The following is a 48,494-nucleotide window of genomic DNA, read 5'->3' on the forward strand; positions in this document are numbered from 1 at the left end:
TTTTTTGAGGTGCTCAGCGCTGAACAGCTTGGCCGTATCAAAGGGCTCATCGCCACGCATGCATGCCCAGGCACCTGTCAGGTATTTACGCATGACGGCGGCGATAGCCTGCATTTTCTTCTTCCCTCTGCTGAGCAACGATTCGTAAAAGCCCTTCGCGTAGGGGTCATAGCGGATCGCCGTCAACGCTGGCATATACATCGCTGCTCGCAGGTAGGCATTTCCACTTTTTCCGAGTCGACCAGGCTTATCAATGCTTGTACCTGACTGCGTCTGTCGAACGTCGAGACCGGCATGGCGGCTTACCTGCGAAGACTTGAGCATTTCAGGTAATGTCGTGAGCTCAGCCAAAATGGCTAATACAGACACCTCTCCCATGCCAGGAGCGGCAATTAGTTGTTGGTACTGCCGACTAAGCATTTGGCATTGAGCAATCAAGTCATGGCCAGCCTTACGAAATCGCTCAATACGCTTGTCCAATGAGGCTATCGCCTCTTCTTCGTCTTCGATCAGCATGGCGATGGTCGTGTTGGTCGCCCGCAACGCATGCAACTCATTTTTCGCCCTTGTTCGGTGGCCAACCAGACGATTGATATGCCGCCCGATAGCCCGGAGCTCAAGCTGGGCAGGGCTTGGAGGGGTCCATAAGCGTGGTGTCATTCGCTCGGCATACTCGGAAAGCAGCTGGGCATCAATCGCATCAGTTTTGCTGTTCACCAGCATTAGCTTGGCGAAATTGTGAAAGCTCTTGGGGTTGATTACCGAGACAGGGAGGTCAGCGGCGTGCAGGTCGATGGCCAAATCCAGGTAATAGATACCGGTCGCTTCCATCACGATGGCTTTGGGCTTGAGCGATTGGAGCTTCTTAACCGCAGCTTTACGTCCGGCTGGTGTCTGGGCGATCTCCCACTGACCAGCAGGGCGCCCATCTTTGCGCACCCCGGCGATTGAAGTGCGCGAACCGATATCCAGGCCAACGAAGACACTCATCCTTCCCACTCCCCAGCAACATAGGTAACAATGGCCTCCGGTTCCCCGACCTCGAACTTCATGCCGCTGCAACCTTGTAATGCGAAGTCCGACTTGTCGGCTTCTCGATACTCTTCGTGGTGGGCAATGAGGCGGGGGACCTCTCTACGTACAAGGTCAGGGCAATCCCTGCCTTCAGGAGCGATCGGTCTCCCCGGAAGTGCTTCTTGAACCTGACGAGAATAACCTCTCTGGCCAGGTCAGACACAACATACAAGGAGCGAGCGCAGCTCGCGATGCGCCGCGCGGGCGGCGCTCGATCCCACAGGCGCTGAAACCCTTACGGCGAACACCTGCCCCCTCCCCACCCCCTCGCCCTGCCCCCCGAACCCCGCTTGGGTTACCATACCGCCCTTTCCCCGCTTGCCCGACTCGACACCAACAGGTCATCCATGCGTCTGTTTCATACCTCCGACTGGCACCTGGGCCAAAGCCTGCACGGCCAGGAACGCGACTTCGAACACGCCTGCTTCCTCGACTGGTTGCTCGGCCAACTGCGCTTGCGCCAACCCGATGCGCTGCTGATCGCCGGTGATATCTTCGACACCGTCAACCCGCCGGTCAAAGCCCAGGAACGCCTCTACGACTTCATCGTCCAGGCCCACGAGCAACAGCCCAAACTGGACATCGTGATGATCGCCGGCAACCACGACTCCGGTTCGCGCATCGAGCTGCCCGCCGCGCTCATGCGCCGCCTGCGCACCCATGCGTTGGGCCGTGTGCACTGGCTGGACGAGGGCCAGCTGGATGCCGAGCGCCTGCTGATCCCTCTGACCAACGGCCGGGGCAAGGTCGCTGCCTGGTGCCTGGCCCTGCCCTTCCTGCGGCCGGCCGAAGTCACCGGCCCGCAGCTGGGTGACGATTACCTGCAAGGCATCACCCAGGTGCACCAGCAACTGATCGCCGCCGCCCTGAAGAAACGCAAGAAAGACCAGGCGCTGATCGCTATCAGCCACGCGCACATGGCCGGTGGCGCGGTGTCGGAAGACTCCGAACGCAGCCTGATCATCGGCAACGCCGAGGCGCTGCCGGCCAAGCTGTTCGACAAGGCTATCAGCTACGTCGCCCTGGGCCATCTGCACAAACCGCAGAAGGTCAACCGCGAAGAACGCATCCGCTACAGCGGCTCGCCAATCCCGCTGTCGTTCGCCGAAATCAACTACCCGCACCAGGTCCTGGAAGTGGAGTTGGACGGCAACGGCCTGGTCAGCGTCGAGCCACGCCCCGTACCACGCGCCGTGGCCCTGCAACGGGTGGGCCCGGCACCGCTGGGCGAGCTGTTGCAGCAACTGGCCGACCTGCCCGTGATCGACCTGCTTGAAGACCCCAAACGCCAGCCCTGGCTGGAGGTGCGGGTGGTGCTCGACGAGCCGCAACCCGACCTGCGCCAGCAGATCGAAACCGCGCTTGAAGGCAAGGCGGTAAGGCTGATCCGCATCAGCGCCGAGTACGCCGGCCGCAACAACGCCGAAGACGATGACCTGGCCTTTGTCGAGCTGGCCCGGATGACCCCGCAAGACCTGTTCAGCCGCGCCTGGGAGCAAGCCTACGGCAACCCCGCCGACGAGCAGGCGCTGGCCGACTTCGCCCTGCTGTTGCAGGACGTGCAGCAGGAAGAGGAGCAGCCATGAAAATTCTCGCTATCCGCCTGAAGAACCTGGCATCGCTGGCCGGCCCGGTCGATATCGACTTCACCGCTGAACCGCTGGCCAGTGCCGGGCTGTTCGCCATCACCGGGCCTACCGGTGCCGGCAAGAGCACCCTGCTTGACGCCCTGTGCCTGGCGCTGTTCGGCACCGTGCCGCGCCTCAATGCCATTGGCCGTGAGGCCAAGGTGCCGGACGCCGACGGCGACATCCCCACTTCCGACCCGCGCAACCTGCTGCGCCGTGGCACCGGCAGCGGGTTTGCCGAGGTCGATTTCGTCGGCATCGACGGCCGCCGTTACCGCGCCCGCTGGGAAGCCAACCGCGCCCGCGACAAGGCCAACGGCAAACTGCAGCACAGCCGCCAGAGCTTCTACGACCTCGACAGCGAGCAAGTGCTGGGCAGCGGCAAGAACGAATACAAGCAACTGGTCGAGGCCCGGTTGGGCCTGAACTTCGAGCAGTTCACCCGTGCGGTGATGCTGGCCCAGAGCGAGTTCGGCGCGTTTCTCAAGGCTGACGACAAAGAGCGCAGCGAGCTGCTGGAAAAGCTCACCAACACTGCCATCTACACTCGCCTGGGCCAGCGCGCCTTCACTAAGGCGCGCGAGGCCGGCGAAGCGCACAACGCCCTGAAAGACCGTGCCAGCCACCTGCTGCCGATGGCGGCCGAAGCCCGTGCCGAACTCGACCAGCGCCTGGAACAGGCGCAACAGCAGTTCAAGGCCGACCAGGCCGGCGAGCGCCAACTGGAGCAGCAACGCAACTGGCTGAACGAACAACACCAGCTGCAAGCCCAGCAGGCCGAAGCCGGTACCGCGCTGCAGGCCGCCGAGCAGGACTGGCAACAGCTGGCCGAACCACGCCTGGACCTGGTACGCCTGGAGCGCCTGGCCCCACAGCGTCACCAGTTTCACCGCCAGCAGGCATTGAGCGCGCAACTGGCGCCAGTGGCGGCGAAGATCGCCGAACAGCACCAGCAGCAAGACGAACTTCAGCGCCACACCAACGCGCTGGAGCAGGCGCTGAACGCTGCCCGTCAGGCACTGGCCGACAGCCAGGCCCAGCATGGCGACAACGCCCCACGCCTGCGTCAGGCCTTTGCCGCCCAAGATAACCTGGCCCGCCTCGACCAGGAACTGACTGCGCAATGCAGCAGCAGCCAACAAGCTGAACAACACGTCGTCGACGGCCAGCAGCAACTGCAGCAACTGGAGGACAACCAGCAACGCAGCCTGCAGCAACTGGCGCAAATAGACAGCGCACTTGCCGACAGCCAGCACCTGGCCGGCCTGGCGAGTGCCTGGCACGCCTACCTGCCGCAGCTCAAGCAAGTGATGCTGATGGGTGGCCGCCTGGCCAAGGGCCGTGAAGAACTGCCCGGCCTGCAGGCCCTGGCCAGCCAGGCCAATGCGCAGCTGCAAGCGGAGCGCGATGCCTACGACCTGCTGTTCCGCGAAGCCAAGGCCGAACCCCAGGCCCTGGCCGAGCAGATCGACCTGCTCGGCGGCATGCTGCAGGACAACCGCAAGCAACAGCGCGCCGTCGAGGAACTGTCGCGCCTGCATGGCCGTGAACAGGAACTGCGCCAGCAGCTGGATGACGTGCGCGAACGGCAGCAACAGGCCATGCAGCAACGCCAGCAATTGATTGGCGAGGGCACCGCCGCCAAGGCCGAACTTGAAGCGGCCGAGCAAGCGCTCAACCTCACCCGCCAACTGCTGCAACGCCAGCGCCTGGCGCGCAACACCAGCGTCGAAGAGCTGCGCGGCCAGTTGCGCGACGGCGAGCCCTGCCCGGTTTGCGGCAGCGCCGAACACCCCTTCCATCAGCCAGAAGCGCTGCTGCAGAGCCTGGGTCGCCATGACCAGGCCGAAGAAGACGCCGCACAAAAGCAGGTCGAAACCCTCAATAGCAAGCTGGTAGAACTGCGTACCCAGCTGGGTGTGGTCAACGCCCAGCTCAAGGACCACCAGCAGCACCTGCAGCAACTGGGCGAACAGCTGCAACCGCTGGTAGCCCAGGTGCAGGCGCACAGCCTGTGGCCGGCCCTCGCCCCGCAGGACGACAAGGCCCGTGGCAACTGGCTCGACAGCCAATTGCGCCGCCTGGACGAGGAAATCGGCCAGGACGAGAAGCGCCAGAGCGCCCTGCTCGCCCTGCAACGAGACGCGGCCCGCCTCAACCAGCAATTGCAGGCTGCCCACGACGCCCAGCAGCAGGCCCAGCGCCACCTGGAGCAACAGCACCAGGCCCTGGCCAACGACGAGCAGCTGTTGCAGCAAGGCCTGAACGACCTGGCCGGCGTATTGCCAGAGGAAGCGCTCAAGGCCCTCAACGACGACCCGGCCAATGCCTTCCTCGCCCTTGACCAGCAGATTGCCCAACGCCTGCAGCAACTGGAACAGCGCAAGGACGAACAGGAAGAACAGCAAGCCCGGCAGGCCCAGCTGGACAAACTGCGCGATCAGCAACAGGCGCGGGTGCAAGGCCTGGAGCAGCTGCAACACAAGCTCGCTGCCCTCGACGAACAGCGCCAGCAGGCCCAGGCGTCGCTCGGCGAGCTGCTTGGCGAACATGCCAGTGCCGAAGCCTGGCAGCAGCATATGGAAGCCACGTTGGAGCAAGCCCGCGCCCTCGATGCCGACACCGCCCAGCGCCTGCAAGATCTGCGCACCCAAGGCGTGCAACTGGCCAGCGAACTCAAGGCCAACACCCAGCAACAACAGGCACTGGATGCCGAATGCCAACAGTTGCAGGCCCAGATCGCCCAGTGGCGCAGCGAGCATCCGGAACTGGACGATGCCGGCCTCGATCGCCTGCTGGCCATGGATGACGCGCAAGTCAATGAATTGCGCCAGCGTTTGCAAGGCGCGGAAAAAGCCATCGAGCAGGGCCGCGTCCTGCTGCAGGAGCGCGAACAGCGCCTGCAGCACCACGCTGCACAGATGACCGTGGACACCACGGTCCAAGCCCTGGAGCAAGCCTTGGCCGAACTGCGCGAACGCCTGGCAAGCCAAGAGCAGCAGTGCGCCGAATTGCGTGCACAACAGGCCGACGATCAGCGCCGCCAGCAGGCCCACCAGGCGCTAGCGGCAGAAATCGAACAGGCCCACCAGCAGTGGCAACGCTGGGCCCGCCTGAATGCCCTGATCGGTTCGGCCTCCGGTGATGTGTTCCGCAAGATAGCCCAAGGCTACAACCTTGATCTGCTGCTGCACCACGCCAACGCCCAACTACGTCAGCTGGCCCGTCGCTACCGCCTGAAGCGCGGCGGCAGCGCCCTTGGCCTGCTGGTGCTGGACACCGAGATGGGCGACGAACTGCGTTCGGTGCACTCGTTGTCGGGCGGGGAAACCTTCCTGGTGTCGCTGGCCCTGGCGCTGGGCCTGGCGTCGATGGCGTCCAGCACCTTGCGTATCGAGTCGCTGTTCATCGACGAAGGCTTCGGCAGCCTCGACCCCGAGTCGCTGCAACTGGCAATGGACGCCCTCGACGGCTTGCAAGCCCAGGGTCGCAAAGTGGCGGTGATTTCCCACGTACAGGAAATGCACGAGCGCATCCCGGTCCAGATCCAGGTGCGGCGCCAGGGCAATGGCCTCAGTGACGTGGAGGTGTGCGGGTGATCCTCTACTCGTTCCGCCGCTGCCCGTGGGCCATGCGTGCGCGCCTTGCCCTTCGCTATGCCGGCTGCGAGGTGGAAATCTGCGAGGTGGCGATGAAGAACAAGCCGGCAGAGCTGCTGGCCTTGTCGCCCAAAGGGACGGTGCCGGTGCTGGATACCGGTACCGGGGTGTTGGAAGAGAGCCTGGACATCATGCGCTGGGCGCTGGCGCAAAACGACCCGCAGGATTGGCAGCTGCTTGCCGACCCGGTGGCGGCGCAGCAGGCAGATGCCTTGATCGCGCGTAATGACAGCACGTTCAAGGCACAGGTGAACCTGTACAAGTATGCCGAGCGCTACCCCGAGCATACCCGCGAGCATTATCGCCAGCAGGCCGAGGCCTGGCTGGGGGAGCTCGAAGGCCTGCTGGCTGAACGGCCCTACCTGCTGGCCGACCACCCGAGCATTGCCGATGCGGCATTGCTGCCCCTGATGCGCCAGTTTGCCGGGGTCGAACCTCAGTGGTTCGCCGAGGCGGCTTATCCGCGGGTGCGGAGTTGGCTGGAGGGGTGGTTGGCTTCAGCGCTGTTCAAGGCCGTCATGGCCAGGTGAGTGTGGGGGCTGGCAAGTGCCTGGCGGGAGTTTGATGTAGGGTTCGAGATCGAGCGCCGCCCGCGCGGCGCATCGCGAGCTACGCTCGCTCCTACGTTTGTTTCGGGCCAATTATTCCTGTGGGATTCACGCGCGAACGCCTTGGCGTATGGCGAAATATCGCGTCGCACAAACAAGACGGTCGCGCGCGCCTGTAACAGGCGTTACTGGCCAGAAACAAACGTAGGAGCGAGCGCAGCTCGCGATGCGCCGCGCGGGCGGCGCTCGATCTCACAGGCGCTAAACATCCAACAGCAAACCCTCACACATCATCACTCGATGAACTTGAGGTCCGATGGCGCATCCTGCTGCAGTGTCTGCACCGTCTCCAGCAGCTTGCCGCTACGGGGATCACGGCGTATCACCACGATCTGGTTGCTCTTCTGGTTGGCCACCAGCAGGAAGTTGTCACTCGGGTCGAGGGCAAATTCCCGTGGGTGGTCACCCTCCACCGAGCGGCGCTGCAGCAACGCCAGTTGGCCATCGTCCTTGCCAACGCTGAACACCACGATCTCGTTGGCCGTGCCGCGGTTGCTCACATACAGGAAGCGCCCGTCCGCCGACAGGTGCAGGCCTCCCGCTGCCTTGGCTGCCGCCTCGCTGCGTTCGGTCAACGGCAGGCGCTGGCGCTCGACCAGGGCATCGTCCTGGACGTCGAACATCACCACTTCACCGCTCATTTCCAGCGTCAGGTAGGCATGCCGGCCCTTGGCGTCGAACAGCAGGTGACGTGGCCCACTGCCGGCAGGCAAGTCCACCGAGGCCGGGATGGCCGGGCTCAATGGCTGCTCCTGGCTGGCACCGTCGTAGCGGTAGATGAACACCTTGTCGGCGCCCAGGTCGCAGGCATACACATGCTGACCATTGGGCGACAACACCAACGAGTGTACATGGGCACCGGCCTGGCGCTCGGGGTTCACCCCACTTGCCTTGTGCCGGGCCTGTTGCGACACGGGCTTGAGCTTGCCGTCCCTGGCCACCGGGATCACCACCAGGCTGCCACCAGGGTCAGGCTTGACCGCGTAGTTGGCCACGAACAGGTAGCGCTGGTCGCGGCTAAGGCTGGCATGCGTCGGCTCATCGCCTTGGGTGGGCACCTGGCTGAGCGGCTTGATCTCGCCCTTGGCGCTGATGCTGAAACTGCTGGCGTGGCCGCCCGGGGTTTCATTGACCGCGAACAACAGGCGCTGGTCCGCTGACAGCACCAGCCAAGACGGGCTGACGCTTTTCACCACTTGCTGCGGGGTCGGGTCGATTTGGCCGCGCTTTTCGTCGAACTGATAACGGTAGATACCCTGGCTGGCGCCATCGGTATAACTGCCCACCAGCAATGTCGCGGCATGGGCGTGGATAGTCAGGCTCATCAGGCTAGCGGTCAGCAGGCTCGTCCAGATCCGGTTCATCGTGGTCTTCATCCGGGGCGCGAAAGGCACTCATACAGACTAGCCGATGCTCGCCGTTGGCATCGTTGAGTTGCCACTCATCACCTGAGGCGATAGCGGCGGCGACTTGTTCAGGGGTGAAGGACCAACGGCGGAGCTGGCGGCCGTCCATGCATTCGACGGTGAGGCCGGACGCGTCGGCAGTGAAGTCGAAGGCGTGCAGACCGTCGATCAGGAGCATGTCGCAGGATTGCAGGGCGGTAGCGAGGGGAGACATGGCGGTACCAATCTGAAAGAAGTCGGCATTATAACCTTGGGGCTGCTTTGCAGCCCAATCACCGGCAAGCCAGCTGACACAGGGACCACACAAACCTGGGGGCTTGCGCTGTACCGGTCGGAGCTGGTTTGCCGGCAATCGGGCCGCAAAGCGGCCACCTGCGACTCAATGGGCGAAAATGGACCCACCTTCCTTGCCCGCCATCTTTTCCGGCTTGATCAGGAACCGCGCCAGCGCCGGCAGCAGCCACAGCGCGCCAAACATGTTCCACAGCAGCATGAAGGTCAGCATCAGCCCCATGTCGGCCTGGAACTTGATCGCCGAGAAGATCCAGGTACACACGCCGATGGCCAGGCACAGCCCGGTGAACAGCACCGCCTTGCCGGTCGAGCGCAGGGTCTGGTAATACGCTTCCTGCAACGGCAGCCCGGCCCGCAGGAAGCTCTCCAGCCGGCTGTAGATGTAGATGCCATAGTCCACGCCAATGCCCACACCCAGCGCCACCACCGGCAAGGTCGCCACCTTCACGCCGATGCCCATGTAGGCCATCAGCGCGTTGCCCAGCACCGAGGTCAGCACCAGCGGCAGCACGATGCACAAGGTTGCAGCGAACGAACGGAAGGTAATCAGGCACATCACTGCCACGCAGATGTACACCAGAACCAGAATGGTCAGCTCGGCCGACTTGATCACTTCGTTGGTCGCCGCCTCGATCCCGGCGTTACCCGCCGCCAGCAGGAACTGCAGGCCTTCCTTGTTGTGGCTGTCGGCAAATGCCTTGGCCACGGCAGTGACCCGCTCCAGGGTTTCGGCCTTGTGGTCATTGAGGAACACCAGCACCGGCGCCAACGAGCAGTCGCCGTTGTAGAGGCCGTCGGCACGGGCGATGGAGTTGTTGAGGATGTCCGGGTTGCGCGACAGGGTTTCCCATTTCAGGCTGCCCTCGTTCATGCCCTTGATCACCTGCTTGGACACGGTCACCAGGGAAATCGCCGACTGTACACCCGGGGTGTTCTGCATGGTCCACATCAGCTCGTCGATCGGCGCCATGGTCGAGTGGATCGAGCACTGCTCCGAAGGCGTCTTGACCATGATCACCAGCACGTCGGAGCTGGTCGAGTAGTTGCTGATGATGAAATTGTTGTCCTGGTTGTAGCGCGAGTCAGGGCGCAGCTCCGGCGCGCCCTGGTCGAGGTCACCGATCTTCAGGTTCTGGCTGTACCACAGCCCCCCGGCAAAGGCGAGCAGCGCCAGCCCTACCGACACCGGCGCTACCTTGGCGCTGGCGAAGTTCGACAGCAGGCGCCAGAACGGGTGCTCGCGGGTTGCGTCCTTCTTGCTGCGCTCGATGGCCTTCTTGCTGATGCCCACGTAGGAGATGGCCACCGGCAGCAGGATCAGGTTGGTGAACACGATCACAGCCACGCCGATGGAAGCGCCAATGGCCAATTCGCGAATCACACCGATGTCGATGATCAGCAGGGTGATGAAGCCCACCGCGTCGGCGAGGATGGCGATCATCCCCGGCAGGAACAGCTGACGGAAGGTACGCCGGGCAGCCGTGAGTGCGTTATCGGCATCACTCGATTGCAAGGCGATACCGTTGATCTTCTGCACCCCGTGGGAAATGCCGATGGCGAAGATCAGGAACGGTACCAGCATCGAGTATGGGTCGAGGCCAAAACCCACTGCATGCATCAGCCCCAGCTGCCAGACCACTGCGACCAGGGTGGTGATGAGCACGGCGATGGTGCTGCGGATGCACCAGGTGAACCAGTACAACAGCACCCAGGTGATCGCCAGGGCGACGCCGAAGAACATCGCCACCATGACCAAGCCGTCGATCAGGTCACCCACCTTCTTGGCAAAGCCGACGATGTGCACCTTCACATTGGGGTTCTGCGCCTGGAACTTGTCGCGGATCTTCTCTTCCAGCAGGTGCGAGAACTGCTGGTAATCCAGCTTCACCTGCCTGCCCGGGTCCTGCGGGTCGGGGTAGCTTTCCAGCAGCGGCACGTCGACGATACTGGACTTGAAGTTGTTGCCCACCAGCCGGCCTACCTGGCCCGACTTGAGCACGTTATCGCGCAGGGTATCGAGACTGTCCTGCGAGCCGTTGTAGGTATTGGGTATCACCTCGCCACCGGAAAAGCCCTCTTCGGTGACCTCGCTCCAGCGCACGCTGGGGCTCCACAGCGACTTCAACCCGGCACGGTCGACACCGGGGATGTAGAACACCTCGTCGTGGATCTGGCGCAAGGTTTCCATGTAGTCCTTGTCGAAGATGTCACCGTTGACCGCCTCCACCGAAATGCGCACGGTGTTGCCGAGGTTGGCCAGGTCGTTGCGGTGCTCCATCATCTGTTCGATGAACGGGTGCTGCAGCGGGATCATCTTCTCGAAGCTGGTGGAAGGGCGGATTTGCGTGGCCTGCCAGAACAGGAAAATGCTGATCAGCACACACAGGGCGATGACCACCGGGCGGTTGTTGAAGATCAGGCGTTCAAGCAGCGTGGCCTTGTCCTGATGGTGCGGGTGCATGGTGATGCTCTCCCTGCTGGTCATGGACGCACCTCATCGGCACCTTGCGCGGTAGCCAGGTGCACCCCGCCCTGCCCCACAAGCAGCAGGCCGCCATTGGCCAGGCCACTGACGCCGGCCAGGGCGATGCGGTCTGCACGGTTGTAGACGCTGAAGGTCTGGCCGTCGTCGGTGCTGCGCAGCACGCTGCCACCGTTGCCGACCAGCACCAGGCTGCCATCTTCGACAAGCGTAGCGCCTGCCAGGCCGAATTCGAGGGTGGCGCGCGCCGTCTTGAGCTCGATCGGCCGCCAGCTGTCACCGAAATCGGCCGAGCGGAACAGGTTGCCGCGCAGGCCGTAGGCCAGCAGGGTGTGGGGGGTACTGGTGCCGATCACGCCGAACAGCGAGCCCTCGTAGGGGCCCTGTACCCTGGCCCAGGTCTGCCCGTTATCGGCAGAGCGGAACATGCCGCCCTGCTCGCCAACGATGAACAGGCCGGCATCACGGACCCGGGCGATGCCGTTCAGGTGCAGCTGGTCGGGGTTGTCCAGGCGCGCCGCCACGTCCTGCCAGTGCTGCCCCCCGTCGGTGGTTTCCAGCAAGGCGCCGTAGGCCCCCACGGCAAAGCCATGCTGGGCATCGAGGAAGGTGACATCGAGCAAGGGCGCTTCACGGGCCAGGTCCTCGAACTGCTTGCTCCAGGTGGCACCGCCGTCGTTGCTGGTGAGGATCTGCGCGTCATGGCCGACGGCCCAACCGCGCTTGTCGTCGAGGAAGAACACGGCGGTGAGCAGTTGCCGGGTAGGCACGCGGGCTTGGGTCCAGGTGGTGCCCTGGTCGTCGGAGAACAGAATGTGGCCGCGATCGCCCACCACCACCAGGCGCTTGCCGGCATGAGTGGCGCCGATCAGCAGGCTTTGGCTGGCCTTGGCCGATTCGGTGGAGTATTCGTCGGCAGCAGCGGCCTGCACGCTGTCGGCCCACGTGCCAAGTGCCAGCGCCAGTACCGCTGCGGCTGCCAATGGCCAGGCGAGTTGCCTGTTCTGTTCCCTCATGACTGTCCCCTTTGTGTTTTTATTTGGCGGGTCAATGCATTGCAGGTACTGCGAAAAGCCTGGTCTAGAGGCCTGCAATAGCTTGAGGGATCGTAGCGGGGATGTTGGCGGGAGTACAACGGGCGGGGTGTTATGTTTTGTTGTCGGCCCAAAAAGCTTCGCGGGTAAACCCGCTCCCACAGGTGCTACACCATCCATGAAAACGGTGAAGTACCTGTGGGAGCGGGTTTACCCGCGAAGAGGCCGGCACTGACTACAGAAAACTCAAGCCAGGCTCTTGCTCACCACTTCATACACATCACTGGACAGCTCGCCAGACGCCAGAATGCGCTCCAGCTCGCCCTTCATGAGCGCTTGGCGCGCGTCGTCATACTTGCGCCAGCGGGTCAGCGGTGCCAGTTGACGCGAGGCAATCTGCGGGTTCAACGCGTTCAGCTCGATCACCAGGTCTGCCAAGAAGCGATACCCCGAACCATCCGCCGCATGGAAGTTGACCAGGTTCTGCCCGGCAAACGCACCAATCAGCGCACGCACCTTGTTCGGGTTCTTCAGGGTGAACGCCGGGTGCTGCATCAGCGCCTTGACCCGGGCCAGCCCGCCCGGCAGCGCGCTGGCCGCCTGCACGCTGAACCACTGGTCCATGACCAGCGGGTTGTCCTTGAAGTGCTCGGCAAAGGCTTCCAGCGCCTTCGCACGCTCGGTCTCGAACGGCGAGTTGACCAGTACCGCCAGCGCAGTCAGGCGTTCGGTCATGTTGTCGCACTGCTCGAACTGCTCAAGCGTCGCTGCCAGCACCTGCGGTTTGCCGCTCTGCATCAGGTAAGACAGGGCGATATTCTGCAGGCTGCGGCGGGCGAAGTGCTCGGCAGAGGCCACATAGGCGGTGCTGCGCGACACCTCGCGGTTGGCCTGGTAGCGCGCCCACAAGGCATCGAACAACTGCGCGGCGATTTGCTGGCGGGCGAACTCGCGGGCGGCGTGGATGGCATCCACGTCGGCCACCTGGCTGATCTCGGTGAGGTAGGCCTCACCTGGCAGCGACAGCATCTCGGCAACCATGGCCGGGTCCAGCGCTTCGTTGCCGAGCACTGTGCCCAGGGCGGTAATCAGGCGCTGGTCGAGTTTCAGCGCTTCGCCGCGCTGATGCTGGCCGATCAGTTCCTGCAGCACCTGCACCGACAGCTGCTGGCCCGCTTCCCAGCGGTTGAAGCCATCGCTGTCGTGCTGCATCAGGAACATCAGCTGGTCGCGGTCGTAGGGGAAGCTCAGTTTCACCGGGGCACTGAAACCACGCAGCAGCGACGGCAGCGGCTTGGCCTGGATGCCCTGGAAGGTGAACGTTTGCTCGGCCTCGGTCACCGAGAGTACGCGACTGGTGCCTTGCGCGGCGGCTTCACCCATCAGCTGCAGCGGCAGGTCGTTGCCGGCGGCATCCAGCAGGCCCAGCTCCACGGGGATCACGAACGGCAGCTTGGCGGCCTTGTCCGGGGTCTGCGGGCAGCTCTGGCGGAACGTCAGGCTGTAGGTCTGCGCGGCAGGGTCGTACGCCTCGCTGACTTCCAGGCGCGGGGTGCCGGCCTGGCTGTACCAGCGCTTGAACTGGGTAAAGTCGACGCCGTTGGCGTCTTCCATGGCCTTGATGAAGTCGTCGGTGGTCACTGCCTGGCCATCATGGCGCTCGAAGTACAGGTCGCTGCCCTTGCGGAAGCCCTCGGCGCCCAGCAGGGTACGGACCATGCGCACCACTTCGGCGCCCTTCTCGTACACGGTCAGGGTGTAGAAGTTGGAGATTTCGATGAAGCTGTCCGGGCGCACCGGGTGCGCCATGGGGCCGGCGTCTTCGGCGAACTGGTGGGTGCGCAGGTAGGCGACGTCTTCGATGCGTTTGACCGTACGCGAGTTCATGTCGGCACTGAACTCGGCATCGCGGAACACCGTGAAGCCTTCCTTGAGCGACAGCTGGAACCAGTCACGGCAGGTGACACGGTTACCCGACCAATTGTGGAAGTACTCGTGGGCGACCACCCCTTCGACCCGCTGGTGGGCAGCATCGGTGGCGGTTTCGGCACGGGCCAGCACACAGCTGGAGTTGAAGATGTTCAGGCCCTTGTTTTCCATGGCGCCCATGTTGAAGTCGTTGACCGCCACGATCATGAAGATGTCCAGGTCGTATTCACGGCCATAGACTTCTTCGTCCCAGCGCATGGACTTCTTCAGGCTGACCATGGCGTGGTCGCACTTGTCGATGTTCTCGGGTTCCACGTAGATACGCAGGGTCACGTCGCGGCCTGACTGGCGCACGAACTTGTCTTCGACGCACCACAGGTCTCCGGCCACCAGCGCGAACAGGTACGCCGGCTTCATGAACGGGTCTTCCCAGGTTGCCCAGTGGCGGCCGTCTTCTGCCGGCCCGCTGCCGATCGGGTTGCCGTTGCTCAACAGCACCGGGTAGCGGTGCTGCTCGGCGATCACCGTGGTGGTGAAGGTGCTCATCACGTCCGGGCGGTCGAGGTAGTAGGTGATCTTGCGGAAGCCTTCGGCCTCGCACTGGGTGCAGAACATCTTGCCCGACTTGTACAGGCCTTCCAGCGCGGTGTTGCTCTCGGGGTGGATCTTGACGCTGGTGTCGAGGGTGAAGCGTTCGGTTTTCGGCTGAACCGTCAGGCTGTCGATGTCGAGCTGGTAGTCAGCGGGCTGCAGTTCCTGGTCGTCCAGCGAGGCACGCAGCAGCTCCAGCTGCTGGCCATCCAGCACCAGCGGCGGCAAGCCTGCACCGCGAGCCGGGTTGCGGCGCATCACCAGCTGCGCGTGGACCAGGGTGTGGTCCTCGAACAGCTCGAAGGTCAGGTGCGTTTCGTCTATCAGGTACTCGGGCGCCTGGTAATCCTTCAGGTAGATCACTTGCGGTTGTTCGGTACGCATGTGCAGGTCCTTTTTACTGGAGCACGGCCAACTGGTAGGCCGTGTACTTGCGAATATTGATCACACCGGTGTCGAAGATCAGGTACTGGCCCTTGATGCCCAGCAGCGTACCTTCGGCTACCGGGTCCTTGTCGAGGTTGAAGCTGACGATCTTTGTCGGGTAGGCCTCGACCGGGTAGTTCATCTGCACCACTTCGGCATCCGGCAGCGGCTGGATCGCCTGCAGGCCAAAGCGCCCCTGCAGCTCGCGCAGGCCATCGGCGCAGGCCTCGAAGACCTGCTCGCGGATGGCCGGCAGGTCGAGCACCTCGGCATCGCCCTTGAGCAGCGCACGCCAGTTGGTGCGGTCAGGCACCTGGCTACGCAACACGTCTTCGACCAGGCCGGATTGCTGGCGGGTGGCCACGCGCATGATCGGCAGCGCCTGGCTGGCGCCCTGGTCGAGCCAGCGGGTAGGCAATTGGGTCGCACGGGTGATGCCGACCTTGATCCCCGACGAGTTGGCCAGGTAGACCACGTGGTCGGTCATGCAGAACTGTTCGCCCCACGACGGTTCGCGGCAGGTGCCAGCGTCGTAGTGGCACTTTTCCGGGGCCATGATGCACACGTCGCACTGCGCCAGCTTGGTCATGCACGGGTAGCAGTAACCCTGGCTGAAGCTGGTCTTGGTGCGCTTGCCGCAATGGCTGCAGTGAATGGCGCCAAGGTATTCCAGGCGCAGGCGCTGGCCGATCAGGGGGTTGACCGCCACCTGCGTGTCATCCAGGCGGAAGCTGTATTGCACTACGGGTGCCTGCAGGCTTACCGCCATCTTGCTCAACGAGCCACGAGCGAGTTCGATCAATGTACCGAGTCCGACTTGAACAGAATGTTGGCGATGGGTGCGGACTTCGACGCGCACTCCTGCGGCCCCATGTAACCGGTGCGCTGGTCTTCAGGCAGGTTTTTCATCTCCCAGGCGATGACCGCCTGCAGCGACAGCTCTTTCTGCTCGGCAGTGAGCTTGCGGCCATCCGACCATTTGCCGATTTCCACGGCCAGTTTCAGGCTCTCGTAGATTTCCGGGGTGATGTTTTCAATCATTTGCGCGAAAGTGGACATAGTGTCTCCTGATTCAAGCCGACAGTTTACGCCGGGCCAGCGCCCCACCCAAGAGCCCGGTCAGGCATCCGATGAGCAGCCCGCCGACGTGGGCGGCGTTGGCAATCTGGCCAAGGCCGAGGGTACCGACCACACCGGTCAGGCACACCACCAGCCAGATCAGCATCATGACCAGCACGCCTTTGGGCAGGTTGAAGAAGCGATTGGGCGCCAGCCACTGGTACAACCAGATGTGCCCCAGCAAGCCGTACAAAACGCCAGACAGGCCACCAAACAGGCTCGGCCCACTGGTGTAGTGCTGGGCCAGGTTGGACACCAGGCTGAACAGCACGGTCAGGCCCAGCAGCAGCCACGGGCCTTGGCGCAGTTCGATGCGCTTGCCCAGCTCCCAGTACCACAGGCTGTTCATCGCCAGGTGCAGCACGCCGAAGTGCAGCAGCATGGGCGATACCAGCCGCCACCACTGGCCTTGGTCGAGGGTTTGCGCCAGCGGGGTGAAGTACAGGTAGTCACCCTGCACGCGGAAGTCGAGGAAGGTGAACCAGCTGATGGTGGTGAAGTTGTCGCCCAGGTTGGTCAGGCCGGCGACGATGAAGCACAGCAGCAGGGTCAGAGTGGTGATCTTGCAGGCTTTGGCCTGCGCTACCAGGGAAGGCTGAGCGGGGGCATTCGCGGGTGAATCCGCTGCTACAGGGTCGGCGCTGGCCGCCAGGTCGGCGTTGCCGTCGGGGTAACGCTGGTAGAGTTGCAGCACATCTTCGGCGAGGGTGTCGGGGGCCCAGAGGACCTGGGCGTCGCCCTCCTCGCTGACTCGGTGCGGCACCTGCAGGCTTTGCAGCAGGTGGATGAAACCGCTGAGGTCGACCGACAGCGGCAGGCGCATCACTTCGATAATGTTCATTGGTTGGCCTGTGGGCGGTCGACGTCGACCCAGACGAACTTGTGCGGGTCGATGCGGGTTTCATCATCCAGCCGGTAGGCGGCCAGCTTTCCGTAGAGCACCGCGCTGTAGTCCAGGCAGGCCAGGTTGGGGCGAATCGGCGCCGGGTGACCGCTGCGCCAGTAATGCCCGACAAACAACAGCGGCTCGTCCTCGGCGTAGCGCAGCAAGGCGTTCTTCTGGCTGTGGCTGAGCGGTGCGCTGGCCACCTCCTCGGGCAGGGCATCGGGCTGGAACACGATGTCGCCGTACGTTTGCGGGTCTTCTTCCCAGAACTTGGTGCGGAAGAATGCCCGCGTCAGGCCGTCACCACCGGTCAGGGTCAGGCCGTCCGGCAAGCGCATGTCGGTGCCGCGCAGCAAGCGGTTGCACACGGTGGCGGCGAAGCTGTTGCTCACGGCCGAAGCCTGGATGAAGTGCTCGTCGACGCGCCCGTCGGGGTACTGCTGGCGCAGGTGCTCGATCAGCTGCGGATCCCAGCAAGCGTGCACCAGGCGGAAGCGCCCGGCGTCCATGAACAGCGGCAGCTCATAGAACCAATTGACGAAGTCGTGCCAGTCACCGGGGTGGTGGGCGAACTGGGTCAGGGTTTCGTCGATCAGCCGGGCATGCCGTGGCGTGTGTTCGCGCACGTAGGCCTTGCCGCTGCCGGGCAGCGCCGGGGTGACCCAGCCAAGGGCGTTGTACTCGTGGTTGCCCATGATGCAGAACGCCTGGCCGGCTTCGACCATGTCGTGGACGATGTGCAGCGCCTCGCGGATGCGTGGCCCACGGTCGACAATATCGCCCAGGAACAGCGCCTGACGTCGCGGGTGGCGCCACACGCCGGCCACGCGCTTGTATCCGAGGGCGTCGAGCAGGCGTTCAAGGGTCAGTGCACAGCCGTGCACATCGCCGATGATGTCAAAACTTCGCGCCGGATCGAGCATCAGTCGTCACTGCTCCCCAAGCGGCTGCCCCACCCCAGTTTGGTACGGCAGACCTCGTAGTAATTGTGGTCCAGCGGGTGGATCAGGCGCAGCTTCTGCGGTTTCTTGCTGACCGTGATGGTATCGCCGGGGGCGCAGGTGAAGTGGTTCTGGCCGTCACAGGACACCTGCGGGTAGATCTGCAGGTCCTTGGACACCACGATCTTGAGCTCGCTGTTGCCGTCGACCACGATCGGCCGGCCCGACAGGGTATGCGGGTACATCGGCACGATGACGATGGCATCGAGCTTGGGGTGCATGATCGGGCCACCGGCCGACAGCGCATAGGCGGTGGAGCCGGTGGGGGTCGCGACGATCAGGCCGTCGGCCTTCTGGCTGCAGACGAACTGGCCGTCGATGTAGATTTCGAACTCGATCATGCGCGTGGACTTGCCCGGGTGCAGTACCACGTCGTTCAGCGCATCGCCCTGGCCAATGGCTTCATGGTGGCGGCGCACCTCGGCCTGCAGCAGGAAGCGGTTTTCCACCAGGTAGTGGCCGTCGAGCACCTCGGCGACCTTTTCTTCCAGCTCGTCGGGGCGAATGTCGGTAAGAAAGCCCAGGTTGCCACGGTTGATGCCCAGCACCGGAATGTTGTGCCGGGCCAGGGCGCGGGCGGCGCCCAGCAGGCTGCCGTCGCCGCCAACCACGATAACCAGGTCGCAGACCTCGCCCAGTAGCTTGCGGGTGGAGGTTTGCAGGCCATGGCCGGGCAGTACTTCGGCGATGGTGTCCTCGAGGATCACGTGCAGGTGGCGGTCGAGGAGGAATTTTTTCAGTCGGCGAATGGTGTCGAGCACCTGCGAGCTGCCAAGGCGACCGATGATACCGATATTGCGAAATTGCTCCATGGGGCTCCTGCGAGGCTCTGCGGCGGGTGACGATGCGCCGATTATGGGCGAAACCACCGGGCAGCGGCAAACCGGCTATGCTCGCAGGATGACGCCATTCGCCCAACTCCAAGACCTGCCCCGGCAACTTCAGCGCCCGGCCGTGCGTGACCTGGCCTGGGCCCTGCTGTCGCCGCCCCTGCTCAGCGCCCCGCCCTGCCCCCAGCGCCACCCGCTGGCCGGCAGCCTGTGGGCGCAGCAACCGCAGCGTCTGGAGCAGTGGTTGCGGGGGCTGGAGGAGGAGGATCGGCCGTTGCGCGAGTGGCTGGCCAAGCTCGGCAGCCGGCGTCTGGGGCACTACTACGAACGCCTGTGGCAATTCGCCCTGAGCCAGGCGCCGGGCGTCGAGCTGCTGGCGGCCAACCTGGCCATCCGCGATGGCGGGCATACCTTGGGTGAGCTGGACGTGCTGCTGCGCGACGGTGACGGCGTGCACCATCTGGAACTGGCGATCAAGCTGTACCTGGGCCCGGAAGGTGCCGGGCACGATCCCCATGCCTGGCTGGGGCCAGGTTGCCATGACCGGCTGGGGACCAAGCTGGCGCACCTGGCGGGGCACCAGTTGCCCATGTCGAAGGGGGCGCACAGTCGTCAAGCGCTGGTTCAGCTAGGCGTGGAGCAGGTCCAGGCGCATATGTGGCTGGGTGGCTACCTGTTCTATCCATGGCCTGAGCATGCCGAGGCGCCCGAGCGCGCCAACCCGCAGCATCTGCGTGGGCGCTGGCTGCGGCGGCGGGACTGGGTGATGGGGGAAGGCGAGCGTTGGCAGCCGCTGCCGCGGCATGCCTGGCTGGCGCCAGCGCGGGTCGAGTCGGCTGAATGCTGGCAGGCGGAGCACTTCGCGGCTTGGCTGCATGTGCTGGAGCAGCAGGCACCCGCACAGTTGCTGGTGCGACTGGAGCCTGATGCCGATGGTGCCTGGCAGGAAGCAGAGCGGGTGTTTCTGGTGGCTGATGACTGGCCGTATCTGCCCGGTCACTGATGTCGCCTGTTCCGGCCCCTTGGCGGGCACGCCCGCGAAGGGGCTGGGGCAGACAACACAATTTTCACAGACCCAGCGCAAAGATCTGTTCCCGGTAGCCAGTAAAATGACACCTGAGCGCCAGCAAGAGCGCCATTCCGACCTGATGACGAGGACCGATCATGGTTTCATCCACCCCCGCGAACCACTACGCACGCCTGTCCATCGCCCTGCATTGGCTGATGCTGGTGCTGCTGGCCGCTGTCTACGCCCTTATCGAACTGCGCGGCCTGTTCCCCAAGGACAGCGTCGAACGCAACCTGATGAAGGACCTGCACTTCATGCTCGGGCTGAGCGTATTCGTGCTGGTGTGGCTGCGCCTGGCCGTGCGCCTGAGCCGCCCGACCCCGCCCATCGTGCCCAAGCCCCCAGCCTGGCAGACCGGCTTGGCGCACCTGATGCACCTGGCGCTGTACCTGCTGATGATCGGCATGCCGCTGGCCGGCTGGCTGATCCTCAGCGCTGCCGATAAACCGGTGCCGTTCTTCGGCCTGGAGCTGCCGCACCTGATCGGCCCGAACCCGGACCAGGCTAAATTCATCAAGGGCTGGCATGAACGCATCGGCAGCTGGGGCTACTGGCTGATCGGCCTGCATGCGCTGGCTGGGCTGTACCACCACTACGTGCAGCGCGACAACACGCTGCTGCGCATGCTCCCCTACAAGTAACCGCGCCGGCCCTGCAGCCCCCCGGTATGCACGAAGATCAGGCGGCTCCCGGGCGTGAACAGCCCCGCCGCCACCTGGTCACGCAGGGCCAGCAGGGCCTTGCCGGTGTAGAGGGCTTCGAGCGGCACGCCAGTGTGCCGCTCGCAGTCGGCAATGAACGCCAGCAGGTCATCGTCGAACTTGCCAAAACCACCACGGCAAGCGTCGTGTAGCTGGTAGCCATGGGCGCCAGCCAGTGCCGTTACCGTCTCTGGCACACCGTGATCCCTGGGTACCGCCAATGCGCCATGCACAGCATGTGCACCTGCTTCGGCCAATACCAGGCCGGCCAGGCTAGTCCCGGTTCCGGCGGCCAGCCACCAGGCGTCGTAGTCCGCCCAGCCCAGTGCCGCGATTTGGGCGCGGGCCTGCTGCATGATCAGCGTGCAGCCCTGTGCACCGACCAACCCGCCACCGCCCTCGGGAATACAATGCCAACCAGGGTAGCGCGCCTGCCATGGTTCCCAGAAACCCACCTCATTGCGGGCGCGGTAGCCGTTATAGCCCAGCCAGTGCAACTCCATACCCAGCGCCTGCAGATCACGCACGGTGGGCGTGTCTTGGGCATGGCCGCGCAGCAGCCCGGCGGTGGCGAAACCGAAGCGCTTGCCGGCGGCGGCCAGGGCATGCAGGTGGTTTGAGTGGTTGCCACCCAGGCTGATCAAGCCTGGGGCATCGCTGGCGCTGGCCTGCTGTAAGTGGTGGCGTAGCTTGAACCACTTGTTGCCACTGATCAGCGGGTCGATCAGGTCCAGACGCAGGATGGCAGCCTGCACCTGGGCGTGTTGCAGCCAGGGCAAGCTGAGGGGTTGCAGGGGGGCTTGGGGGAGGTCGAATGCGTGCATGGACCGCAGTTTACAAGGAAACCCCGAGGGCCCAGTGCACTACTTGTAAGCGCTGGTTTGCCGGTGATGGGCCGCGCAGCGGCCCCGGCAGTCTCAAAGCTCAGCCGCCAATCTCGACCCTTGGTTGATCGCACGCTTGGCATCCAGCTCGGCCGCAATATCGGCGCCACCAATCAAGTGCACCGACTGCCCCTGCGCCACCAACCCATCCTGCAGCTCGCGCAGCGGCTCTTGCCCTGCACAGATGACCACGTTGTCCACCGCCAGGACCTGCGGCTCACCCTCACCAACGCGAATGTGCAGCCCGGCATCGTCGATGCCCAGGTACTCGACACTGTTGAGCATCTGCACCCGCTTGTTCTTCAACCCGGTGCGGTGAATCCAGCCGGTGGTCTTGCCCAACCCGTCACCTACCTTGGACTTCTTGCGCTGCAACAGGAACACCTGGCGCGCCGGGGCGTGCGGCTCGGCCTTGATTCCGGCTACGCCACCGCGCGCCTCGAGCCCGGTATCGATGCCCCACTCTCTCCAGAAGGCGTCGCGGTCCTGGCTGGTGGCTACCCCTTCATGCACCAGGTACTCCGATACGTCGAAGCCAATGCCACCCGCACCAATCACCGCTACCGCCTTGCCTACCGGTTTGCGTTGCAGCAGCACATCCAGGTAGCTGAGCACCTTGGCATGCTCGATACCCGCAATGGCCGGGGTACGCGGGGCGATGCCGGTGGCCAGGATGATTTCGTCGTAGCCGCCTGCCACCAGCGCCTGCACGTCTACGCGGGTATTCAGGCGCAGGTCGACGCCTGTGCTTTCCACCTTCTTGCGGAAGTAGCGCAGGGTTTCGAAGAACTCTTCCTTGCCCGGTACCCGCTTGGCGACATTGAACTGCCCACCGATCTCACTGGCACTGTCGAACAAGGTCACTGTGTGGCCACGTTCTGCGGCAACGGTGGCAGCGGCCAGGCCGGCAGGGCCGGCGCCCACAACGGCAATGCGTTTCACCTCGCGCACGGGCAGATAATTGAGCTCAGTCTCATGACAGGCACGGGGGTTGACCAGGCAACTGGTCAGCTTGCCGCCGAAGGTATGGTCCAGGCAGGCCTGGTTGCAGCCGATGCAGGTGTTGATTTCATCCGCGCGACCGGCAGCGGCCTTGTTGACGAAGTCCGGGTCGGCGAGAAACGGGCGGGCCATCGAGACCATGTCCGCGTCGCCCTCCGCCAGCACCGCCTCGGCCACTTCCGGGGTGTTGATGCGGTTGGTGGTGATCAGCGGAATACTCACCACGCCCCGCAACTTGGCAGTGACTTTGCTGAAGGCCGCACGCGGCACTTTGGTGGCGATGGTCGGAATACGCGCCTCGTGCCAACCGATCCCGGTATTGATCAAGGTAGCGCCGGCCTGCTCGATCGCCTTGGCCAGCAGCTCGATCTCGTCCCAGGTGCTGCCACCCTCGACCAGGTCGAGCATCGACAGGCGGAAGATGATGATGAAATTCGGGCCGACCGCGCCACGTACCCGGCTGACGATTTCCACCGCCAGGCGCATGCGGTTCTCATAACTGCCGCCCCAGCGGTCGGTGCGGTGGTTGGTGAGAGCGGCCAGGAACTGGTTGATGAAGTAACCTTCCGAACCCATGACCTCGACACCGTCATACCCGGCGCGCTGGGCCAGCACTGCGCAATTGACGAAATCGGCGATCTGCTTTTCGATGCCCTCCTCGTCCAGCTCCCTGGGCTTGAACGGGTTGATCGGCGCCTGGATCGCGCTGGGTGCCACCTGGCGCGGGCTGTAGGCATAGCGCCCGGCATGCAGGATCTGCAGGCAGATCTTGCCACCGGCGGCGTGCACCGCTTCGGTGACGATACGATGCTTTTCGGCCTCTTCCTCGGTACTGAGCTTGGCTGCACCGGAATACACCCCGCCTTCATCGTTGGGCGCAATGCCGCCCGTGACCATCAGGCCAACGCCGCCGCGGGCGCGCTCGGCAAAGTATGCAGCCATGCGCTCGAAACCGCCGGGGCGCTCTTCGAGGCCGGTGTGCATCGAGCCCATCAGGGTGCGATTGCGCAAGGTGGTAAAGCCCAGGTCCAGCGGGGCAAGCAGGTGCGGGTAGCGGTCGGCGGCCATGGAAAGGTCCCCTGATGGCGTGATCACGGATTGCGGGCACCTCACTGGGTGGCGGGCCCCGTCGTTTGTCTGTCAGCGACATTAAACAGCCGTTTGAAAGGGCTCAATGATCGAAACTGACAAGTTATTGATCCTGGCGCACAGCGAGACTGCTGAGGGCTGACGCATCAGCCCGACCGATATCAATACCCTACGCTGCCCCCCTTTACTTGCTTGCGGGGCATAGGGGGAGCCTCTTTGCATGCCCTTTCCACCTTGCAACTCATCCCATCGATCGAATCTTTGCGATGTCCTTGCTTGGAGGGGCTCCGAACATCCGGCTGTATTCTCTGCTGAACTGTGACGGGCTCTCATAGCCCACCGTGAACCCGGCCGTGGAAACATCCAGCCCTTCTGAAATCATCAACCTTCGTGCGTGCTGCAGGCGCAGTTGTTTCTGGTACTGCAACGGGCTCATCGCGGTGATTGCCTTGAATCGGTGATGAAGCGTGGAATTACTCAAATTGACATAGCTCGCCAACTCATCGATGTGCAGCGGCTGCGCATAGTTGTTGTTCAACCATTCGATAGCTCTTGTCACCCGGTGGGTCTGACTGTCGTTGATGGCTATCTCATGTAATCGCTGGCCCTGCTGGCCTTTGAGCAACCGGTAGAATATTTCCCTGAGGGCCAGCGGAGCCAATGCCGGGATATCGGAGGGCACATCCAACAGACGTACCAGTCGCAACATGGCATCAAGCAATGGGGTATCAATCCTGTCCAGATAGAGGCCGCGGCGAGATGGCTGGCTGGGTACGCCGATTGGGCTGACGTCGGCAATCAACTGAGCGATTTCTGCCGGGTCGATATCCAGGCGAATGCAGAAGTAGGGCCTCTCTGGAGAGGCCTCGGTCACTTGCCCAGCCAGAGGCAGTGTCACAGAGACAACCAGATAGTTCAGTTGATCGTAGGTATAGCTTTCATCCCACAACTGGATCTGTTTCCGGCCCTGTACAATTATGCACAGTCCCGGTTTATGAACCGTATGGATGACGTCTGTTGGCGTGTCGCTGCGTATGAAATGCAACGGATCAATCGCCGTTTGATAGACGCCGTATGTCGGAGCAAAACGTTGCATCGCTGATGCCAGTTCGGCCCTGAGGCGTGTCAGCTCATCGTCCAGATCACTCACTACCGTTACCTCCCCGTTCGGCTGTCCCGATTGCAGAGGATAGGTGGGTTCGCATCCATTTGGGTAGATGCCGAATCGATCATTTGATCTGCCAAAAGCCCGGTTTTTCCGGGCTTTTGGCGCAGCCCAGGCACATCAGGCATTGATGACTCGGTCCACACCGTATCCGGGTCGTGCAGCCCTCAGACAGTCCAGGATCGGGCAAAGGGCTGACATAAGTCGCAGATCAATCATGCAGGATCGTGCATGACCGTCGCAGGAATCACATAACGCTGTTCCCCCCAGGATTCTTACTCTTGCCTTAACACCTGCCGTTCAGCAGGTGCCTCTGAAACCAGGAACAGGAGTGAGAAAAATGCACGGCATCGAACACAAAGTCATCGTGATTACAGGCGCCAGCAGTGGTATCGGCGAAGCCACAGCCCGCCTGCTCGCCAGCAAAGGCGCTCGCGTCGTTCTGGGGGCCCGCCGTACCGACCGCCTTGAAGCCCTGGCCGATGACATTCGTTCAGCAGGCGGTACCGCTGATGTGCTGGCACTGGACGTCACCAGCCTGGACGACATGCAGTCCTTCATCGACTTCGCTGTCGAATTGCATGGTCGCGTCGATGTACTCATCAACAATGCCGGCGTAATGCCACTCTCGAAACTGGAAGCGTTGAAGGTCAATGAGTGGAACCGGATGATCGACGTGAACATTCGCGGCGTACTACACGGTATTGCTGCAACGCTGCCGCTCATGCAACAGCAGCGGGCTGGCCAGATCATCAATATCGCCTCAATTGGTGCCTACGCCGTGAGCCCTACCGCTGCGGTGTACTGCGCCACCAAATATGCCGTCCGGGCAATTTCCGAAGGTCTGCGTCAAGAGGTCGGGGGTGATATTCGAGTCACGGTGATTGCACCAGGCGTTACCGAATCGGAGCTGGCCGACAGCATTTCGGATGAAGGCGGACGCACGGAGATGAGGGAGTTCCGCAAGATCGCGATTCCCGCTGCGGCCATTGCCCGTGCGATTGCCTACGCGGTCGAGCAGCCAGCGGATGTCGACGTCAGCGAGCTGATCGTGCGCCCAACCGCGAGTCCATTCTGATGCTTTATTGACGATAGCGAGGAACAGAGATGGGCAAGCCATATGGAAACCAGAACACATACGTTGGCATGTGGGTGACGGCTGACGGTCGGATTCGCCATGAACTCTTGCCCGGGGGCCGCTACGACGAAGCACGCGGTCGGCAAGCAAGTGCTTACCAAGGCCGCTATTGGTTGGAGGGTGATCACATCGAGTATGTCGATGACACTGGATTTACCGCTGATGGTGAGTTTCGCGACAATGTGTTGTACCACGCCGGGATGGTTTTATACCCCGAACGTTAAAGCGCAAGCCGGAATGGAGACATTCCGGCTTTGTCGTGACTCTGAACCCTGAAAGCCCTGTCGTTGCGTCCAGAGTGTGTTGTCACTGCCGTGACCAGATCAGGTGAAATACACTGCGCGCTGTCCGCCTTGAACCTGTACCTGACCGTACGGCACCCAGGAAGCGAGGCAGCTTTTATCCTGCGTACTCGCCAAGAAAGAGGGAGGACACTATGACCATGGATGTGACAGAGCGGACTTCTGCCCATGGTTTGGAGGCACACATCCGGGGCAAGCGAATTGCCGCTTCGGACGTGCTGGCCGACCGGGACATCTTGGTGCAGATTTTCAACCGGGAACGTGAGGAAGGTAACTTCATCGTCCCAGCGGTGGCCGAACCCTTGCTGGTCTGGATCATTTCGGGAAACGCTGCCGTACAGGAACGTGAGCTTGGGGGCCAATGGGAAACCAGCGAAGTTGCTAAAGGCGATTTCTTTTTGACCACTTCGGCGCAACCGTATGAGATGCGTTGGAACGTCTCCAGCGCAGACGACTTTGAAGTCATGCACATCTATCTCGGTGTCCCGCTCCTGGAAAAAGCCCTCCATGAAGTACTGGGCGGGCCTGTCGAGGCCGTTCGCCTGCGGGAAGTGTCAGGCGGGCGTGACGAAGGACTGTCGGTACTGCTGGAGCATGTTCGGCTGGAACTCATGGGACGTGGCGCGAGCCCGCTGTATTTGCAAGGTCTCGCCCAATGCATCGCCGTCTACCTTGCCCGCAATTACCTGGATAGCTCAGCGGACGATCGCCCACGCCGCAACGCTCTCCCCGCGTACAAGTTTCGGCGCGTGCTGGCGGCCATGGAAGCCGATCTGGCAAGGGACTTCAATTTAAGACATTTGGCCGAGGTTGCCGGGATGAGTGAATGCCACTTCAGCCGAATGTTCAAAAAAGCCGCCGGATATTCACCCCTGCAGTTCTTCATCAGGTTGAGGATGGCTCGGGCCCGGCAGCTTCTCCTCGAGACCGATCAGAGCATCATCGATGTAGGCCTGGAGGTTGGGTATAGCAGTCACAGCCATTTCTCACAGGTGTTCAAACGCGAGGTGGGCGTAACGCCCACGCAATACCGCCAATAGCGGAACACGATGCCGTATAGAAGCTCGGCGAACGCATCGGTTTTTGTTACCGACCGCCCAGTGTGCCTTCAAGATCCCTCCAGCCGAACAGCCAGGGGCTCAGCGAGCCGGCAACCGTGCAGCGGCGTTGCGTAAGCGCGAGCGACACCTTAACTGGCCAACGCAGGAATCGGCGCATTCAGGGCAACGGCAGCCCGGACCGGATGCAACTTGCGCGCTGCTCCAGCAAAACTGCCGACATCGACTACTGCAAGAAATACCCGCAGTTGATCGAGCGTTGGGGTACCCGGGTCTGAAATCATTGCTCTTCTCTCGAACGTTCCGGCTCATATTATCTGAGGTTTGCAGGTAAGCCAGCGGGTCAAAGCCCCGATGAGCCAGGTGCCCCTGTGTTTACTCCGTTCCTGGATGGCGGGGTTGGCTGGCGATTCAAAGCATGATTTGCACTTACGGACCGAGAGGACTGCATATCGGCGCAAAATCCCGACAGCCTCGGCAAGCTTACGAAAGCCTCTCTCTGCGCGTTGCGCGACAGTAAAGCCGTCCCTTACAGGCTAGAGCCGGCGAATGTCTCCTCGGCTCACAACGCAGGAGAGCATCATGACTACTATCACGCCCAACATTCCGCATGAAGTCGAAGGCAAAGTCGCGCTGGTCACCGGCGCCGCCAGTGGCATCGGCAAGGCAATTGCGCTTTTGCTGCATGCACGTGGCGCCAAGGTCGTTGCCGAAGATATCGACCCTGCCGTAGAAGACCTCGCACGTCCAGGGCTGGTCCCACTGGTGGCGGACATCAGCGAAGATGGCGCTGCCGAACGTGCCGTAGGCCTTGCCGTCGAGCGGTTCGGCCGTCTGGACATCCTGGTGAATAACGCCGGGATCATCATCAACAAACTGGTCATCGACATGACCCGCGAAGACTGGGAGCGCATCCAGGCAGTTAATAGCACCGCGGCCTTTCTGCATTGCCGCGAGGCAGTCAAGGCAATGATGCCTAACAAGGCCGGCGCAATCGTCAATATCGCCTCCTATGCTGCCTACTTCGCCTTTCCAACCATCGCGGCGTACACCGCCTCCAAGGGTGCGCTGGCACAGCTGACCCGTACGCTGGCACTCGAAGCCATCGAGTACGGTATCCGTGTCAATGCCATCGGCGTCGGCGACGTGGTCACCAACATCCTCAATGACGTGGTCGAAGACGGTCCGGGCTTTCTTGCCAAGCACGGCGAAGCGGCCCCCATCGGCCGAGCCGCACAGCCGGAAGAGATTGCCGAGCTCGTCGCGTTTCTCGCGTCCGAACGGGCCAGCTTCATGGTCGGCTCGGTTGTCATGGCCGACGGCGGCATGACCGTGACCGCCGGTTGATCGGTCTATCCCCCATAAAGGAGCCCATAGCATGCTCACAAAGCTTGCGTTCTTTACCGCACGCCCCGGGCAAAGCGGTGCCCTCGGCCAGCGCCTGTTGGCGCTGGTCGGCCCCACACGGCAGGAGCCTGGCTGCGTCCGTTACGACATCTACCAATCGGGCGACTCGGTCGAGGGTTGGCTTGTTTACGAGGACTGGCACTCGTCCGAGGCCTTTGACGGACATCTGCAGACACCTTATGTGCAGGCCTTCATGACCGAACTCGACATGTTCTGCAGCGAGGTCCCCAAGGTCCATACGTTCGAGCGGCGCGCCTAGACGATCAAGCACTGAACCCGACCACTTGCAGGAGGACCCTCCCATGAGTACACAGAACACCTGGCTGGTAACCGGCTGTTCCACCGGTTTTGGCCGCCACATTGCAACCCATTTGCTCAAGCAAGGCGAGCGCGTGGTTGTCACCGCACGCAAGACCGAACAGGTGCAGGATCTCGCCAGCCTCGGCCAATCGCTGGTACTGCCACTGGATGTAACCGATGCCGAACAGGCCAAGGCCGTGGTGGCTGAAGCTGAACGCGTATTCGGCAGGGTGGATGTACTGGTCAACAACGCCGGTATCGGTTACTTCGCCGCTGTCGAGGAAACAGACCCGCAGGCGGCGCGCCGCCTGTTCGACGTTAACTTCTTCGGCACCTCCCATATGATCCAAGCAGTGCTGCCCGGCATGCGCCAGCGGCGTCAGGGCATGATCGTGAACCTGACCTCCATAGGTGGGCTCGCGGGCTTCCCCGCAGTGGGCTACTACTGCGCGAGCAAGTTCGCTGTCGAGGGGTTATCGGAAACCTTGCGTGCTGAGCTTGAGCCCCTGGGGATCGGTGTCATGACGGTCGAGCCCAGCGCATTTCGCACCGAATGGGCAGGCTCATCGGGTGAAGTGCCGGAACCGATAGCGGACTACGAGGTTACCGCAGGTAAGGCGCGCCGTGCCTACCACGCTTCGGTCGGCAAGCAGGAGGGGGACCCGGCCCGTGCAGCTGCGGCGATTCATACTGCGGTTACTTCGCCTCAGCCACCACACCGCCTGCTGCTGGGCAACAGAGCATTCGATGTGGCGATGGCCAAGCTGTCCGCCATGCGTACGGAGTTCAGCGTCTGGGAAGCCACCGCTCGCGGCGTCGATTTTCCAGCGTCCCAGGTTTGAGAACCAGCGGCTCGCTTCCCGAGCCGCCATCCAAACGAACCGGCGGATTGCCTGTACGGCAATTCATGTTGTGTTGAGAGCTGAAGCTGAAGATGTTCTCCAAAGCGCGAGCGAGCGGCTGCCCGCCCTCAAGGTGAGGTCAGGATCACCACGTAATGGCCTTGGGTCAGCGGCTCGCCCCGCCCGTCGACCAGCCTGTAGGCCTGGTCGACCGTGGCCCCCTGATCGACGCGTACCGCCTGCGCCGGCAGTGCCTGGCCGTCCACGCCCTCAATGCCGATGACGCTGTCACGCGCCAGCGCCGGACAGTCATCCATGCGCCAACCGGCACTGCCCACGGTGGTCGTGCAGGACGGCTCGACGATGCTGCCAGTGAACTGCAGCATACCCGAGGCGACGACGGCGCCTGCCTGGGCCTGACCGACCAGGGCCAGACTCATTGCAACACTCAATGCGAATCGCTTGCCGCTCATGGTTTCCACTCCCCGATACCCACGTTTGAGCCTATCGGATGAGCAGCGACCGGGCCGTCTGCGCGCGTGAGGCAGTTCACAAAGCAGGCATTTAAACCACACGGCAATTTAAGAAACGTCTCAAAGCCGGGGGCGGCCCAGCTATCTAGGATGCCCAGGTCCTTCCCAGTCACCCTCACCGGAGCCCTGCCCTGACCATGTCGCGCTTGCTTCATACCCTCTCGCGCCCAGCCATGGCGGCGCTGGTCCTGATGGGCCTGGCGTCCGGTGCCTGGGGCCAGCTCAAAGTCGAGGGCACACGCCTCATTTACCCAGGCTCGAACAAGGAAGCAAGCATCAGCGTGGTCAATCGCAGCGACCTCGACACCGTCATGCAAAGCTGGGTCAGCAGTACCGACGAACGCGCCGATGCGCCCTTCGCCATCGTCCAACCGTTGGCATTGATACCGCCCAACGGCCGGCACATGCTGCGGGTGCTGTACGCCGGCAAGGGCCTGCCCGAGGACAGGGAGTCACTGTTCTGGCTGAACATCCTCGAGATCCCGCGCAAACCCGAACAGGCCAATACCCTGCAATTCGCCGTTCGCCAGCGCCTGAAGCTGTTCTACCGCCCCGCCGGCCTGCCCGGCTCGGCCAGCGAGGCGGTCGAGGGCCTGGCATGGCGCGCACGTCAGCCTGGCCTGATCGAAGTCAGCAACCCAAGTGCCTTTCACGTTTCGCTGGTCAACCTCCAGCTCGACAGCCCCGGGCAGTCGCGCCAGCTTGCGGACTACGCCCTCCTGCGCCCGGGGGCATCGCTCACCCTCGAGGCGCCCTCGCCCCTGCCCGCGCAAAGTCGCGTGGCGTTCAGCGAACTCACCGATATCGGCCTGCAGAAGCGCCACCACATAGCGCTGCCGTGAACACACCGCCACAGGATACCCACTCATGAACCTGATCCGGAAACACTTGCTTGGCCTGCTTTTCGTCGCCGCCAGTTGCCCCGCCACCAGCTACGCACTGTCCTGCAAGCTGGACCCGTCCATGGCGGCGGTATTCAAGGAGGCACTGGGCACCGCACTGGCGGTACCGGCCGACGCGCCCGACGGCACGATCATCTGGGAATCGGCACCGCACTCGGTTCCGGTCATCTGCGCCGACGACTATGAAACCGGCATCAAGGAAGATGTCTATTTCTATCTCAACCCGGCCAAAGCCAGTATAGGCAAGGGCATACGGGTCGGGATTCGCTACGGCTCGCAGAACATCACCCAGACGTCGGGCGCCGTCACCACTGGCTACAACTCGCTTTATGGTTGCAACTGGGCGAACTGTGCGGGCTGGGACAAGGCCCGCTTCACCCTGAACTTCACGGTGTTCATCGAAAAGAACGGCGCAACGCCAACCGACGGACAAGCCAGCACGCTCAGCGAGTACCGGGTATTCCAGTTGGACGGCAAGGGCGGCCTTAACCCAAAACCCGACAGCAACCTCAACTATGTCGTCACCGGCATGAACAACATCCGCTTCGTGCCTTGCTCTCCCGAGTTGACCATCTTGCCTTCGGTGGTCAATTTCCGCCGTGCCCTGGCCAGCTCGGCACAGGTCGGCCAGGTCGCCAGCTCGGCCAGTTTCAGCCTCGACCTGACCAGATCCTGCGACACGCCCTACACCGTCAGCGCCCGCTTCACCCCGGTCGCTGGCAGCGCCAGCATCATCGACAAGCTGCTGGTACCCGCCAACAACACCTCCGTCGGCATCGCCCTGACCCAGCAAGACAGCAACCAGCCGGTGCCTTTCGCCACCTGGTTCAAGCTGGCCGACCTGGCCGCGCCGGGCGTGATCCACAACCCGTTCCGCGCCGACCTGATCTGGCGCTCGGCGCCCATTTCCGGTCCGTTCGAAGCCACGGCGCTGGTCGACCTGTACTACCAGTAAAACCTTCGGCCAGGCGATCTTTAAGGATCGTCTGATGTCCAGTTGCCAGCGGCCTACTTACATTTGCGGGATGCGACTCAAAGCCTACCTGCAACAGATCAACCCCCTTCTCTCCAACCCCGAGGCAGCACGCCGCCTGCTTCGGCTGCTGGCAATCGTGCTATCGGCCGGCATTCTCGGCGCGGCCTACAATTTCCTGTCCTTTACCTTCAACACCGATATCGCTCGGCGCCATGGTGCCATGAGCAGCGCGATCGCCGAGGCCCATACCTTCTTCACCAACCGCGAGGCGCTGCTGGAGAGCCTGAGCCTGGCAGCCGTGCGTCAAACGGCGCCGGGTGTCGACTGGCTGCCCCTGGCACCGGGCGAAGAAGTGCACCTGCAACTGGGCAGCCAGCCGGGCAAGCGCTGGAGCCTGTGGCTGACCCAGCGTATGTGTGCCTACCTCAAGGCCCGGCAGGTCAACCTGCTGTATGTCGACACAGCGGCGCAGGCCCCCATGCGCTGGCTGTACAACGCTGACGCCCAGGCCTCGCTGCCTTCATCGACCCTGCTGGAGCAGCTGCTCGCTGCTGGCCAGCGGGGCACGGCCCCTCGGGAACTGTGGCTGGCTGACCAGGGCGCCCAAGGTTCGCGCCTGTTCATCTTCCTGCGCCTGGACGCACGCGACCCGGGCTCTGGCTGGCTGGGCCTGGAAATCGACAGCCATGCAGTGTCGCCGTCGCTCGAGGATGCCAGCGCGGGTAAGTTCATGATGTTCAATGCCGACGGCATGCTGGTGTTCACCAACACTCCAGGCTCGACGCTGGACCGTTCGCTGCACCATCCCGTGGGTAACAACTTCTTCGGCTTCGCCGGCCAGGGGCTCCTGCCAGAGTACCTGGTCATCAGCAAGCCGTTGATGTCTTCGGACTGGCAACTGGTTTACGCGATCGACCTGTCCGCGATCCTCGCCGGTCTGTGGCAGCAACTGCTGGGTGCCTTGCTGTTCTGCGTGCTCAGCATCACCTTGATACGGGTGTTGATCCAGCGGTTCGACCAGCGCTTGTTCACCCCCACGGTTGAACGCATCCGTGCGCTGGTGGAAAGCGAGATGTTCAGCCGCGACGTCATCGAAACCGCACCTGTCGCCCTGTGCGTGCTGCGCCGTAGCGATGGCCAGGTGGTGCTGGAGAACCACCTGGCCCAGCAGTGGCTGGGCCAGGACCCGGCACGCGGCGCGCGTAGCGCGCAATGGATCGAGCAGGCTTTCGAGCGACAAGAAGGCCAGTGCAGCGACTATTTCGAGAGCGCCGAAGGGCGCCACCTGTACCTGAGCTGCTCGCCAACCCGCTACAAGGGCGAGCCGGTGCTGCTTTGCGCGTTCAGCGACATCAGCGCACGCAAGCAGATCGAGGCCGCACTGGACGACGCCCGGCGCGCGGCCGACACCGCCAACGAAGCAAAGACCCAGTTCCTGGCGACCATGAGCCACGAAATCCGCACACCGCTGTACGGCGTGCTGGGGACCCTGGAGCTGCTGTCGCGCACCGTGCTCGACGCCCAGCAGCGCGATTACCTGCGGGCAATCGAAGGCTCCTCGTCAACCTTGCTGCAGTTGATCTGCGACGTGCTGGACGTGTCCAAGATCGAGGCCGGTCAGCTGGCCCTCGAACTCAGCGAGTTCAGTGCCCCGGACCTGGTCCGCGAGGTGGTCCAGGGCTACAGCGCGGCAGCCAGGAGCAAGGGGCTGCAGCTCTACAGCTGCCTGGACCCACGCCTGCCGGAACACCTGATCGGCGACGTCAACCGGATCCGCCAGATCCTCAACAACCTGCTGAGCAATGCGGTCAAGTTCACCGATTGCGGCCGCGTGGTGCTGCGGGCCAGGCTGCTCAACCGCGACGGCGAACGCTCCTGCCTGTTGTGGCAGGTTTCGGACACGGGCAAGGGCATCGCCGAACAGGACCAGCCGTTCATCTTCGACCCTTTCTACCAGACCGAAGGCCATAGCCAGGTCATCCCCGGCACCGGGCTCGGCCTGCCGATCTGCCAGCGCCTGACGCAATTGATGAACGGCCAGCTGCGCCTGGTCAGCGAGCTGGGCCTGGGCAGCAGCTTCAGCCTGACCCTACCCCTGGAGGTGGCGTCAGGCCGCACCAGCGCCCCGTTCAACTTGTTGGGCGAACGCATTCACGTGGTATCGCCCGTACACGAACTGGCTGAAGCCATCAGTGGTTGGCTCTGCCGCTGGGGTGCGCGTGCACAGGTCGGCGCGCCGGCCCCAGGCACCGCCCTGCCCGGCGAACTGCTGGTCGAGCTGCATCCCGGCACTGTCGAACGCTGGCTGGTCGCCGAATGGCCCGGCCCGCGAATCCTGGCCAGCGCCCAGGACTGCTGGGAGGCGCGGCACGAGGCCGGTCACTGGCAGGTCAACCTCAACGACCTGGGCGCCCTGCACCATGCTGTCGGCCAGGCCCAGGGCCTGCGCCGTCCCAGGGACCCCGCCGCGCCGGCCCCCTTGACCGAGCCGCTCGGGCTGCACGTGCTGGTTGCCGAGGACAATGTCATCAACCAGTTGATCCTGCGCGACCAGCTCGAGGAGCTCGGCTGCAGCGTGACCTTGGTCAGCGATGGCGAGCAGGCCTTGCAAACCTGGCAGCGCGAGCATTTCGACCTGCTGCTGACCGACGTCAACATGCCCGGCACGAACGGCTACGAACTGACCCGGGCCCTGCGCCGGTTGGGCTGCACCCGTCCCATCGTCGGCGCCACTGCCAACGCCCTGCGCGGCGAGGAAGAACTGTGCCTGGCCGCCGGCATGGATCGCTGCCTGATCAAGCCCTTCAACCTGCAAGTCCTGTTCAACTGCCTGGCCCCGTATCGAGGTAGCCCTTGAAGACCTTTAACATCCTGATCGTCGAAGACCACCCCTTCCAGCATATGTACCTGCAACACTTGTTCAGCGAGCTTGGCAGCTTCAACCTGGAAGCGGCCCGGGATGGCCAGGAAGCGCTGGAGCGCCTGCGCCAGCGTGACTTTGACCTGGTGCTGACCGACCTGCTGATGCCCGGCATGGACGGTGTGCAGTTCATCCAGCACCTTGCCGGCCTGCGCCACAAGCCAGGCCTGGCGATCATGAGCGTGGCCTCGCGGCGCATGCTCATGGCGGCGAGCCTGGTGGCCAAGAACCTCGGTGTGGACGTGCTCGGGTTGATATCCAAGCCGGTCGAACCCGCCGCGCTGCGCAGCCTGATCGACCAATTGCAGTTGCACCATCAGGCACCGGCCCAGGCGGTACCGGCCACGCCCGAGTTCGATCGCCAGACCTTGGTCGATGCCTTGAACAACCGAGCTTTTCAGGCCTGGTTCCAACCCAAGAAGTCCTTGCACAATGGTCGCATCGTCGCGGCAGAAGCCTTGGTGCGCTGGATGCACCCGGAGCAAGGGGTGTTGCTGCCAGGCACCTTCCTGCCAACGATCAATGCCTTTGGCCTGGAGGAAAGGCTGCTGTGGGTGATGCTCAAGCAAGCCATGGATGCCCAGGCGCGCTGGCGCGAACGGGGCTATGACATCCCGGTCTCGATCAACCTGCCGACCCACCTGCTGAACAGCCATGACCTGGCCGACCGGCTGCTGGAATTCGTCCTGCACCACCAAGGGGTGCCCGGCAAGCTGTGCTTCGAGCTGATGGAATGCTCCATTCCCGAAGAGCTGAGCAACTTCTATGCAGGCGCCTGCCGCTTGCGCATGAAAGGTTTCGGCCTGTCCCAGGACGACTTCGGCAAAGGCTACAGCTCGTACATGAGTCTGGTCTCGACGCCCTTCACCGAACTGAAGATAGACCGGGCGCTGGTGCAGCGTTGCGATGAAAGCGAGAGCCTGGCCTCGGCCTTGGCCAGCATCGTTGCCCTGGGGCGCAAGCTCGGGCTCACCGTGGTCGCCGAAGGGGTCGAGACGCCTCAGGAGCTCGAAATGCTGCGCAAGGTCGACTGCAACCAGGTGCAGGGCTTTTTGATCTCCCATGCCGTGTCGGCGGAACAGTTCCAGCGCCTGCTGCACAACGACGGTCCCCCGTCAGCCTACTGACCGGCTGTAACTCACAGCGCCGGCCGGGCATCAAAGGTAATATTCGTTGGGTATCGATGCCCCCACGCCCTTGCGGACCCTTGCATGAAACAGTACAACGCCCTGCTGGAAAACCTGGCCCGCAGCTCTCTGCGCCTGAACAAAGGCATGACCGTCCTGCTGGGCCTGGCGCTGCTGCTGGCCGGTTTCAGTCTCTGGTCGCTCGAGCGCCTGATCGACGAACACAGCGACACGGTCAGCATCCATTTCGCCCGGCTGATGGAGAATGTCCAAGAGCAGGAAACCTTCCTCGAGGCCCTCGTGCAACGCAGCGCCAAGGGGGAGCTGCTCGACTACCCACGTGCGCTTGAGCCGGCGCTGGCGCCAATGCCCGAGGAAGGGCCGGACATCTACAAGGGCCAGATCTTTCCATTTTCCATGCCGTTCAGCCTCAAATTCGACCCACACAACCTGGCTGACCGCGAAGTATCGGACATCTTCACCCTGGGGGCGAACCTGGCCAGCTTCTATAGCATGTTCTGGTCGGCGTCTCCGTACCGTTCACCACAGGTGTTCCTGTTCTCGCCGGATGCCCGTTACGACATCACGGTTCCCGCCGCAGGACGCGGGCGGGGCAAGCTGGAGAATGAACCGTTCATCGATGTGATCAGGCAGGTCATTGTGCGCCAGCCTCAGGACAAGGACTGGGGCCCAGGCAGCAGGATCGTCTGGCGCAGCTATGTCGAGCAGCCGGACCAGGCCTCCCCGCCACGCGTGCTGGCCTACGCCAACGTCCCTCTGCGCTCGGGCAAGGCAGAGGGCCAAGCCACGCAAGTGGCGTCGCTGGTGGACCTGGCCCAGATCGATGATTTCGAACGCATCATGGACTGGACCGTGTATGACCACTTTAACCTCATCACCCCATCCGGCGAGGTGCTGATCGGCGCGCCCGCGCCCCTGAAGGGGGTGCATGAAGGCCTGAACATCAAGCCCGAAGGCCTGGTGTTCCGTCTCCACGAACAGGCCAACGGTGGCTGGAGTGCGATCTACACCGTGACCTACCGGCACTTCTTCCGTTACGCGTTCTGGTCGCTGGCCAGCATCGCCGCCACGTTCCTGGTCCTCATCGGGCTGGGCCGGGTGGCCATCCGTTGGTATCAGCGCGAGGTCATCCTGCCTGCGCGCGCGGCCCACGAGATCATCACCGAGAGCGAGGCCTTCAGCCGGGTGGTCATCGACACCGCCCCGACTGGCCTGTGCGTAATCCGCAGCGCCGACAACGAGGTGCTGCTGGAGAACCAGCGGGCGCAGCAATGGCAGGGCACCCGCGAGCTGGTCAGTACCCTCGCCTCGGCAGTGGGCAACACCCGCAATGGCGAGCACTACCTACAGGTCGAAGGTCGCCACCTGCAGGTCGGTTTCGTGTCGACCCGCTACCACGGCGAAGACGTGCGCCTTTACGCATTCAACGACGTCACCCGCCATGTCGAGGACGCCCAGGCGCTCGACGAAGCCCGGCGCGCCGCCGACGCCGCCAACACCGCCAAGACCCTGTTCCTGGCCACCATGAGCCACGAGATCCGCACCCCGCTGTACGGCGTGCTGGGCACCCTCGAGCTGCTCGGCCTGACACACCTGGATGCACGCCAGCAGGGCTATCTGCACACTATCCAGCGCTCCTCGGCAACCCTGTTCCAGCTGATCAGTGACGTGCTCGACGTGACCAAGATCGAATCCGGGCAGATGGCGCTCGAACCCGTGCCGTTCTGCCCGCTGGACATGCTCGAGGACACCGTGCGCACCTATCGCGCCTTCGCCGAGCGCAAGGGTTTGTTGCTCTATGCCTGCCATGACGCCCGCCTGCCGGCGCAGGTGGTGGGCGATCCGATACGCATCCGCCAGATCCTCAACAACCTGCTGAGCAACGCCATCAAGTTCACCGACACCGGTCGGGTGGTGCTGCGCACCCGCGTGCTGGCGCTCGACGATACCCACGTGCGGCTGCAATGGCAGGTTGCCGATAGCGGCATTGGCATTTCCCAGGCGCAGCAGGCCAGGCTCTTCGAGCTGTTCTACCAGGTCGCCGATGCCTCCAGCGAGGGCGGTGCGGGCCTGGGCCTGCCGATCTGCGGCTGGCTGGCTGACATGATGGGTGGCCAGATCAAGGTGGTCAGTGAGCCGGGGCTGGGCAGCAGCTTTTCCCTCAACATCAGCCTGCCACTGGCCCAGGGGGCGCTGAGCGACAGCCCAAGCGCAGTGCCCGACCCGACCCCGGTGTATGTGCGTGCGCCGATACCGGAGCTTGCCCAGCATGGCGTCGACTGGCTGCAGCGCCTGGGTATCGCCGCGACCCTGACGATTCCACCCCTGGAGAAGGACAACCACCAGGCCCTGCTGGTAGACCTGCTCGACTGCCCCGACGCTGCCACCTGGCATGGCCAACGGATCTGCGCCAGCAGCGACGGCCCTACCCCCGGCGCGTTCGTCGACGGCTGCTGGCGGGTAGACCTGCATGACGTGCGGGCCATCGCCCAGCTCATCGCGGTCGTGCGCCAGGGCGGGTCGCCCGATGACCAGAGCACCGCGCAACAGCAAGGCGCCGCTCTGCGTCTGCATATCCTGGTGGCCGAGGACAATCCGATCAACCAGGCGATCCTGCAGGAGCAACTCGAGGCGCTGGGCTGCACCACGGTAGTCGCGGCCAACGGCGAACAGGCCATGCAACGCTGGCAGCCAGGCCAGTTCGACCTGGTCCTGACCGACGTAAACATGCCGTTGATGAATGGCTACGAACTGGCCAGGACCCTGCGCCAGCACGACGCCCGGTTGCCGATCATCGGCGTCACCGCCAATGCACTGCGAGAAGAAGGCCAGCGCTGTCTCGAGGCGGGCATGAATGCCTGGATGGTCAAACCGTTGAGCCTGCAGGCGTTGCGCAGCCATCTGGCCCGCCTGTGTCGGCCAGCACTGGCCGAAGCCCCCAGCCGTGCGCAAGCGGACAGCCTCAGCGCCTCACCCTCCCCTGCAGCCACCGATACCGTGCAAGTGTCCGACGCCATGCGCGCGCTGTTCATCACCACCCTGCGTGAGGATATGCAGCAATTGCGCCTGGCCCTTGAGCAAGGCGACCAGCGGCGTCTTGGCGAGCGCCTGCACAGCATCGCCGGCGCCCTGGGCGCGGTACAGGCCCGGCCCCTGGCCGAGCAGTGCTGTGCGCTGGAGTCCGCGCTGGCCGAGTCGCCGCTCGACGCGGCCCTGGCCGATAAGCTGGAAGGGGTGTTGAACAGGCTGTCAGCAATGCTCGATGCCCTCGCATAGAATCAACTTCAGCGCTGATAGCGCATGGAAACAACCCTCCCATCCGCACCGGCTAACGGGTCGTCTTTTATGGAAAAACTCAAGGTCATCATCGCCGACGATCACCCCATCGTGCTGCTCGGCGTCCGGGAACTGGTCGAACGCGACCCACGCTTTAGCGTGGTCGGCGAAGCCGTCTGTTCACAAGGGCTGATCGAACTGCTCGAACGCCAACCCGTGGACATGGTCATCTCCGACTACAACATGCCGGCAGACTCACCCTACGGTGACGGCCTGAAACTGATCGACTACCTCAAACGTCACTATCCCGCCGTCCGCATCCTCGTGCTGACGATGATCTCCAACCCGCTGATCCTGACACGGCTGCAGGAACTGGGCGTGGACGGCGTGATCCAGAAGAGCCAGTTGCATGGCGAAATCGAAAAGGCCCTCAATGCCGTCGCCCGCAACCGCACTTACCGGGCGCCGGCACCGGCACGGCAGTCCGTGGTCGCCTGTAACACCGCCATCGATCAACGGGTGGAAAACCTGTCACCCAAGGAATTCGAAATACTGCGCCTGTTCGTTGCCGGACAAAGTGTCAGTGAGATCGCCCGCAGCCAACATCGAAGTACCAAGACCATTAGTGCGCAGAAAGTTTCCGCGATGCGCAAACTTGAAGTGAACAGCGATCAGGAATTGTTGGCGTATTGCCTGGCGAGTCATATCTTTAATTAACTAACGAGCGTCATTGCCCCGCCATTAAGATTCGTCTGATGGGCCAGAGAAACCACCTGACTTATGGTGAGCGTGCACTAAGTTGCAGCACTTACTCACTCTCATGTGGACATCAATATGAATAAAGTTTCCCTGGCCGCCCTGACCCTCTCGCTCCTGACCGCTTCGGCCGGTGCACTGGCCGTCGAGGCCACCGGGCCAATCACCGGTGGCAGCGGCAAGATCTCCTTCACCGGCGTGATCAACAATGATGCCTGCTCGGTCGATGGCGCCAACGCCGACCGCGTGATCGCCGTGGACATGGGCAGCGTCGCGATCAAGGACATGGGCACCGCCGAAAACCCGACCGCTGGCCGCGTGACCGGCAAGGACTTCAACCTCAACGTCAACTGCAACCTCGGCACCAAGGTGGCGATGATCTTCGATGCCAACAGCGGCGGTTCGGGCCTGGTGACTGGCAAGAAGGTCCTGGCGCTGACCAAAGGCACCGGCACTGCCGCCAACGTTGGCATTGCCCTGCTCGACGCTAATGGCAACCTGATCGACCTGAGCTCGGCCGCCACTGCCAAGATCCAGAGCGACGTGCACGGCACTGGCGCCGAGGGCGGCGACGCCACCCTGAGCTTCTCTGCGGCGTATGTCACCACGGGCGCCGCCGGCACTGCCACCGCCGGTCGCGGTGACGCCACCCTGCCGTTCATCCTGCAGTACGAGTAATCACTTCGCCGCTGCTCCCTGCGCGAGGCTGACCAGCCTCGCCACTTCTTCGCCCCGCAAGGTACACAACCATGTTGCGTCGTTCTCTGTATCCCGTTCTCGGGTTGCTGGGCATGCTCGTCGCCGCCCAGGCAACTGCCAGCATCTCCCTGAGCGCTACGCGCGTCGTGTTCGACGGTGCGCACAAAGAAGCCAATGTCATCGTGCGCAATGGCATCCAGGAAGTCCTGGTGCAATCCTGGGTGGATGCCGGCGACCGCGCACAGGCACCGTTCGCGATTACTCCACCGTTGGCCAGAGTATTGCCCAAGCAGGAACAACTGTTACGCATTCTCTATGAAGGCCAGGGCCTGCCGACCGATCGCGAGTCGGTGGTCTGGCTCAATGTCCAGGAAATTCCGCAAGCCAGTACCCAGGCCAATACCTTGCAGTTGGCGGTGCGCCAACGTATCAAGATTTTCTTCCGCCCGGCCAACTTGCCCGGCAATGCCCTGCTGGCCCCCGAACAACTGGTCTGGCAATTGACCCAACGCGCCGGGAAGCCACAACTGACCGTGAACAACCCCAGCCTGTATCACGTGTCGATGGCCGATATCGAACTTAAAAGCGGGAAACAAACCGTGCTCAACGCCGAGTCGACCATGATCGCCCCTGGCGAACAAAAGACATTCACCTCGGTATTTTCCCAGGTGGACGGCCCGTTGACGCTGACGTTCAAGAGCATCAACGACTATGGCGCCCAACATGGATATTCCTTGCGTTTGAACACTGCCCAGCCGGGTAGCGCCAAGCCTGCCGAACCCGCCATCACCTTGTGAAATCGTAGCCCCCACCTCGTGCCCTGGTCGCGTGCGGCCTTCCCGTGCCCAGCCCGTGCCGGGATATGAAATAGGTTTCTGGTATGTCTCTGTCCATCGCCCCCCACCCCGTCGAGGGAGCCGATGCAGGCGCGCACGCGTTCAGTGGCGGCACGCTTCGTCCGGCCTGGAAGCTCAACGCCCTGTCATTGGTCATCTGCACCGCGCTGCCCAGCCTTGCAACGGCGCAGGACGCCGCCCACCTGCAGGGCTTCAACACCACCTTTCTGCAGGGCGCGCAATCGGCGGTCGACCTGCAAACGCTGCTGTCGGCCAACAGCGTGCTACCGGGCAACTACCGGGTAGACCTGTACAGCAACGAAGTGCTGGTAGGCCGGCGTGACATCGAATTCAACCGCCACCCACAGACTGGGCGAGTGGAACCCTGCCTGACCCAGGAACTGCTCGAGCAGCTGGGTATCGACATGGACAAGCTCAAGGCACTGGGGCGCCTGGATACCGCCCTGGCCTGCCACGACCTGGCCGCACTGATCGACCAGGCCAGCCTGAGCTACGACTCGGGTCACCTGCGCCTGTCCGCCAGCATCCCGCAGGTTGCCATGAAACGCGGCCTGCGCGGCTACGTCGACCCACAACTGTGGGACGCAGGGGTGTCTGCGGCGTTCGCGAACTATCAGTTCAACACCAGCCGCAGCGCCGGCGATGCCGAGACCCGCATCGCCAACAACCTGAGCCTGCGCAACGGCATCAACCTGGGCAGCTGGCGCTTGCGCAACGAGTCGAACTTCAGCAGCGGCACAGGGCAGCCGGACACCTTCAAGAGCAACCGCAGCTATGTGCAGCACGACGTGACCGCGCTCAAAGGCCAGTTCAGCGCCGGTGACATTTTCAGCGACACCGACCTGTTCGACAGCGTGCGCTATCGAGGCCTGAAGCTGGCTTCGGACGAAGGCATGCGCGCCGACAGCGAGCGCGGCTACGCACCTGTGGTGCGTGGCGTGGCGCAGACCAGCGCCAGGGTCGAGATTCGCCAGAACAACTACGTGCTCTACACCGCCAACGTGCCGCCCGGGCCGTTCGAGATCAGCGACATCTACCCCAGCGGCTCCAATGGCGACCTGGAAGTCACCATCATCGAGGCCGACGGCCGTCGGCGGGTCACCGTGCAGGCCTTTTCCAGCCTGCCGCTCATGGTCCGTGGCGGTCAGGTCAAGTACAGCCTGTCCGCTGGACGCTACAACAGCAACACGGAGGGCCTGGCCACGCCGCAGATGCTCAGTACGACGCTGGCTTACGGCCTGACCAACACCGTGACGGGCGTCGTTGGCCTGCAAGCCACCCAAGACTATAAGGCAATGGCCGTGGGCAGCGGCCTGAACACACTGCTGGGCGCCTTTTCGCTCGATGTCACCCACTCCTCGAGCAAGGCCCTGGGCCAGACCACCCAAGGCAACAGCTTGCGGGCGCTTTACGCCAAGACGTTCACCGGCACCGACACCAACTTTACCCTCGCGGCCTACCGCTACTCCACCGAGGGCTTCCGTACCCTCACCCAGCATGTCGAGGACCTGAGCGCCAACGCGATCAAGCGCAGTGGCAACTCCAAGACCCGCACCGACCTGACCATCAACCAGAGCCTGGGCCGCAACCGCGCGTTCGGCAGCCTGTACCTGACGGCCACCGACCAGCGCTACTGGAACCGCGGCGGTTCGCAGAGCCTGACCGCCGGATACAGCAACAACTGGGGCGAGATCTCCTACAACCTGGACGTCAGCCGCACCAAGGAGCTGGGGAGCTCAGGCCCTTCGGGGCAAGATACCCAGCTCAACCTGTCGGTATCGTTCCCACTCGGCAGCCGCGCCCGCGCACCGCGGGCGTTCGTCACCACCAGCACACAGAAGGGCAACGACACCACCCAGGCCGGTATCAACGGCTACCTGTCGGAGACCAGCGACACCTTCTACTCGATCCAGGGCGGCCACAGCCGCACCAGCGGCAGCTCGGCATCGGCCAACCTGAACACCCGCACTTCGGTCGCCGACATCAGCCTGGGCTATAGCCAGGGACGCGGCTACGACTCGCAGAACCTGAACATTGCCGGCGCCTTAGTTGCCCACCAGGGCGGCATCAACCTCGGCCAGTCGCTCAGTGAGACCTTCGCCCTGGCCGAAGTGCCAGGTGTGAAGGGCGCAAAGATCAGCAGCTATAGCGGTGTGGAGACCGGGCGCAATGGCTATGCGGTGATCCCCAGCGCCCAGCCCTATCGCGTCAACTGGATCAGCCTGGACACCAGTGACCTGGGGGGCGACATCGAAATCGACAACGCCTCCCAGCAGTTGGTGCCTCGCCGCGGTGCCGTGGTGCTTGCCCGCTATACCGGCAAGAGCGGGCGTCGGGTGCAGTTCGAGCTGTTCGACGAGCGCGGTCAATTGATACCGTTCGGGGCCTCGGTCGAGGACGCTGCGGGCCAGCAACTGGCAATTTCCGACCCGAGCGGCAAGGCATTGTTACTCCTGGAACAGGACCAGGGCAGCCTGACCATCAAGTGGGGTGAGCGCCAGTGTTCGGCACCTTACAATCTTCCGGAACGGGACAAGGCAGTTAACTATGAACGTCAGCGCCTGGCTTGCCGGCCGTGACACCCGCTCTTGTCTGCAGAGAATGCTCATAAGCGCCCGGTAGCTTTGGTATGATCAAACGCGACTCTGCAAGAAGGCAGGGCAACAAGGATTCCGATGCTGATGGATAAGGCCGCATCATGTCCTTGATTCCCTGCATGGCCACTCCATTTTTAGCGAATACCCACGCTTGATGCGAAAACTCCTGGCAAGCGCCCTGGCGCTGGTGATGATCGCCGCCCTCTGCGGCTATGGCTTCTGGACCCAACAGCGCCCGGAAGGCCACTACCTGTCCGACCTGCGCATCGAACTGGCGCTTAACCATGGCGTCCCGGGCGAGCACGGCAACCTGCTCGGTGTCGAACCACTGCTGTACCCGGGCGACTATCAGAACTTGCAACGCCTGCACCGCAAGCTCGCAGCCTATCTGGAGCAAGCCCGCGCCCAAGGCCTGGTGAACCCGCGCACGGTGGTCGTGCTGCCGGAACACATCGGTACCTGGCTGTGGGCGCGCGGAGAGAAGAGCGAGCTGTATCAAGTTACCCAGAGCCGCGAAGCCCAACAATGGCTGGAACTGAGCAACCCGCTTCGCTATGGCCTCGCAGTTCTTGGCGCTGACGGCGACGACTGGCGCGCCGATGCGCACTTGCGCATGAAGGCCGAACAGATGGCCGCAGACTACCAGCAGCTGTTCGGCGGCCTGGCCAAGGAATTTGGCGTCACCTTGGTGGCCGGTTCGATCGTGCTGCCCGAACCTTATGTGAAACAAGGCGTACTGCATACCGGCCGTGGCCCGCTGTTCAACAGCAGTGTGGTGTTTGCCGGTGACGGCTCGCTACTGGGGCAGCCCCAGCGCCAGCAATATCCCGACAGTGAAATGCGCCGCTACGTCCACGACGGCCGCCAGCACCCGCTGCAGGTCGTGCAGACCCCGGCCGGGCGCCTGGGGATACTGGTGGGCAGTGACAGCTGGTACCCGGAAAACCACCAGCAACTGACTGAACAAGCCGTACAACTGATCGCCAACCCAGCGTTTCTCAGTGGCAAGGGCAGCTGGCAAGCACCCTGGCGGGGAAATCGCCACCAGGATGCCAGCGCCGGGCTGGCCTTGCAGCGCGGCGAAGTCAGTGAACAGGCGGCTTGGCAACGCCTGACCGAAGTGGCCGGAACCGACATCAGCAGTATGAGCGTGTTCATGCGCGGGCAGTTCTGGGAACAGGGCAGCGATGGCCAGGGCTTTGCCCGCCAGTCGGGAGCGTTGCTGGCCGCCCCTCCCAGCCCAGGTGCCCGCCTGCTGAATGTGTGGCTGTAAGCCCATGGCCCGCCCCCGCGTGCGCCTGGGCGAACTGTCGGTGGGTTTTGTCCAGCCTTTGAGCGAAGCCCTACGCGAGCTGGGCCACGACCCTGAACCATTGCTGCGCCGCTACGGCCTGGACGCGACACGCCTGGGCGAAGCCGGCGCACGCCTGTCCATCCCCCGCTACATGCATCTGGGCCACGCGGCAATCGAAATGAGCGGCGAGGCTGCTCTAGGCCTGCGTATGGGGCGCCTGAGCCGTCTGGCGCACGCTGGCCTGGCCGGGGTCACCGCGGCCCAGGCCCCCACCTTGGGTGAGGCGGCGCGCACTCTGCTGCGCTTCGAGCCGCTTTACGCGGCCAACTACCGTGGCCGTTCCCGCTTTGTGGAAGATGCCCAGGGCGCCTGGCTGCGCTTCTACTCCATCAGCCCGTATAACGACTACAACCGCTTTGTGGTCGACTCACTGCTGGCCGGCTGGCTGGCCCAACTGACGGACCTTGCCGGCACCCCAGTGCAGGCCGAACGCCTGGACATCGAATTTGCCGCGCCAGCCTATGCCGCGAAGTACCAGCCGCTGTGCAGTACACCCGTGCAGTTCGCCGCCGAAAGCAACCAGCTACGCTTGAGCCGCGCCACCTTGCAACTGGCCAACCCAGCGCATTGCCCGAGCACCTGGCAACACCTGTTGCAGCTGTGCGAGGCAGAGATGCTGCAACGCACAAGGGTCCGCAGCCTGGGTGAGCGCATCACCCACCTGCTGGGCCCCCTGCTCAATGGCGGCCGCGAACCGGACCTGGAAGAAGTGGCACTGCAACTGCAACTGCCCACCTGGACCTTGCGCCGTAAGCTGGCCGAGGAAGGTACGCGCTTTCGGGATTTGCTCAATGAAACACGGCGCGACCTGGCCGAGACCTATATCCGCGATACGGAGCTGGCGTTCGGCGAGATTGCCTTTCTGTTGGGTTTCGCTTCGGCAGAGGCCTTCCAGCGCGCATTCAAGCGCTGGACGGGCCTTACACCGGGGGAGTTCCGCCGCAGCCAGCGACGCGCAGGTTAAAGCTCGGTGGCGTCGTCAGCCGGTTCCGGGGTGTCCAGTTCGTAAGCCTGGGTTTCGAGTAGTTCTTCCTGGTATTCATCCATAGCCCTGCGTCCTCTTTACTCATTTTGTCTTCGTAGGTGTCGCCTTCAAGCTAAGCAGGTGGCATGAAGGAATGATGACAAGCTTATGAGTGGAAAACGTAGCAGGTGTTCAAGAAGTTATCGCGGGGCGTCTGTAACAGGGGATGTTTACTGCCTGAACCGGCCCTTTCGCGAGCTACCCCGCTAAAGGGCCGGTCCAGTCGATCAATCAAAGGGAGGGGGCGGCCTCGGCCGGCTGGGCATCCTGCTGCACCTGAATGGGTGCAGCTTCCGCCGGCGGGGCCACAGGCTGGGAACCCTGGCTGTCATCCACCACCGGCGCCGCTGCCGCCTCGCTGGTCGGGGCTACCCCCGCAGGTGCAGGCGTCGCCTCGACCAACGGTGCAGCTGCCGGGGCCGGCGCCACCGGGTTCGCCGCAGCTTGCTCCGGAAGCCCAAGGGCAGCCGCCGGTTTCTCAATCTTCGGCGCTGGCTCTTCGACCTTGGCCTTGCTCACTTTTTTCGGCTTGGGCAGGTAGCTTTCGACCAAGGCAAAATAGCGATCATAGAACTGCGCCGCCGTCACCGTCTCACTGGCCACCTTGACCATCGAATCGTCACTGGAACCAATCGGCATCGACACCGAACCGAGCACACCCACACCGAGGCTGGCGGAGGTGTTGGACTTCTTCAGCGCGTAGCGGTCCTGAAGGGCGTTGGCGAACATGGTCGAACGCTGGTCGTCGCTGACATCGGGCGCACAGGTAACGTTGAAGCTGATCTGCAGGTGGTTCTCGCTGTTCTGCTGGAAGCTCTTGTTGCCCACCACCTGGTTGGCGCCGCTGCTGGTGATGATGTAACCCTGGCTGAGCAAAGCGCGCCGTGCGGCCTCGCACGAACCGGCATCGCTCACCGGGAAGCTGCGCGAGAAGGTGCCCGAGTCATCGAAATTCTCGTGCTCGTAGACGGCAGCTTTTTTTGAGGAACAACCGGTCACGCCCGCCAGCACCAGGGCCAGCCCGAGCGCACCAAAGACGGAAGATCTGGTCATTGCGAATTCCGGGTATGTCGAGAAGGTGCCTATTGTGCAACACAGCAGGCAGGCACTGGAACCACTGGTCGGTGAAGAACCTGTCAACTTGGTGTAAATGTGGGTAAAGGCAGGCAATGGCCAGGCACCACAACGAAAAAAGCGACCCGAAGGTCGCTTTGACGTTGCTCCAAGGCGTTCATGGGGCCTTGAGGCGAAGATGGCGCAGCGGACGGGACTCGAACCCGCGACCCCCGGCGTGACAGGCCGGTATTCTAACCGACTGAACTACCGCTGCGTATCATTCAGGCTTGCGCCCGATTGAAACCTGGGTCTACCCTTCCGGCGCGATGGCCTCAGGGCAGGCACAAAAAAAGCGATGACGTGATCGCTTCTCTTGTGTTTGCTTCAAGGTGTTCTAGGGACCTTGAAACGAAGATGGCGCAGCGGACGGGACTCGAACCCGCGACCCCCGGCGTGACAGGCCGGTATTCTA

38 protein-coding genes, 1 tRNA gene and 1 pseudogene are annotated in these 48,494 nt (G+C 63.2%); 22 read left to right on the forward strand and 18 right to left on the reverse strand.

Annotated features, from left to right (window positions below; genetic code table 11):
* Nucleotides 1-990 (reverse strand): IS110 family transposase (locus E8E68_RS02745; protein WP_266034982.1); only part of this gene is annotated, 990 nt, incomplete at its 3' end.
* 431 nt (nt 991-1,421) lie between these two features.
* Here E8E68_RS02745 and E8E68_RS02750 point away from each other — a divergent pair.
* From E8E68_RS02750 to E8E68_RS02760, 3 genes are read left to right on the forward strand one after another with little or no spacing between them, the layout of a single operon-like run.
* Nucleotides 1,422-2,660, forward strand: coding sequence for an exonuclease SbcCD subunit D C-terminal domain-containing protein (locus tag E8E68_RS02750; RefSeq protein ID WP_280339575.1), 1,239 nt, complete (start codon nt 1,422-1,424; stop codon nt 2,658-2,660).
* Entirely contained in the window at nt 2,657-6,301 is a 3,645-nt protein-coding gene (locus E8E68_RS02755; RefSeq protein WP_280339577.1) for an SbcC/MukB-like Walker B domain-containing protein, read from the forward strand. The genes E8E68_RS02750 and E8E68_RS02755 overlap by 4 nt, the downstream gene beginning before the upstream one ends.
* Nucleotides 6,298-6,891: a glutathione S-transferase gene (locus tag E8E68_RS02760; RefSeq protein ID WP_280339579.1), complete on the forward strand. Its 594-nt coding sequence runs from the start codon at nt 6,298-6,300 to the stop codon at nt 6,889-6,891. The genes E8E68_RS02755 and E8E68_RS02760 overlap by 4 nt, the downstream gene beginning before the upstream one ends.
* A 311-nt stretch (nt 6,892-7,202) precedes the next feature.
* On the opposite strand, the gene E8E68_RS02765 is transcribed toward E8E68_RS02760, so the two are convergent.
* The 10 genes from E8E68_RS02765 to E8E68_RS02810 form a co-directional block, all read right to left on the reverse strand.
* Nucleotides 7,203-8,333 (reverse strand): lactonase family protein, encoded by a 1,131-nt coding sequence (locus E8E68_RS02765; protein ID WP_280339581.1) that lies wholly within the window; start codon nt 8,331-8,333, stop codon nt 7,203-7,205.
* Nucleotides 8,299-8,589: a DUF5629 family protein gene (locus E8E68_RS02770; RefSeq protein ID WP_266032889.1), complete on the reverse strand. Its 291-nt coding sequence runs from the start codon at nt 8,587-8,589 to the stop codon at nt 8,299-8,301. Before E8E68_RS02770 ends, E8E68_RS02765 begins: the two co-directional genes overlap by 35 nt.
* Before the next feature lie 165 nt (nt 8,590-8,754).
* Nucleotides 8,755-11,130: an RND family transporter gene (locus tag E8E68_RS02775; protein ID WP_280339631.1), complete on the reverse strand. Its 2,376-nt coding sequence runs from the start codon at nt 11,128-11,130 to the stop codon at nt 8,755-8,757.
* 20 nt (nt 11,131-11,150) lie between these two features.
* Entirely contained in the window at nt 11,151-12,167 is a 1,017-nt protein-coding gene (locus E8E68_RS02780) for a YCF48-related protein (RefSeq protein WP_266032891.1), read from the reverse strand.
* A gap of 264 nt (nt 12,168-12,431) precedes the next feature.
* Entirely contained in the window at nt 12,432-15,089 is a 2,658-nt protein-coding gene (gene pepN, locus E8E68_RS02785) for an aminopeptidase N (RefSeq protein WP_280339588.1), read from the reverse strand.
* Between the two features lie 13 nt (nt 15,090-15,102).
* Nucleotides 15,103-15,933, reverse strand: coding sequence for a DUF2797 domain-containing protein (locus E8E68_RS02790; RefSeq protein WP_110748231.1), 831 nt, complete (start codon nt 15,931-15,933; stop codon nt 15,103-15,105).
* Nucleotides 15,930-16,190, reverse strand: a complete 261-nt coding sequence (locus tag E8E68_RS02795; RefSeq protein ID WP_003260154.1) for a DUF1315 family protein — start codon at nt 16,188-16,190, stop codon at nt 15,930-15,932. Before E8E68_RS02795 ends, E8E68_RS02790 begins: the two co-directional genes overlap by 4 nt.
* A 13-nt stretch (nt 16,191-16,203) precedes the next feature.
* Nucleotides 16,204-17,091: a rhomboid family intramembrane serine protease gene (locus E8E68_RS02800; protein ID WP_280339591.1), complete on the reverse strand. Its 888-nt coding sequence runs from the start codon at nt 17,089-17,091 to the stop codon at nt 16,204-16,206.
* Nucleotides 17,088-18,059, reverse strand: a complete 972-nt coding sequence (locus E8E68_RS02805; protein WP_266032903.1) for a metallophosphoesterase — start codon at nt 18,057-18,059, stop codon at nt 17,088-17,090. The genes E8E68_RS02800 and E8E68_RS02805 overlap by 4 nt, the downstream gene beginning before the upstream one ends.
* Nucleotides 18,059-18,949 (reverse strand): NAD(+) kinase, encoded by an 891-nt coding sequence (locus E8E68_RS02810; RefSeq protein ID WP_009683749.1) that lies wholly within the window; start codon nt 18,947-18,949, stop codon nt 18,059-18,061. Before E8E68_RS02810 ends, E8E68_RS02805 begins: the two co-directional genes overlap by 1 nt.
* On the opposite strand from E8E68_RS02810, the gene E8E68_RS02815 reads away from it, so the two are divergent.
* Both E8E68_RS02815 and E8E68_RS02820 read left to right on the forward strand, forming a co-directional pair.
* Complete coding sequence (locus E8E68_RS02815; RefSeq protein ID WP_280339592.1) at nt 18,948-19,970, forward strand: DUF1853 family protein; 1,023 nt, start codon at nt 18,948-18,950, stop codon at nt 19,968-19,970. The two genes, E8E68_RS02810 and E8E68_RS02815, sit on opposite strands and share 2 nt — an antisense overlap.
* A gap of 161 nt (nt 19,971-20,131) precedes the next feature.
* A complete protein-coding gene (locus E8E68_RS02820; RefSeq protein WP_110744458.1) occupies nt 20,132-20,677 on the forward strand; it encodes a cytochrome b in 546 nt (181 codons plus the stop codon).
* Here the strand turns inward: E8E68_RS02820 and E8E68_RS02825 are convergent.
* The 3 genes from E8E68_RS02825 to E8E68_RS02835 form a co-directional block, all read right to left on the reverse strand.
* On the reverse strand, nt 20,668-21,561 hold the full coding sequence (locus E8E68_RS02825) for a pyridoxal-phosphate dependent enzyme (protein ID WP_280339596.1): 894 nt from the start codon (nt 21,559-21,561) through the stop codon (nt 20,668-20,670). The two genes, E8E68_RS02820 and E8E68_RS02825, sit on opposite strands and share 10 nt — an antisense overlap.
* Nucleotides 21,562-21,654: 93 nt before the next feature.
* A complete protein-coding gene (locus tag E8E68_RS02830) occupies nt 21,655-23,691 on the reverse strand; it encodes an NADPH-dependent 2,4-dienoyl-CoA reductase (RefSeq protein ID WP_280339598.1) in 2,037 nt (678 codons plus the stop codon).
* Nucleotides 23,692-23,953: 262 nt separating this feature from the next.
* Nucleotides 23,954-24,862, reverse strand: coding sequence for an AraC family transcriptional regulator (locus tag E8E68_RS02835; protein WP_014754024.1), 909 nt, complete (start codon nt 24,860-24,862; stop codon nt 23,954-23,956).
* A gap of 355 nt (nt 24,863-25,217) precedes the next feature.
* Here E8E68_RS02835 and E8E68_RS02840 point away from each other — a divergent pair, with 355 nt between their 5' ends.
* The 3 genes from E8E68_RS02840 to E8E68_RS02850 all read left to right on the forward strand — a co-directional run bounded on the left by E8E68_RS02840 (nt 25,218) and on the right by E8E68_RS02850 (nt 27,357).
* Complete coding sequence (locus tag E8E68_RS02840; RefSeq protein ID WP_012053248.1) at nt 25,218-25,955, forward strand: SDR family oxidoreductase; 738 nt, start codon at nt 25,218-25,220, stop codon at nt 25,953-25,955.
* Nucleotides 25,956-25,984: 29 nt separating this feature from the next.
* Nucleotides 25,985-26,239 carry an Atu4866 domain-containing protein gene (locus E8E68_RS02845; RefSeq protein WP_012053249.1) on the forward strand — a complete coding sequence of 85 codons (255 nt, stop codon included), beginning with the start codon at nt 25,985-25,987 and terminating at the stop codon, nt 26,237-26,239.
* Nucleotides 26,240-26,451: 212 nt separating this feature from the next.
* Nucleotides 26,452-27,357 (forward strand): AraC family transcriptional regulator, encoded by a 906-nt coding sequence (locus E8E68_RS02850; RefSeq protein WP_280339603.1) that lies wholly within the window; start codon nt 26,452-26,454, stop codon nt 27,355-27,357.
* Between the two features lie 203 nt (nt 27,358-27,560).
* Here the strand turns inward: E8E68_RS02850 and E8E68_RS02855 are convergent.
* Nucleotides 27,561-27,659: pseudogene (locus E8E68_RS02855) on the reverse strand (LysR family transcriptional regulator); the annotation flags it as partial.
* Between the two features lie 298 nt (nt 27,660-27,957).
* Between E8E68_RS02855 and E8E68_RS02860 the strand changes: the two are divergent.
* Genes E8E68_RS02860 through E8E68_RS02870 form a run of 3 tightly spaced genes read left to right on the forward strand, consistent with a single transcriptional unit; the run spans nt 27,958 to nt 29,924 of the window.
* The gene (locus tag E8E68_RS02860) at nt 27,958-28,722 is read left to right on the forward strand and encodes an SDR family oxidoreductase (protein ID WP_280339605.1); all 765 of its coding nucleotides are present in this window, start codon (nt 27,958-27,960) and stop codon (nt 28,720-28,722) included.
* A gap of 31 nt (nt 28,723-28,753) precedes the next feature.
* Nucleotides 28,754-29,041, forward strand: coding sequence for a putative quinol monooxygenase (locus E8E68_RS02865; RefSeq protein ID WP_280339607.1), 288 nt, complete (start codon nt 28,754-28,756; stop codon nt 29,039-29,041).
* A 43-nt stretch (nt 29,042-29,084) separates the two neighbouring features.
* The gene (locus tag E8E68_RS02870; protein ID WP_274083746.1) at nt 29,085-29,924 is read left to right on the forward strand and encodes an oxidoreductase; all 840 of its coding nucleotides are present in this window, start codon (nt 29,085-29,087) and stop codon (nt 29,922-29,924) included.
* A 128-nt stretch (nt 29,925-30,052) separates the two neighbouring features.
* On the opposite strand, the gene E8E68_RS02875 is transcribed toward E8E68_RS02870, so the two are convergent.
* On the reverse strand, nt 30,053-30,397 hold the full coding sequence (locus E8E68_RS02875; protein WP_012053256.1) for a hypothetical protein: 345 nt from the start codon (nt 30,395-30,397) through the stop codon (nt 30,053-30,055).
* Between the two features lie 197 nt (nt 30,398-30,594).
* Here E8E68_RS02875 and E8E68_RS02880 point away from each other — a divergent pair, with 197 nt between their 5' ends.
* The 11 genes from E8E68_RS02880 (at nt 30,595) to E8E68_RS02930 (ending at nt 46,906) form a co-directional block, all read left to right on the forward strand.
* Complete coding sequence (locus E8E68_RS02880) at nt 30,595-31,299, forward strand: molecular chaperone (protein ID WP_280339612.1); 705 nt, start codon at nt 30,595-30,597, stop codon at nt 31,297-31,299.
* Nucleotides 31,300-31,324: 25 nt separating this feature from the next.
* Nucleotides 31,325-32,314: a fimbrial protein gene (locus E8E68_RS02885; RefSeq protein ID WP_280339614.1), complete on the forward strand. Its 990-nt coding sequence runs from the start codon at nt 31,325-31,327 to the stop codon at nt 32,312-32,314.
* 70 nt (nt 32,315-32,384) lie between these two features.
* Nucleotides 32,385-35,192 (forward strand): ATP-binding protein, encoded by a 2,808-nt coding sequence (locus E8E68_RS02890; RefSeq protein WP_280339633.1) that lies wholly within the window; start codon nt 32,385-32,387, stop codon nt 35,190-35,192.
* On the forward strand, nt 35,189-36,382 hold the full coding sequence (locus E8E68_RS02895) for an EAL domain-containing response regulator (RefSeq protein WP_019752197.1): 1,194 nt from the start codon (nt 35,189-35,191) through the stop codon (nt 36,380-36,382). Before E8E68_RS02890 ends, E8E68_RS02895 begins: the two co-directional genes overlap by 4 nt.
* A gap of 84 nt (nt 36,383-36,466) precedes the next feature.
* Nucleotides 36,467-39,679, forward strand: coding sequence for a hybrid sensor histidine kinase/response regulator (locus E8E68_RS02900; protein ID WP_280339618.1), 3,213 nt, complete (start codon nt 36,467-36,469; stop codon nt 39,677-39,679).
* Nucleotides 39,680-39,748: 69 nt separating this feature from the next.
* Nucleotides 39,749-40,396, forward strand: coding sequence for a response regulator (locus tag E8E68_RS02905; RefSeq protein ID WP_280339621.1), 648 nt, complete (start codon nt 39,749-39,751; stop codon nt 40,394-40,396).
* A 117-nt stretch (nt 40,397-40,513) separates the two neighbouring features.
* Nucleotides 40,514-41,113 (forward strand): fimbrial protein, encoded by a 600-nt coding sequence (locus E8E68_RS02910; RefSeq protein ID WP_266032945.1) that lies wholly within the window; start codon nt 40,514-40,516, stop codon nt 41,111-41,113.
* Between the two features lie 71 nt (nt 41,114-41,184).
* Complete coding sequence (locus E8E68_RS02915; protein WP_280339624.1) at nt 41,185-41,931, forward strand: molecular chaperone; 747 nt, start codon at nt 41,185-41,187, stop codon at nt 41,929-41,931.
* An 83-nt stretch (nt 41,932-42,014) separates the two neighbouring features.
* Nucleotides 42,015-44,570, forward strand: a complete 2,556-nt coding sequence (locus E8E68_RS02920) for a fimbria/pilus outer membrane usher protein (protein WP_280339625.1) — start codon at nt 42,015-42,017, stop codon at nt 44,568-44,570.
* Nucleotides 44,571-44,742: 172 nt separating this feature from the next.
* The gene (locus E8E68_RS02925) at nt 44,743-45,861 is read left to right on the forward strand and encodes a nitrilase-related carbon-nitrogen hydrolase (protein WP_003247213.1); all 1,119 of its coding nucleotides are present in this window, start codon (nt 44,743-44,745) and stop codon (nt 45,859-45,861) included.
* A 4-nt stretch (nt 45,862-45,865) separates the two neighbouring features.
* Entirely contained in the window at nt 45,866-46,906 is a 1,041-nt protein-coding gene (locus tag E8E68_RS02930) for an AraC family transcriptional regulator (protein WP_280339629.1), read from the forward strand.
* Nucleotides 46,907-47,197: 291 nt separating this feature from the next.
* Here E8E68_RS02930 and E8E68_RS02935 read toward each other — a convergent pair whose 3' ends face one another.
* Together E8E68_RS02935 and E8E68_RS02940 are read right to left on the reverse strand one after the other, a co-directional pair.
* A complete protein-coding gene (locus E8E68_RS02935) occupies nt 47,198-48,019 on the reverse strand; it encodes a DUF2242 domain-containing protein (RefSeq protein ID WP_266032956.1) in 822 nt (273 codons plus the stop codon).
* Between the two features lie 200 nt (nt 48,020-48,219).
* Nucleotides 48,220-48,296, reverse strand: a tRNA-Asp gene (locus E8E68_RS02940).
* Nucleotides 48,297-48,494 lie beyond the last annotated feature (198 nt).

This window comes from Pseudomonas sp. BN607 (assembly GCF_029871175.1).
Lineage (GTDB): Bacteria > Pseudomonadota > Gammaproteobacteria > Pseudomonadales > Pseudomonadaceae > Aquipseudomonas.

What these genes read in the sequence shown, in the direction of transcription:
- E8E68_RS02750 (WP_280339575.1), top strand. Translation starts at nt 1,422, where the DNA reads ATGCGTCTGTTTCATACCTCCGACTGGCACCTGGGCCAAAGCCTGCAC.
- E8E68_RS02755 (WP_280339577.1), top strand. Translation starts at nt 2,657, where the DNA reads ATGAAAATTCTCGCTATCCGCCTGAAGAACCTGGCATCGCTGGCCGGC.
- E8E68_RS02765 (WP_280339581.1), bottom strand. Translation starts at nt 8,333, where the DNA reads ATGAACCGGATCTGGACGAGCCTGCTGACCGCTAGCCTGATGAGCCTG.
- E8E68_RS02770 (WP_266032889.1), bottom strand. Translation starts at nt 8,589, where the DNA reads ATGTCTCCCCTCGCTACCGCCCTGCAATCCTGCGACATGCTCCTGATC.
- E8E68_RS02775 (WP_280339631.1), bottom strand. Translation starts at nt 11,130, where the DNA reads ATGCACCCGCACCATCAGGACAAGGCCACGCTGCTTGAACGCCTGATC.
- E8E68_RS02780 (WP_266032891.1), bottom strand. Translation starts at nt 12,167, where the DNA reads ATGAGGGAACAGAACAGGCAACTCGCCTGGCCATTGGCAGCCGCAGCG.
- pepN (WP_280339588.1), bottom strand. Translation starts at nt 15,089, where the DNA reads ATGCGTACCGAACAACCGCAAGTGATCTACCTGAAGGATTACCAGGCG.
- E8E68_RS02795 (WP_003260154.1), bottom strand. Translation starts at nt 16,190, where the DNA reads ATGTCCACTTTCGCGCAAATGATTGAAAACATCACCCCGGAAATCTAC.
- E8E68_RS02800 (WP_280339591.1), bottom strand. Translation starts at nt 17,091, where the DNA reads ATGAACATTATCGAAGTGATGCGCCTGCCGCTGTCGGTCGACCTCAGC.
- E8E68_RS02805 (WP_266032903.1), bottom strand. Translation starts at nt 18,059, where the DNA reads ATGCTCGATCCGGCGCGAAGTTTTGACATCATCGGCGATGTGCACGGC.
- E8E68_RS02815 (WP_280339592.1), top strand. Translation starts at nt 18,948, where the DNA reads ATGGGGCTCCTGCGAGGCTCTGCGGCGGGTGACGATGCGCCGATTATG.
- E8E68_RS02810 (WP_009683749.1), bottom strand. Translation starts at nt 18,949, where the DNA reads ATGGAGCAATTTCGCAATATCGGTATCATCGGTCGCCTTGGCAGCTCG.
- E8E68_RS02820 (WP_110744458.1), top strand. Translation starts at nt 20,132, where the DNA reads ATGGTTTCATCCACCCCCGCGAACCACTACGCACGCCTGTCCATCGCC.
- E8E68_RS02825 (WP_280339596.1), bottom strand. Translation starts at nt 21,561, where the DNA reads ATGCACGCATTCGACCTCCCCCAAGCCCCCCTGCAACCCCTCAGCTTG.
- E8E68_RS02830 (WP_280339598.1), bottom strand. Translation starts at nt 23,691, where the DNA reads ATGGCCGCCGACCGCTACCCGCACCTGCTTGCCCCGCTGGACCTGGGC.
- E8E68_RS02840 (WP_012053248.1), top strand. Translation starts at nt 25,218, where the DNA reads ATGCACGGCATCGAACACAAAGTCATCGTGATTACAGGCGCCAGCAGT.
- E8E68_RS02845 (WP_012053249.1), top strand. Translation starts at nt 25,985, where the DNA reads ATGGGCAAGCCATATGGAAACCAGAACACATACGTTGGCATGTGGGTG.
- E8E68_RS02850 (WP_280339603.1), top strand. Translation starts at nt 26,452, where the DNA reads ATGACCATGGATGTGACAGAGCGGACTTCTGCCCATGGTTTGGAGGCA.
- E8E68_RS02860 (WP_280339605.1), top strand. Translation starts at nt 27,958, where the DNA reads ATGACTACTATCACGCCCAACATTCCGCATGAAGTCGAAGGCAAAGTC.
- E8E68_RS02865 (WP_280339607.1), top strand. Translation starts at nt 28,754, where the DNA reads ATGCTCACAAAGCTTGCGTTCTTTACCGCACGCCCCGGGCAAAGCGGT.
- E8E68_RS02870 (WP_274083746.1), top strand. Translation starts at nt 29,085, where the DNA reads ATGAGTACACAGAACACCTGGCTGGTAACCGGCTGTTCCACCGGTTTT.
- E8E68_RS02875 (WP_012053256.1), bottom strand. Translation starts at nt 30,397, where the DNA reads ATGAGCGGCAAGCGATTCGCATTGAGTGTTGCAATGAGTCTGGCCCTG.
- E8E68_RS02880 (WP_280339612.1), top strand. Translation starts at nt 30,595, where the DNA reads ATGTCGCGCTTGCTTCATACCCTCTCGCGCCCAGCCATGGCGGCGCTG.
- E8E68_RS02885 (WP_280339614.1), top strand. Translation starts at nt 31,325, where the DNA reads ATGAACCTGATCCGGAAACACTTGCTTGGCCTGCTTTTCGTCGCCGCC.
- E8E68_RS02890 (WP_280339633.1), top strand. Translation starts at nt 32,385, where the DNA reads ATGCGACTCAAAGCCTACCTGCAACAGATCAACCCCCTTCTCTCCAAC.
- E8E68_RS02900 (WP_280339618.1), top strand. Translation starts at nt 36,467, where the DNA reads ATGAAACAGTACAACGCCCTGCTGGAAAACCTGGCCCGCAGCTCTCTG.
- E8E68_RS02905 (WP_280339621.1), top strand. Translation starts at nt 39,749, where the DNA reads ATGGAAAAACTCAAGGTCATCATCGCCGACGATCACCCCATCGTGCTG.
- E8E68_RS02910 (WP_266032945.1), top strand. Translation starts at nt 40,514, where the DNA reads ATGAATAAAGTTTCCCTGGCCGCCCTGACCCTCTCGCTCCTGACCGCT.
- E8E68_RS02915 (WP_280339624.1), top strand. Translation starts at nt 41,185, where the DNA reads ATGTTGCGTCGTTCTCTGTATCCCGTTCTCGGGTTGCTGGGCATGCTC.
- E8E68_RS02920 (WP_280339625.1), top strand. Translation starts at nt 42,015, where the DNA reads ATGTCTCTGTCCATCGCCCCCCACCCCGTCGAGGGAGCCGATGCAGGC.
- E8E68_RS02925 (WP_003247213.1), top strand. Translation starts at nt 44,743, where the DNA reads ATGCGAAAACTCCTGGCAAGCGCCCTGGCGCTGGTGATGATCGCCGCC.
- E8E68_RS02930 (WP_280339629.1), top strand. Translation starts at nt 45,866, where the DNA reads ATGGCCCGCCCCCGCGTGCGCCTGGGCGAACTGTCGGTGGGTTTTGTC.
- E8E68_RS02935 (WP_266032956.1), bottom strand. Translation starts at nt 48,019, where the DNA reads ATGACCAGATCTTCCGTCTTTGGTGCGCTCGGGCTGGCCCTGGTGCTG.